A 57671-nucleotide genomic window follows, 5' to 3' on the forward strand; every position below is an offset into this window, starting at 1 on the left:
CAGGGCGGGGCGGGTGAACTCGTCGTCGCTCTTGGCCCAGGCCGTGCCCTCGTACTCGTACATGTTGGTGACAGGAACACCGTGCGAGGTGACCTTGTCGGTCTCGGTCACGGACGCCACGACGTACTTGTTGAACCAGGCCTTCTTGGGCGTTCTGTCATCCCCGTCGGGCGACCAGCGGACCGGGTAGCAAGTGCCATTGTTCTTGCCCTTGTCCTCCGCCGGCTCGGCCGCGCAGCCGCCGGTGTACTCGACCTCGATGTCGCCGCCGTACTCGGTGGAGACGGTGCCAATGCGGGGGCGCGTGAAGCCGGGGCGCTGATCGGTCTTGCTCCTGGGGACGAGGCTGGGCAGTTGCCGGTCCTTCAGCCGGTCGCGCAGTGGTGAGGTGGAACCCACGGTGTACGCGGAGAAGCTGACGCCGTACTCGGACTGGAGGGTGCCTGTGGTGTCGCCGGGGGCGTAGCCGGTGCGGGTGATGGAGTTCAGCCACAGGCCGGGCGAGGTGTCGTACCAGTCCTCGGGGAAGGACTGGTGCAGCGTGTACTTGTCGACCGGGCCCAGAGCGGTCTGTCCGGCGCGCGCGGCCTTGGTGGTGACCGAGTCCAGGCGCAGCTGGGTCCAGAAGGACGGGAACGCCGGGCAGAGCTTGGAAGTGGACTTGCAGTTGAGGTTGCCCGGGGTGTCCCACCAGGGGCGGTAGGCGCCCGGGTCGTCGGTCTTGGCGAAGTTCGCTGCGTCGCACGCCGTGTCCGACTTCAGGCAGCGCTGCTTGACGTTGAACTCGATCGTCGCGGACGGCTTGGTCAGCGCGCTCGGGCGCATCCCGTACTCGATCGACAGCGGATAGGCGTGACGACCGTACTGCTCGGGCGACTTGAACTTCTTGCGCGGGGCGTAGTAGTTCGTCTCCTGCTTCCAGCTGACGATCATCGTGTTGCCGTGGACATCGACCACCTTGTCCAGGCCCCAGCGCCAGGCCTGCTGCTTACCCGCTCCGCAGCGTGAGTCGGCGAAGGCGGTGGCGTGGCACGGCTCCCCCGGGTGGTTGCCGAAGACCGGCACCGTGGAGACGGAGTTGGTGTCGGCGTGGCCGCCGCCCACCTGGTGCTGCCCGAAGTAGTAGCTCGTGCCGTCCCTGCCGGTGACGACCCAGTACTCGCCGTTGTTGTCGTCGTTGACGGCGCCCACCCGGTGCTCGACACGAGTGCCGTCGTCGCTCTGGGGACGGTAGACCTCGGTCGCGGTCTCGGGGTTGGCGCCGGCGGTGGACTCGCGGACGAGTTCGGTGGTCTTGCCGTTGAGGGACATCACCGCGTTGGGCGACACCCAGCACAGGTCGGACGTCTTGTCCTTCGTCGCCGTGTTGTTGGGCGTACCGGAGTCGAGTGCCTTGCGGTCGTCCTTGCAGGTCCGGTAGCGGCGCTCGATGAAGCCGACGTCGTAGCTCCAGCCCTCGCCGATCCAGGAGGCCTGGGGCGAGGAGACGGCGGTACGGCCGTCCACCGTCTGCGAGTTGTACTCGAAGGAGATCTTGGGCGCGGGGCCGGCGGGCGGCGCCGGCACGGTCAGCGGGTACGACCAGGTGAAGGCGCCCGAAGATCCTCCCGCCGCCCACTTGCCGTTGGACGCGAGCGAGGTCGCCTTGAAACTGCCGCTGCCGACACCGGAATCCAGGGCGCCGACGACAGCGGTGTCGCCGGTGGCTGCGGGTATCGCGGATGTCGAGGTGCGGTAGGCGGCCTGGGCAACACCGGCTCCGGTCGTGGAGTCCGACGGGGCGGAAGCCGGGGTCACCGTACCGTCGGCGGCGGGGTCGACCGTGGCGGTGACGGACTTCGACGCCGGGTCGTTGTCGGTCTCCAGCTCCTCGTACGTCTGACACGCCTCGTCGTCCGGCGTGGTCAGGTAGCACTCCGGGAACTGCACGAAGGTCAGCCGGGAGGCCCAGTCGGCGCCGTACAGGCTCTCGAACTTGGCGTAGTCGAGCTTGACGGAGACCGGCACCGCACCCGTGTCGGGGGCCCGGACCACCATCAGGGCGCCGTCGATGCCCTGGCTGACCGCGGCGGTCCGGTCCGGGATGGTCACCTGCCAAGTGCCCGTGGGCGTCGGCTGGTCGGGGGCCTGGCCGAGGCTTACGGGCAGGGTTCCTACGGGGCTGAGCGCCGCCTGCTGGGCAGCGGTCCTTGTGGAGGCGGGCGTCGTCGTCGAGCCGAAGGTGACCGAGCCGCTCACGTTCGAGGGCGGCGTCACCGTGCCGGCTGTCGGTGCGACCTGCTCTTTGGGGATCTGCCCCTTCAGCGTCTCCAGATGGCGGCTGGGGATCCTCAGGCCGGGCACCGGCAGATCCCGCTTCAGCGCCTCAAGAGTCAACGACTCCCGTCCGGTCTCCTCCTTCGCCGGATCCGGGGGCAGCGCGAGCGACTGGGCGGGCAGCAACCCCACCAGCAGCGCGGCCGCGGTAACCGGCACGGCGATGCGTGCGCGGCGCGGCTTGCGGGCGTACGGAAGTCGACCGAACACGGCGAGATCCCCCCGGACCACTTGAGGCGGGACCGGCGACGGACCACGCGTGATGACGTATCAGACCATGAAGATTCTGTGATCACCTTGTGACGGAACGCTAGAGGTAAAGAGGGGATGTGATGATCGACATGGCCCGTAACGGCTGGTAACTGGGCGTGGCGTATGGAAATCCACCACATGACGGGAAAGCGCTTCGCAACCGTCCTGGTCGCGCCATTGTCGCTATTCAGGACGCGTGGGCATCTATCCCTCCTGCAGGCATCATGATTCACACCGGATTGCGAAGCTTTTCGAGATTGGCCATGAGGCAAGTCGCCCCCGGTGGCCACCCGGCCGGGAGGGCGTCGTCACCTCTCACGCCTCACACACAACTTGGCCACAGGGTGACGACAGGTCCCCCATGAGTCATCATCGGCTGGCCCGAGGGGGAACGAGGGGGAAGGGGATCCGCCCGATGACGCGTAACTGGCGCCGTGTGCCCAGCCGTCGGGGCGTCGCGGCCGTGCTCGCCACCGCGCTCGCCGTGACCGGTGTCGTCTACGCCGGAGTCGGCCTGGACAGCGATGACCGGCCGGACAGCAGCGGCCATGACCGGCGTGCGACTAAGCCGCTGACCGAGGCCGCCGCTGTGACTCAGGCGGTGCGAAGCGGCAGGAACGTCGAGGTGACCGCTGCCCGCACAGCCCGCTCCACGACCTGGGCGCGCCCCGACGGCGGCATGGTGAAGGAGCTGTACGCCTCCCCGATCCGCGCCAAGGTGGGCGGTGAGTGGAAGCGGATCGACCCAACTCTGCGCCGCACCAAGGATGGTTGGGAGCCGAAGGCCACCAACACCCGCATGGTGTTCTCCAACGGATCCGAGGGATCCGGCGGCCGAGAGGACCAACGCGCCTCTCGTACGTCGGTGCAGCGCGTCCCCCTCGTCAAGCAGGCCGCCGCGGCGGACACCGGCACCCCGCTGGTCACGCTGTACGTCGGCGGCGGAGCGCACGCGATCCAGCTCACCTGGCCCGGCCCCGTCCCGACCCCGGTCATCGACGGCAACCGCGCGCTGTACCCGGAGATCTTTCCCGGCGGCGACCTGGTACTCACGGCCGACGACGACGGCTTCGGCCAACTGGTCGTGCTCAAGAACCGCGCGGCCGCCTCCGATCCGCATGTGCAGCAGCTGGTCTACGGCCTCAACTCGGCCACGCTGACGTTCCGGCTGGACCCGCTCTCCGGCATCGTCAGCGCGCTGGACGCCAACGGCGACGAGGTGGCGGTGTCACCGACTCCGCTGATGTGGGACAACAGCGGAGCGCCCGCTGTCACCAACGGCACCGTGGGGGCGACCGCTCAGCCGACCGAGCCCGAGGCGCCCGACACCGGCAGCCCCTCGCCCACGGACAGCACCGAACCCAGCCCCACCGAGGAAGAACCGCCCGTCGAGTCGGACGAGCAGAGCGACACCGACGTAGAGGACCTGCCCACCGCGAGTGACGGCCCCGAGCCCACGGGTTCGGATTCGCCCCTGCCCTCCGCGCCGCCCGAGCCGACTCCGGCGCCCTCGCAGACCGGCGCGGCCTCGACGCTCGGCCTGGCCTCCCTCAACGGGCCCTCCCCCGACTCGCGGGGCGACCTCGTCGAGGCCGAGCTGGGTGTGGGGCAGTGGACGCTCACCCCCGACCAGGACTTCCTGGCCGATCCGGCGACCACGTACCCGGTCTTCATCGACCCGGCGTTCACCAAGCACACCCAGGACTGGACCACGGCCTACAACCGGCACCCCAACGCCACCTTCTACAACGGCATGGACTTCAACGCGGGCGGCACGCACGAGGCCCGCGTCGGTTTCGAGTCGGACACCTGGGGCACCTCCCGGTCCTTCTTCAACATCACCTTCGACCCGGATCTCAAGGGCACGAAGATCACCAAGGCCAAGCTGACCGTGCTGGAACGGTACGCCTGGTCCTGCAGTCCGCGCAGCGTCAGCGTGCATCGCACCGGGCCGATCACCTCCCACACCAACTGGAAGAACGCGCCCAAGCTCCACGACGGCAACAAGCTGGCCACCAAGAGCTTCGCCCACGGCTACAAGTCCAGCTGCGGGGACGACTACGAGACGTTCGACGTAAGGAAGGGCGCCCAGGAAGCGGCGGACGACGGCGACGACACCATCACCTTCGGTATGCGGGCCCGTGACGAGAACGCCCAGTACGCCTGGAAGAAATTCCAGGCCAACGGCGACTTCGGGCCCACCCTGCGACTGGAGTACAACCGCAAGCCCGCCATCGTCTCCAACTCCCTGGACCTCGGTCCGGACGGCAAGTGCACCACCACGAAGCCGTACGTCCGTATGGGCTCGGGCGATCTCACCTTCACCGCCAAGGCCACGGACAAGGACAAGAACCTCGACTTCTTCGACTTCGATCTGTGGGAGCTGGGCCAGTGGAAGACCACGGGTGACCTGCTCGGGTCGACCGGCAAGAAGACCGTGGCAAACGGCACCGGCGAAGCACTGGTGATCACTTCGGGATTCGCCACCAGCAAGCTCAAGAGCGGCGCCACGTACTCGTGGCGGGTCCGGGCCGTCGACGACGCGGAGAGCTCTTCGGGCTACTACCCGAAGAAGGCCCCGTGCCGGTTCGTCCTGGACACCACCGCACCCAGGCCTCCCAAGGTCACCTCCACCGACTACCCGAACGCCGACGCGAGCGAGAACGGCTTCGGCAGCGGCGCCGAGGACGCGACCTGGAGCGTCAAGAAGTTCGGCTCACCGGGCTCCTTCACATTCCGCGCCGTCAACACGGACGTCAAGCGCTACGACTACAGCTTCAACTCGCCCTCCTACACGGGCTCCGTCAGCCGGGTGCCCGGAAGCGCCACCTCGGTCACGGCCACCATCAACGACGCCAAACCGCCGAGCGCCGGCCCCAACGTGCTGTACGTGCGGGCCGTCGACAGCGCCGACAACGCCTCGGAGCCGACGAAGTACCTCTTCTACGTCACCCCTCGCGACCAGGCCGACACCCCGGGCGACTTCACCGGCGACAAGCTCCCGGACCTCATGGTCGTCACCGAAGCCGGAAACCTCGCCCTCTACCCGTCCCAGCAGGACACCGAGTCGGGCAAGGGCACCGGCGACCTGGACTTCTCCATGCCCGGTGCCTACCGGGCCAATCCGAACAAGGACCCGGCCGGCGACGACCTTCCGCCCTACGTCGCAGCGTCGAGCGGCCACTTCAAGGGCGCCCTCATCACGCACAACGGCGACATCACCGGCGGTGACGGACTCCAGGACCTCGTCGTGCGCGTCGGCGGCAAGCTGTGGGTCTATCCCGGGGACGGCTACGGCGCGGTCAACAGCGACAAGCGCCAGGAAATCCTCCTGCCCGACAACGCCCCCAGTCCCGCGAACTTCACCCAGATCGTGGCGGCCGGCGACATCACCGGTGACGGCCGCACCGACTTCCTCGCGACCGTCGACAACGGCACCGACGACGACCTGTGGGCCTTCACCGGCTATCACGGCGCCACGGTCGACCAGGCGATCCGCCTGCTCGCCTCGGGCTGGAAGGACCGGGACATCGTCACCGTCCAGGATGTCTCCGGTGACGGCATCGCCGACCTCGTCTTCCGTACCGATGTCTCCGGCAGGCTGCTGCTGCGCAAGGGAATCGCGGCGTCGAGCGGTGGGGTCGACCCCAACTCGCTGGGCACTGCCGCCAGTTCATCCGGCGGCGCGGACCACGAGTACGCCGCGTCCGGCTGGACCCGCACTGCCGTGCCCATGCTTGTCGGTATCCCGGACACCAACGGGGATTCGATTCCCGACATCTGGGCCATTCGGTCCGACGGCTCCGTGGGTTTCTACGCCGGCGGCAGAACCGGGCTCACCGGGAACCCGGTTCAGGTCTACGGCGCCCACGACTTCTGGCTGACGCGTATCGCGATCGGATGAGGTCAAGGGGTGGGGCCCGTCTCCGCAGGGAGGCGGGCCCCAGACCCGTCACGCCCGGAGCCCCTCGTTCCACATATGCGGGTCTTGCGGATGTCCGTGCGGCTCATCGTCGTCACCGAGAGCTGTGACGATCTCTCCAGCGCCGCTGGTGTCGGCCAGACGCTGACGTCCTACGAGACGCTGCCGATGGTCACCCTCCGGGTCGATCGGAGCGGGCTTGTCGAGCTCGCCGCCCAGGACGGGGTGGCGCCTTCTTCAAGGACCGGATCGTCGCCGAGGCCTGCTTCTCCCCCATCGACGCCGCCAACTCCGCCGCCGTGGAAACACCCGGTGCGGCCGATATTTCGTACGGCGCCGAAATTCTCGTACTTCGAATTCCGCGCATTCCCGCATTACCCCGACGGCGCCTCAACCACCCCCGTCCGCCGCAATTTCTGCCAGCGCAGTCGCCCTCCGGTCAGAGCCGTTATCCAGGACTGGAGCAGAACGACATACATGAGCTGGCGATAGAGAATTTGCTGGAGGGGAAACGAGATGAGGGGCGTCAGGGATTCGCGGTCGAGCCGGAAGGCGTACGCCGCACAGACCGCCTGGATCGTCAGGACCCCCAGCCAGGCCGCGACGGTCCTGCCGGTGGGGCCGAAGACCAGGCCGTAGACGAGGAACACGTCGATCAGCGGGGCCAGTAGCGGGGCCACCACCATGAACAGCGACACCAACGGCAGCCCCACCCGGCCGAACCGGCCCGACGGGCCCCGTTCCACCAGCGCCCCGCGGTGCTTCCAGATCGCCTGCAGGGTGCCGTACGACCACCGGTAGCGCTGCGACCACAGCTGCTGGACCGTCTCCGGCGCCTCGGTCCAGGCGCGGGCCTTCTCGGCGTAGACGACCCGCCAGCCGTCCCGGTGCAGCGCCATGGTGATGTCGGTGTCCTCGGCGAGCGTGTCGTCGCTCATGCCGCCGACGCGTTCGAGAGCGCTGCGACGGAACGCCCCTACCGCGCCCGGGATCGTCGGCATACAGCGCAGCACGTCGTACATACGGCGGTCCAGGTTGAAGCCCATCACATACTCGATGTGCTGCCAGGCGCCGATGAGGGAGTCCCGGTTGCCGACCTTGGCGTTGCCGGCCACGGCGCCGACGCGCGGGTCGGCGAAGGGCTGGGCCAGCTCCCGGACCGTGGACGGTTCGAAGACCGTGTCGCCGTCCATCATCACGACGATGTCGTACCGGGCGTTGGCCAGACCGCGGTTGAGGGCGGCGGGCTTGCCCGCGTTGAGCTGGCGGATCACCCGTACGTTCGGCAGGCCCAGCGCCTCCACGATGCGCGCGGTGCCGTCGGTCGAGCCGTCGTCGACGACGAGGATCTCGATCGGGTGCTCGCCGGCCACGAGCGAACGCACGGTGTTCTCAATGCACTTGGCCTCGTTGTACGCCGGTACGAGCACCGACACCGGCTCGGTCACCACAGGGCCCCACTCCCGGCGGCGCACCCTGCGGGCGTGGACGCCGGACAGCAGGAACATCAGGGCGAGGCGGCCGATGACGAGGACACCGACGACGGCGAGGCCGACGACCAGGACGTCCGTGATGTCGTCGGAGGCGCGCACCAGCCAGATCCACGCCCTGCCCTTCCACAGGTCGACGCCGGTGACCTCGGTGTGCGCGCCGGGCGCGCCGAGGGCCTCGGTGAGGGTCTCGAACTCGTAGCCCTGGGTCTTGAGTTGAGGCAGGAGCCGGTCCAGGGCCCGCACGGTCTGGTCGCGGTCGCCGCCGGAGTCGTGCATCAGGACGATCGCGCCCCTGCCGCCCTCGGGGGTGGAGTTGCGGATGATCCGCTCGACGCCGGGCCTGCGCCAGTCCTCGCTGTCGGTGTCGTTGACGACGGTGAGATAGCCGCGGGTGCCGATGTACTCGGTCACCGGCCAGGACTCGTTGTCCAGGGCGCCCGCGGAGGAGGAGTACGGCGGACGGAACAGCGAGGTGCGGATGCCGGCCGCGCCGGTGAGCGCGAGCTGGTTCTGGGAGAGCTCCCAGTCGATGCGCTGTTTCGACTGGCGGGAGAGATCGGGGTGGTTGAAGGTGTGCAGGCCGATCTCATGGCCCTCCTCGACCATGCGCCGCACCAGGTGCGGGTGGCGGGAGGCCATGGTGCCGGTGACGAAGAACACCGCGTGGGCGTCATGCTTCGCGAGCACGTCCAGGACTTTGGGGGTCCAGGTCGGGTCCGGGCCGTCGTCGAAGGTGAGGACCAGTTGGTGGTCCTCCAGGCGTCGGCTCTCGGTACGGCCGCCGCGGGTGTCGATGACCGGCCCGCCCTCCCGGATCCGCTCCGGAACCCGGTCGGCGGCGACGGGCGGCCGAACCCGGTGGTCGGCCAGGATCTCGCTGTGCACATAGCCGCGCAGCAGCAGCATCGCCATCAGGGCCACGAGGGCGAGCGAGGGGAGCAGGAGGCGCAGGGGGAGGCGGCGGGCGGTACGGGGTGGCATCGGACGGTGGGCTCCGGGGCGGCGGGTGGTACGGGCCGGCATCAGAGGGCGGGCTCCGGGACCGTACGGCTGCCGCTGCCCGTGCCGCCGCCGCTGTCACCGGCGGGTGGGTCCGGTGGCGTGATCGAGGGTGCCGCGGTGGTCGGCGGGGCGGGTGTGCCGGTGGCCGGAGGGTCGGGCGACTCCTCGGGGGTCACCGTCGGATCGGTGCCCGGGGTGGTCGCCGTCACCGTGGGCTCGGGTTCGACCGACGGAGCCGGGTCCTCGGGGTCGGCGGAGGCGCCGGGTGTGGCGGCGGGCGCGCTCGTGGCGGGCGCCGTACTGCCGACCGGCGGCGGGACATCGGCGGGCTGCACGCCGGTGGCGCCGGTGGGCTCGGCGGAGGCCGCGGGCCGCGGGGAGTCCTCGACCCTGCCCGCCTCCTTGTCCTCACCCTGGCCCGGCACGGGCAGCCAGGGCGCGTCGGAGTTGCCGGAGAGCAGGGTGGCGACCATGACGACGGCGTAGACCGCGCAGGCCATGCCGGCGACGATGCCGATACGGCGGTATCTGCGGCTTCGGCGACCGGACTCGTCCACGAACACCGGACTCTCGGTCACCGGTCTCCCGGACACCGGACCGCCGGCGGCGGCGTCCAATTGGACGGTCACTTCTTCCGGGTCATGAAGGTGCTCCGGGAGTGTCCGGGATCCATCCCCGGGTTGGGTCTCTTCCCGCCAAACATCGTCGCGCACTTGCATCCCCCCACGGGACCGTTCCGGGCGCGCGTTCGACTCCGAGCACCCGTCGTCGGACCCGTTCCCCACCAGGTCCGAGCGCCCCCTTTGTCACACCGTGCTCGGGGGCACGAATGTAGTGCGCTCATGGGTGATGTGGTGCCTGTATCTCAAATGTGTACATTCATCAGCGTCGCGTCAATGGCCGGAACCCATCCCTCCGAGGGCTTGCGCAACCACCCTTCCCCAGCCGTCAGTTCGGCCGCCGCCCGCCGCAGGGCGTCGAGTCCGGGGTGCACCAGCCCTCTGCGCCACACCAGCGAGACCGGTGACAGGGGTACGGGATCGATCAGGGGCCGCAGCACCGAGGCGGGCATGGCAGGGAAGTCCACCACCGCGAGAACCGGCGTCCGCGTCTTGGCCATGACCCGCTCAAACTCCTCGTCACCGACGGCGAGCGGCGCGGGCGCGGCGACCTCGATGTCCCGTCCCTCGAAGAGCTGGTGCGCGAGGTCGGTCCACTCCGGGGTCCGCGGATTCCCGGCACCCGCGTAGACGACCGAGCCCGCCAGCGCGCGGAGTGGTACCGCCTCCAGCGAGGCCAGCGGATGGTCCTCGGGCAGGATCACCGCCATCGGCTCGTAGCGCACGGGCTGGTGTTCGAGGCCCGCTCGCAGGGACGGGTCGAGACCGGCGAAGCGGCCGAAGGACACGTCCAGGCGCCCCGCGAGCAGTTCGGCCGCGGCTCCGGTCAGGCCACTCTCGTAGCGCGCCATCAGCTCATGATCGGGGGCGAGTTCGCGGGCCCGCCCCAGCACCCGCCGCCCGGTGCCGAGCCCCGGCGAGTTCAGGTCGACCAGCAGGGGCCTGGCCTGCCCGAACGCTGCCACCAACGCCTCCTGCGCCGCCAGCACCCGCCGCGCGTGCGGCACCAGCCGCTCCCCGTCCGCCGTCAGCGTCACCTGCCGCGTGGTCCGTACGAACAGCTCGGCGCCCAACTCCCGCTCCAGCCGCCGTACATCACGACTGAGCGCCTGCTGGGCGACGTAGAGCCGGGCCGCGGCGCGGGTGAAGTGCAGTTCCTCGGCGACGGCGAGGAAGGCACGCAAGAGGCGGAGATCAGGCATGACGGGAATTTACAACGCAGGTGCGTGAATCGGTACGGAGAAGGTGTTGGACCCCTTGATCCACTTCGGGCGAGGGTTGCCCCATGCCGCAACCGACGACCTACCGCCACCTCTTCGCCATACCCGGCACCCGCGCCTTCACCGCCGGAAACCTCATGGCCCGCCTCCCCATGGGCATGTTCAGCGTGAGCGCGGTTCTGATGATCGCCGGGACGCGGGACTCGTACGCCCTCGCAGGTGCCGTGGTCGCGACCGGCCTTGCCGCCACCGCACTGGTCGCCCCCTGGACCGCGCGGCTGATCGACCGCCACGGACAGGCCCGTATCGCCCCGCCCGCCACCCTCCTCGCGGTCCTCGGCAGCCTCGCGCTGGTGCTGTGCACGCGCATGGGCGCCCCCGACTGGACCCTCTTCGCCGCGTACGCCGCCACCGCGACCACCCCCAACACCGGCGGTATGTCCCGGGCCCGCTGGGCGCACCTGCTGAAGGGCGACCCGGCGGCGCTGCACACCGCGAACTCCTTCGAGCAGGCGGCGGACGAGCTGTGCTTCATGCTCGGCCCGGTCCTCGCGGCCTTCCTGTGCGGGGCGTTCTTCCCGGAGGCGGGCACCCTCACCGGTGTGCTGCTCCTCGCGGCGGGCATGGCGCTGTTCACCGCCCAGCGGTCGACCGAACCGCCGGTCCGGAGCCGGCAGACCCCCAGTGAGCCTCCCTATCGCGCCCCGGGCATGCCCCCACTGCTCGTCGTCTGCCTCGCGATGGGTGCCGTCTTCGGTGCCCTGGAGGTCGTCACGATCGCGTTCGCCGACACACAGGGGCACGGCACGGCGGCCGGTGTGGTCCTCGGCCTCCAGGCGGGCGGCTCCTGTGCGGCGGGGCTGGTGTACGGGGCTCTGAAGCCGGGCGGCTCAGCCGAGCGCCGCTACCCGTGGTGCATCGGCGCGATGGCCGTACTCCTGACGCTGCCGCTGCTCGCCGCGTCCCTCACCGGTTCGCTCGTGGTGCTCGCGGGCGCCCTTCTGATCTCCGGGATGGCGACCGCACCGACGATGATCACCAGTATGACCCTGGTCCAGGAGCGCACCCCCGAGGGGCGCCTCAACGAGGGCATGACCCTGGCCGTCACCGGTCTGCTCGGCGGTATCGCGCTCGGCAGCGCGGCCGGCGGCTGGGCGGCGGAGCATGTGTCGGCGACGGCGGGGTTCGGGGTGCCGGTCGCGGCGGCGGGGGTGGCTCTGGTCATCGCCCTTGCCCCACGGGCGTTCGACCCACTGAACATCAACCCCGAATCCCGTCCGATCCATTGACGTGCCCACAGCCCGCACCTACCTTCCCCCGTCGAAGCGCTTCGACGTCGCGCATCGAATCGATTCGATGAACCCTGCGTGACGCCCAGTACGTCCCGATACCCATCCGACTCCCCTGGAGGCACTGGATGTTGACGGTACGAAGGCGAGTGGCGGCCGCGGCCGTGGTCCTGGCGGGATCACTGCTTCTGGCCTCCTGCGGCGACTCTGACGACGGCGGATCCTCCGACGGCAAGACCCTGCGGCTCTGGCACTACGAGGGCCTCAACAGCGCGATGGGCGTGGCCTGGACCGAGGCGATCAAGGAGTTCGAGGCCACGCACCCCGGTGTGAAGGTGGAGTACGAGGAGAAGAGCTTCGAACAGATCCAGAAGACCGCCCCGATGGTCCTGAACTCCTCCGACGCCCCCGACCTGATGGAGTACAACAAGGGCAACGCGACGGCGGGCAAGCTCTCCCAGCAGGGCCTGTTGACCGACCTCACCGAAGAGGCGGCGAAGCGCGGCTGGGACAAGAAGCTCAGCGACTCGGTGCGCACTACGAGCCAGTACGACGCCCAGGGTGTGATGGGCTCGGGCAAGTGGTTCGGCGTGCCCAACTACGCCGAGTACACGATGGTCTACCTCAACAAGGACCTCTTCGCGAAGCACAAGATCCCCGAGCCGACGACATTCGACGAACTGACCTCCGCGATGGGCAAGTTCGCCGACGCGGGCGTCACCCCGCTGGCCAACGCCGGCAACGAGTACCTCGCCCAGCAGTACGTCTACCAGCTGGCCCTGTCGAAGGCGGACCGCGCCTGGGTCGACGCCTACGAGCTCTACGACGGCGAGGTCGACTTCCACGACGCCGCCTGGACGTACGCCGCCGAGACCTTCGCCGACTGGGTGGACAAGGGGTACATCGCCAAGAACTCCACCGGCACCAAGGCCGAGGAGGCCGGGGTCTCCTTCATCCAGGGCAAGGCGCCGATCCTGTTCTCCGGCAGCTGGTGGTTCGGCCGCTTCCAGGACGAGGCGAAGTTCGACTGGGGCACCTTCCTGTGGCCCGGCTCGGATCTCACCCTCGGTTCGGGCGGAAACCTCTGGGTGGTCCCGGAGAGCGCCGAGAACAAGGAACTCGCCTACGACTTCATCGACATCACCATGTCGGAGAAGATCCAGAACCTGCTCGGCAACAAGGGCGGCGTCCCGGTCGCGGCCGACGCCGCCGCCATCACCGACCCGCAGTCGAAGAAGCTGATCGACGACTTCAACACGCTCTCCGACAACGACGGCCTCGCCTTCTACCCGGACTGGCCGGTCACCGGCTTCTACGACGTCCTCGTCTCCGAGACGCAGAAGCTGATGACGGGCAGCGCGGACCCGGACGCCTACCTCGACGCGTTGCAGGAGGCGTACGACAAGGGCGTACCGAAGCGATGACGGTGACCGTCGAACGCGGCGCGCGGGTGAGCCGGAAGCACGAGGATCCGAAGCACCCGCGCCCGCGCGACTCCTACGCCCTCTTCCTGCTCCCCGGTGTGCTCGCCTTCCTCGCGGTCGTCGTGCTGCCGTTCGCGATGAACACGTACGTGAGCTTCACGGACTGGCAGGGCGTGGGCGACCTGGAGTGGACCGGGCTCGCCAACTACCGGGAGCTGATGGACGACTCCGAGTTCTGGGAGTCCTTCCGGCACAGCATGTTCATGGTCGTCGCCATGGCCGTCGTACCGACCGCGCTCGGTCTTGTCCTGGCGGCGGCGCTGTTCGACTACGTCGGCAAGCACTTCGGCAGCAGGACGGTCGCCGTGTTGCGCGCCTGCTTCTATCTCCCGCAGGTGCTGCCGATCGCGGTCGCGGGCATCGTGTGGAGCTGGATCCTCGCCCCCGACAACGGCACGCTCAACGAACTCCTCGGCGCCGTCGGTCTGTCGAGCTGGCAGCAGGACTGGCTCGGCAACCCGGACCTCGCGCTCTACAGCGTCATGGGCGTGATGGTGTGGGTGCAGCTCGGCTTCCCGCTGGTGGTCTTCATGGCCGGACTCCAGCGCGTGGACCCGCAGTTGTACGAGGCGGCGGAGCTGGACGGGGCCGGCTGGTGGCGCCGCTTCTGGCACATCACGCTGCCGCAGATCCGCCCGGAGACGTATGTCGTCCTCACCTGGTGCACGATCGCCGCGCTCAAGGTGTTCGGCGCGGTGTACGTGCTGACGAAGGGCGGCCCGGGCGGGGCGACGAACGTGCCCTCCTACTTCTCCTTCACCACGTTCTTCGAGAAGACCCAGGTCGGCTACGGCGCCGCGATCTCCACGGTGCTGACCGTGATCATCCTGGCCCTGTCCCTGATCGGACTGAAGCTCCAGACCCGCGCCGAGGAGGGTGCATGAGCACCGCGCTACGCCGTTACCCGGTCCTCGTCGCGCTGACGGTCGCCGCCCTCTTCATGATCGTGCCGTTTCTGATCGTGGCGGTGAACGCGGTCAAGTCCCCGGCGGAGTACTCCCAGAACGGGCCCCTCAGCCTCCCCGAGGGCCTCTACCTGGACGGCCTGAAGGACTTCTGGGAGCGCGTCGACTACACGCAGAAGCTGATCAACTCGGTGCTGATCAGCGGGGCGGTGGCGGTCTGCGCGGTGGTGCTGTCGGTGCTGAACGCGTACGCGATCGGCATCGGCCGGGTGAAGGGCCGCACCTGGGTGCTGGCCTTCTTCGTCCTCGCCAACATGCTGCCGCAGGAGGCGCTGGTCTACCCGGTGTACTACCTGAGCAAGGAGGTCGGGCTCTACGACACCAGGCTGAGCGTGATCATCGTCTTCACGGTGATCCAGGCGGCGTTCGGGACGTATCTGCTGGCGTCCGTCCTCGGCCAGTTCCCCCGCGAGATCATCGAGGCCGCCCGGATCGACGGCGCGAACAAGTGGCAGGTGCTGTGGCGCATCGTCGTCCCGGTCAGCCGCCCCACCCTCGGCGTCCTACTGGTGTTCTTCTTCATCTGGACCTGGAACGAGTTCCTGCTCCCCCTGGTCATGCTGATCTCCAACGACAACCAGACGGTGTCGGTGGCCCTCGGTGTCCTCCAGGGCCAGCGCCTGATGGACGCCACGATGACGAACGCGGCGGCCCTGCTCGGGGTGCTCCCCGCGATCGTGTTCTTCCTCCTGTTCCAGCGGACCCTCACCCGCGGTATCGCCGTGGGTGCCGTGAAATAAGGACCCCCCACGTGAAATTCACCGACGGCTACTGGCTGTTGCGCGACGGCGTCACCGCGGACCACCCGGTGCAGGTCCTCGATGTCATCGCCGAGGACGGCACGCTGGAGATCCACGCCCCGACCCGGCCCGTCCGCCACCGCGGCGATCTGCTGAAGGGACCGGTCGTGACGATACGCGCGCACGCGCCGATGCCCGGCGTCATCGGCGTCACCTTCACCCACTTCGAGGGCGAGCCGCCCCGCGGCCCCGAATTCGAGGTGCACCAGGAGGACTTCACCCCCCAGGTGTCCTACGACGAGGAGTGCGCGACCCTGATCTCCGGCGAGCTGTCCGTGCGGGTGAGCCGCACCGGGCCCTGGCAGGTCGACTTCCGCGCGGGCGGCCGTACCCTCACCCGCAGCGGCCCCAAGGGGCTCGGCATCATGCGGGACGCGAGCGGCGCGCACTACCTGCGCGAGCAGCTCAACCTCACGGTGGGCACCTCGGTGTACGGCCTGGGCGAACGGTTCGGGCCGCTGGTGAAGAACGGCCAGGTCGTCGACGTCTGGAACGCCGACGGCGGCACCGCGACCGAACAGGCCTACAAGAACGTCCCCTTCTATCTGACGGACGCCGGCTACGGCGTCTTCGTCGACCATCCGGGCAAGGTCTCCTTCGAGGTCGGCTCGGAGACGGTGTCCCGGGTCCAGTTCAGCGCCGAGACCCAGGAGTTGACGTACTACGTCATCCACGGCCCGACCCCGAAGGACGTCCTGCGCAAGTACACCGCCCTCACCGGCCGTCCCGCCCTGCCGCCCGCCTGGTCTTTCGGGCTGTGGCTGTCGACGTCCTTCACGACGTCGTACGACGAGGAGACGGTCACCTCCTTCGTCGAGGGCATGGCATCGCGCGGGCTGCCGCTGTCGGTCTTCCACTTCGACTGTTTCTGGATGCGCGAGTTCCAGTGGTGCGACTTCCAGTGGGATCCGCGGGTCTTCCCCGACCCGGAGGGCATGCTGTCCCGGCTGAAGGCGCGGGGGCTGCGGGTGTGCGTGTGGATCAACCCGTACATCGCGCAGCGCTCACCGCTGTTCGCGGAGGGCAAGGCGCTCGGGCATCTGCTGCGGCGGCCCGACAGGAGTGTGTGGCAGTGGGATCTGTGGCAGCCGGGCATGGCGCTGGTCGACTTCACCTCCCCCGCCGCCCGCGCCTGGTACGCCGCGAAGCTGGAGGCGCTGCTCGCGCAGGGCGTGGACTGCTTCAAGACCGACTTCGGCGAGCGGGTGCCGCTCGACGTGGAGTGGTCCGACGGCTCGGACCCGGAGCGGATGCACAACTACTACACGTACCTGTACAACCGCACGGTCTTCGACGTACTGCGCAAGCACCGGGGTGAGGGCGAGGCGGTCGTCTTCGCACGGTCGGCGACGGCGGGCAGTCAGAAGTTCCCCGTGCACTGGGGCGGCGACTGCGAGGCGACGTACGAGTCGATGGCGGAGTCGCTGCGGGGCGGACTGTCGCTCGGGCTGTCGGGCTTCGGGTTCTGGAGCCATGACATCGGCGGCTTCGAGGGCACGCCGACGCCCGAGTTGTTCAAGCGGTGGCTGGCCTTCGGACTGCTGTCCTCGCACAGCCGGCTGCACGGCAGCTCCTCCTACCGGGTCCCGTGGCTGTTCGACGAGGAATCGGTCGACGTGCTGCGGCACTTCACCCGGCTGAAGCTGCGTTTGATGCCGTATCTGTACGAGGCCGCGCGCACCGCCCACACCGAGGGCGTGCCGATGATGCGGGCGATGCCGCTGGAGTTCCCGGACGACCCCGGGTGCGCGCATCTGGAGCGGCAGTACATGCTCGGGCCCGATCTGCTGGTGGCACCGGTGTTCAGCGACTCCGGCGACGTGTCGTACTACGTGCCCGAGGGCACCTGGACGCACTTCGTGACCGGCGAGACGGTCACCGGGCCGCGCTGGGTGCGCGAGACGCACGGGTTCCTGAGCGTGCCGCTGCTGGTCAGGCCGGGGGCGGTGATTCCGGTGGGCGCGGTGGACGACCGGCCCGACTACGACCACGCCGACGGGGTCACGCTGCGCGCGTACCGGCTGCGACGCGGGGCGCAGGTGGCGGTGCGGGTCGGGGACGTGGCCTTCACCGTCGTACGGGAGGGGGACACGCTGCGGGCGTCGTGCGGTGACCCCTCGGCGCCGTGGGGGCTCGCGGCCGGGGAGCGCGTGGTGCGGGCGCGGGCGGGGACCGGGTTTCTGACGCTGGAACTGGAGGCCTGATGGTGAAGATCACCGATGTGGCCCGGCGCGCCGGAGTCTCCCCCAGCACCGTCAGCTACGCCCTCAGCGGCAAACGGCCGATCTCCGAGGAGACCCGGCGCCGGGTGGAGGAGGCCATCCGCGAGCTCGGCTACCGCCCGCACGCCGGTGCCCGGGCGCTGGCCAGCAGCCGCTCGAACGTACTGGCGCTGGTGGTGCCGCTGCGGGCCGGAATCCATGTGCCGGTGGTGATGCAGTTCGCGTCGGCGGTGGTGACGACGGCACGGCGCCACGACCACGATGTGCTGCTGCTGACCCAGGAGGAGGGCGACGAGGGGCTGCGGCGGGTCGCGGACACGGCGTTGGTGGACGCGCTGATCGTGATGGACGTCCAACTGCACGATCCCCGGCTGCCGTTGCTGCGGGCGCTGGACCGGCCGTCCGTGATGATCGGGTTCCCGGCCTCCTCCACCGGACTGACCTGCATCGACCTGGACTTCAAGGCGGCCGGTGAGGCGTGCGTGGAGCATCTGGCGCGGCTCGGGCACCGGGTGGTGGCGCTGGTCGGGTCGCCGCCGGAGGTGTATGTACGCCGGACCGCGTTCGCCCAGCGCGTCGTCGAGGGCTTCACTGCCGCCGCCGACCGCTGCGGCCTCGCCTCCTCGGTGCACCCCTGCGAGGCCGCGCCGGGCGCCGCCCGCGCGGTGGCCGAGCGGCTCCTGCGCGAACAGCCCGCGCTGACCGGAGTCGTCGTCCACAACGAACCCCTGCTGGACCCCCTGGTCGACGCCTTCGAACAACTCGGCCTCCGGGTCCCCACCGACCTGTCGGTCACCGCCATCTGCCCCGACGAGACCGCCGCCACCGTCCGCGTCCCGATCGCCAACGTCGCCCTGCCGACCGCGGAGGTCGGCGAGCGAGCGGTGGAGCTGCTGATGCGCAAGCTGGGCGGCACAGCCGTACCGGAGGCGACCCTGCTGCCGCCCCGGATGACGCGCCGCTCCAGTACCGCGCCGCGCCAAGTGCCCTGAACAGCCTCCCTAGTCGAAGGAGCCGTGACATGAAGGGCAAGACCAGACTCAGACCCGCGCTCGTGGTGGCCCTCGCGCTGATCGCCGGCACGTTCGCCGCCGTTCCCGCGTCGGCGGCCGAACCGGCGTTCCGCGATCCGTCCCTTCCGGTGGGCGAGCGGGTCGAGGATCTGCTGGACCGGCTCACCCTGGACGAGAAGATCTCGCTGCTGCACCAGTACCAGCCCGCCATTCCCCGCCTGGGCATCCAGTCCTTCCGCACCGGCACCGAGGCCCTGCACGGTGTCGCCTGGCTCGGCGAGACCACCGTCTTCCCCCAGGCCATCGGCCTTGCCTCGACCTGGGACCCGGAGCTGATGGAACGGGTCGGCTCGGCGGTCGGCGACGAGGCGCGCGGCTTCCAGCAGGAACGCCCCGCGGGATGGGGGCTGAACCTGTGGGCGCCGGTGGTGAACCCGCTGCGCGACCCGCGCTGGGGCCGCAACGAGGAGGGCTACAGCGAGGACCCGCAGCTGACCGGCGCCCTGTCCACGGCTTACGGCGAGGGCCTGACCGGCGGTGACCCGGACCATCTGAAGACGGCCCCGACCCTGAAGCACTACCTGGCCAACAACAACGAGTGGCACCGCACCACCACCTCCTCCGACCTGCGCCCGAGGGTGGCGAAGGAGTACGACGAGGCAGCCTTCAAGCCCGCGATCGAGGCGAACGCGGCAACGGGTGTGATGTCCTCCTACAACTTGGTCAACGGCCGCCCGGCGACGGTCAATCCGGACCTCGACGACGTCGTGCGCAAGTGGACCTCGTACGACCTGTTCAACGTCACCGACGCCTTCGCCCCCGGCAACCTCCCCGGCGACCAGCGCTACTACCCCACGCTCGCCGAGGGCGACGCCGCGGCCGTGAAGGCCGGTATCGACAGCTTCACCGACAACAACGCCGACTCGGGCGTGACGATCGCGGCGATCAACTCGGCCTTGGACCAAGACCTGTTGGAGGAGTCGGACATCGACGAGGCGGCGGGCCATGTCCTGTCGATCCGCGTGCGGCTCGGCGAATTCGATCCCGGCGGCGGGAAGTACGGCGCGATCGACAAGTCGGTCATCAACAGCCCCGAGCACCGGAAGCTGGCGCGCGAGGCGGCGGCCGAGGGCACGGTCCTGCTGAAGAACCAGTCGAAGGCGCTGCCGCTGAAGAAGTCCGAGAAGGACGTCGCCGTCGTCGGCCCGCTCGCCGACACCCTGTACACCGACTGGTACTCGGGCACCCTGCCGTACGCGGTCACCCCCGCAGAGGGCATCGCGGCCGAGCTCGGCGTCCCCCAGGTGGCGCAGAGCGAGGGCGTCGACCGCATCGCGCTGAAGAACACGGCGACCGGCAAGTACATCACCACCGGCGACGCCCTGCTCAAGGAGAGCGCCCAAGCCCCTTCCACGAACACGCAGTTCGACGTGTTCGACTGGGGCGCCGGGATCGTGACCCTGCGCTCGGCGGTGGCCGGCAAGTACGTCGGCTACAACTGGTCCGGTTTCGCCGACGACCAGGCGCAGCCCGGGGGCTGGTTCGTCCAGCAGCAGTTCAAGCTGGAGGAACAGCCGGACGGCACGCACCTGCTGCGCTACGCCGGGTACGAGACCGAGGAGTCCTGGTGGACCAACCCGGTATACGTCGGCCCGACCGGCGCGGACGGCACGCTCGGGCTGGTGGAGAAGGAGGACGCCGCGCACTACACGAAGGACATCGTGCGCAGCGGCGTCGAAGAGGCGGTCGCTGCGGTGAAGGGCCGGGACACGGCGGTGGTCGTGGTCGGCTCCAACCCGTCGATCAACGGCCGCGAGGCCCACGACCGCACCGACATGGGCCTCGCCCCCGCACAGGAGGCCCTGGTCAGGGCGGTGCGCAAGGCGAACCCGAACACGGTCGTGATCGTCGAGAACAGCTACCCGACGACCCTCGGCGCCCTCCAGAAGGAGGTCCCGGCCCTGCTGTGGACATCCCACGCGGGCCAGGAGACGGGCAGCGCGCTGGCGGACGTCCTCTACGGCGACGTCAACCCGGCGGGCCGCCTCACCCAGACCTGGTACCGCTCGACGGCCGACCTCCCGTCGATCCTCGACTACGACATCATCAAGTCCGACCGCACCTACCAGTACTTCAAGGGCGCCCCGCTCTACCCCTTCGGCCACGGCCTCTCGTACACGACGTTCCGCTACGGCACGCTGAAGCAGGTCACCGGCGGCTACGAGGTGAAGGTCACCAACACCGGCACCCGGGCAGGCGACGAGGTCGTCCAGCTCTACACCCACCAGCGGACCTCCCGCGACAAGCAGCCACTCAAGCAGCTGAAGGCGTTCGAGCGGGTGTCCCTGAAGCCGGGCGAGACCCGCACGGTCCACCTGAAGCTGACCCCGGACGACCTGGCCCACTGGGACGTCACCCGCTCCAAGTGGGTGACGGAGACCGGCACTTACGACGTCATGGCCGGCGCCTCCTCGACGGACATCCGCACCCGGACGACCTGGCGGGTCAAGGGCGAGACCATCCCCGCCCGCGACCTCACCCGCACCACCCGTGCCGAGAACTTCGACGACTACGACGGCATCCGCCTGGTCGACGAGTCGAAGGCGCGCGGTACGGCGGTGTCGGCGTCGGCGGACGGCGCCTGGCTGAAGTTCGCGGACGTACAACTGGGCGCGGGCGCCGATGAGTTGACGGCAAGCCTGGCCGGAGCGTCCGGCCCGGTCGAGGTCCGGCTCGGCTCCCCGACCGGCCCCCTCGCCGGTACGGCCCACTTCGCCGGGACCTCGTCGCCCTACACCTACGAGACGGTCACGGCGAAGCTGTCGGGCGCGGCGAAGGGCCGTACGGACGTCTATCTGGTCCTCGGTGAGGGCATGCGCCTGTCGACGTTCAGCCTGCGCTGAGCCCCCAGGCCTGCCCGAGCTGATACGCGGCACACAGATTCACATCGAGGAAGTAGGCACCGGCCGTCCCGCACTGCCCGGGGTCGACGGGCTGGCCGTGTCCCATGCCGGTGATGCTGTACGTCTCGACGGCGGTGTTCCCCGCCGGGTCCCGGAAGACCTGGTGGGGATACCCGGCGACGGAGTCACTGACGTCGGCCGTCCGGTCGGCGCCGTGGACGTCGGTCCACTGCTCCACCAGGTCGGTCATGTTGACGGGCTTGACGGTGTAGTCGGCGGTGCCCTGGAGGACGGTCAGCGCGGGCCAGGGCCCGCCGTACCCGGGGCGCGCGGCCCGCACCCGGTCGCCCCACTGGTCCGGGGTCTGCGTCGCGCCGACGTACATGCACACGTACGGCGACCCGGCGGCCTGCGCGCATCCGTAGGGCAGCCCGGCGACGATGCCGCCCGCCGTGAACTTCTCCGGGTACGTCGCCATCAGCACCGCGGTCATGCCGCCCCCGGCGGACAGCCCGGTGACATACACCCGCGAGCCGCCGACATCCGCGATCTGCCGGTCCACCATCTGCGCGAGCGAGGCGGCCTCGCCCTGGCCGCGCTGGATGTCGCCGGTCTGGAACCAGCTGAAGCAGTTCGACGCGTTGTTGCCGCTCTGCTGCTGCGGCAGGACGACGGAGAAGCCCCAGCGGTCGGCGAGCTGGGTCCACCCGCTGCCGGTGCCGTACCCGGAGGCGTTCTGAGTGCACCCGTGCATCGCGACGACGACGGGCCGCCCGGCGGGGAGGCCGTCGGGGACGTACCGGAACATGCGCAGCGCGCCGGGGTTGGTGCCGAACCCGGTGACCTCCTGGAGGGAGGCGGCGGACGCGGGGGACGGGGTGAGGAGGACGGCCAGGAGGGCCGTCAGGACGGCAAGCAGGGTCGCGGCTCTGGTCTGTGTCATGCGGAGGGACCGTAAAAGCGTCAACGACCCTCCGATATAGGGCGGGACACCACAACGGAGGCGTCCACCGTGGGGTGTCAAGACGCCGGTGTCTCGGTCCCGCGGTAGGTCTCGTCCTTCGTCCACGCACCGACGCCGAGCTTCCCCGTCGTCCCGAGGTCGAGCTCCGGTATCACCATCACGGGGTCGGCGCCCGGCTTCGCCCATACGCGGACGTACGGCGCGTTCACCGGCTCGCCGGCGCCGGTGGTGTTCCGCCAGGCGAGGGAGGCCCGCGCGACTTCGCCCGGCCGTAGTACCAGGGGCCGCGGGGTGTCGTCACCGAGGCCGGTACTGATCTCCGCGGTGCCCTGGAGGATCCGCACCCCGTCGACGGTCTCGTGGTCCTCGTCGTGCAGCTCGACCTCCGGATAGCCGTTGATCTCGACGGGCCGGCTGCCGCAGTTGACCAGGTGCAGTCCCACGGCCCGCAGTCCCAGCGCGGCGTCCCCCTGGTCCGCGTACACGTGCATCCCGGACGCCGGGCACGGACCCGAAGCGGACGACGCCTCGTCGTCGGGGACGCTGCGCACCTTGACGACCGTCACGCCTGCCACATCAGCCGAAGGCGACTCCCCCATGGCGACGGTCCCCTTGGCGGTCTTTCCCGCCCCGACCGACTCGACAATCTGTTCCCTGTTGTCGAGCACACCGCCGGAGCCGTCGAGAAACCCGAGGGTGACGGTGTAAGTCGCCGCTTCGGTCCCGTCGTTGGTGACCTCGAAGTCGGCGGAGAATTCGGCCCCGCATCCGTACAGCCCGGTGACCTTCACATCGCTCTCGGCCGGATCACCGGAGGACGGAAGAGGCAACGGTGTACCCGTGGGACACAGCGTTCCGGAAGCGACCGGACCACCGTCGCTCCCGGCCCCGCCCTCCTCGGCGCCGCACGCGGCGAGCAGCAGGACACCGGCGAGAACGACGGGAACAACACGGCGGGCGGTAGGCATCGGCCCAGACTGTCACAGACCCCATGCGCCCCATGACAAAGGCCCCGCCGCTCGAAAGCGACGGGGCCTTTGCCCACATGGGGTTACCCCCGGAGGGGTTGGTGGAGATGGCGGGAATCGAACCCGCGTCCAACGGTGCGGAATCAGGGCTTCTCCGTGTGCAGTCTGGTACGAGTTTCTCGGCCCTCCGGATCACCCAGACAAGTCCGGAACGGGCCCAGTCACTGTTAGATTTCCCTCTTCACCCCGTGACCGGGATCAAGGTTTAGTTCCCTAGCTGATGCCAGGATCCGGGTCGGGAACAGCCCCGGGCTGACACTTCGCAAGTCGCTACTTAGGCAGCGAGGGCGAAGGAATCGCGCTTGGTGTTGGCGATTATTTTTTGCGACATATGGTTTACGAGATCATTGCCGCTTCCTCGACACGCTTCCCCTGCTTCGACAGCCGCTGTCGAAACCGATCATCCCCATGTTGCTGTGTTTAATTAAGAAACAGCTCAATCTGCACACCGGTACGTCGTCCGGTGTTGGTGCCATCGTACGTGACCAACGCACACCGATGCCACCGTATTCCTACTGGCCCCGCTCCCTCCGCTTCGCAGCCGCGATCGCCCGGTCCGACTCCCGCCGGTCCTGCTTCTCCCGCAGCGTCTGGCGCTTGTCGTACTCCTTCTTGCCTCGCGCGAGCGCGATCTCGGCCTTCGCGCGGCCGTCCTTGAAGTACAGGGCGAGGGGCACGATGGTGTGACCCGTCTCCTGGGACTTCGCCTCCAGCTTGTCGATCTCCTCGCGGTGCAGGAGAAGCTTGCGCTTGCGGCGCGCGGAGTGGTTGGTCCAGCTGCCCTGGTGATACTCCGGGATGTGGGCGTTGTGCAGCCAGGCCTCGCCCCGGTCGATCTGGACGAAGCCGTCGGTCAGCGACGTCCGGCCCTCGCGCAGCGACTTGACCTCGGTGCCCATGAGCACCAGGCCCGCCTCAAAGGTGTCGACAATCGCGTAGTCGTGCCGCGCCTTCTTGTTCTGCGCGACGATCTTGCGCTTGCCGCCCTTCTCGCCGTCCTTGGCCTTGGCGGCCGTCCCGCCCTGCTTGGGCTGGGACTCCTTCGGTACGTACATTCCCTTACTCATAGTGCCGTCCATTTTCGCACTACGGAGGGGGTCCGCGGGAAGCGGTTTACTCGGGGCCCAATCCGGTGAGCACGGTCTCGGCCCGCTCCAGGGCCTTCGCATCGGCCTCCAGGTCGGGCGTGAGGCCATGGCCGTCGACCCCGCGCCCCGACGGAGTGCGGTAATGCCCGACCGTCAGCTCGGCGACGGAGCCGTCGGGCAGCCTGCTCGGCATCTGCACCGAGCCCTTGCCGAAGGTGCGGGAGCCCACCACGACCGCCCGGCCGCGGTCCTGCAGGGCGCCGGTGACCAGCTCGGCCGCGCTCATCGTGCCGCCGTCGACGAGCGCGACCAGGGGTCTGGTGGTGTCGCCGCCGGGCTCGGCGTGCAGGGCGCGCTGCTCGCCGTCGATGTCGTAGGTGGCGACCAGGCCGCCGTCGAGGAAGGCGGAGGCGGCGGTGACGGCCTCGGTGACCAGGCCGCCGGAGTTGCCGCGCAGGTCGAGGATGATCCCGTCGGCGGCGGGGGCCTGCCGTACGGCGGTGCGTACCGCGTCGCCGGAGCCCTTGGTGAAGGAGTCGATCCGGATCACGGTGACCCCGCCGGCGAGCCGGCGGGCGGTGACGGAGTCGGTGGACAGCTCCGCGCGGTGCACGGTGAGGCTCCACGCGCGTGTGCCGCGCTCCAGACCGAGCCTGACCGCCGTACCGGCGGCCGCGTCGGTGGCGTCGCCGCGCAGTAAGGAGACCACCTCGGTGACGGGCCGCCCGTCGACCTTCTCGCCGTCGACGCTGCGCAGCCGGTCCCCGGCCCGGATCCCGGCGGCGGCCGCGGGCGACCCCGCACCCACCTTGGTCACTTCGATACGGCCGTCCCGCTCGCGCCGCGCCCACAGCCCGACGCCGGTGTAGCGGCCGTCCAGGGCCTCCTCGAACTCCTCGTACTCGCCCTGGGAGTAGACGGCGCCCCAGCGGTCCCCGCTGCGGCTGACGGCGCGCTCGGCGGCTTCCACGGGCGACTTGCCGTCGGCCATGGCCTCGGCGGCGGCCTCGGCAACCTGTTCATGGCGGGCGGCGGTGGTCGAACGGGCCGTTCCGGGCGGCGACTTCCGGTCGGGTCCCGGCAGTGCGCCGGTGGCCGCACCGGCGACCAGCACGCTCGCGAAGACCAATGTCAGGGCGGCCCCGCGGCGAATGCGACGGGGCTGGCAGAACAGGTCACGACCTGACATGCCGGTGAGTCTAGGACAACGCGAAGGGGCCGTACGGGCCGTTGCCCGTACGGCCCCCTTGGCGTTGGTCACACCTTCAGATACTTGCGCAGCGCGAAGAACGCCGCCAACGCGGGCATCAGCAGGCTCGTCGCGAGGATGAGCGGCAGCTTCGCCAACACCGCTTCCCATCCGATGAAGTTGACCAGGGTCAGCTGGTCGGCGAGGGCCAGGCCGTGGTCGATGAGGAAGTACCGCGCGATCACCAGGAAGCCACAGGCGACCGTGCCACCGATGAGCCCGGCGACCGCGGCCTCCATGATGAACGGCGCCTGGATGTAGAAGCCCGAGGCACCGACAAGGCGCATGATGCCGGTCTCGCGCCGCCGGCTGAACGCGGACACCCGCACGGTGTTGACGATCAGCATCAGCGCGACGACGAGCATCAGCGCCATCACCGCGCGTGCCGCCCAGTTCATGCCGTTGAGCAGCTTGAAGAGGTTGTCCAGGATGCCCTTTTGGTCCTGCACGGACTGCACACCCTCCCGCCCGTTGAAGGCGGTGGCGATGACCTGGTACTTCTCGGGGTCCTTCAGCTTGATCCGGTACGACTCCTGCATCTGGTCCGGCGTGAGGGAGGCCGCCAGCGGGGAGTCGCCGAACTGCTCCTTGTAGTGCTTGTACGCCTGGTCCTGCGACTCGTACGTCACCTTCTCGACGACCGACATCTTGTCCAGGTCGCCGAGGATCTCCTTCTTCTGGTCCGCGGTGACCGCGCCCTTGGCGCAGTTGGGGTCGGACTCGGCGTCGCTCTTGTTGCAGAGGAACACCGAGACGTTGACCTTGTCGTACCAGAAGCCCTTCATGGTGTTGACCTGGTCGCTCATCAGGAGCGACCCGCCGAACAGGGCGAGCGACAGGGCGACGGAGACGACGACGGCGAAGGTCATCGTCAGATTGCGGCGGAGACCGACACCGATCTCGGACAGTACGAACTGGGCGCGCATGGCGTCTGTTTCAAGCCTTTCCGTGGAACTCGCTGCGGTCTCAGTGCTGGTAGCCGTAGACGCCGCGGGCCTGGTCGCGGACGAGGCGGCCCTTCTCCAGCTCGATGACGCGCTTGCGCATCTGGTCCACGATGTTCTGGTCGTGCGTCGCCATCACCACGGTCGTGCCGGTCCGGTTGATCCGGTCCAGCAGCTTCATGATGCCGACGGAGGTCTGCGGGTCGAGGTTGCCGGTGGGCTCGTCGGCGATCAGCAGCTTGGGCCGGTTGACGAAGGCCCGCGCGATGGCGACGCGCTGCTGCTCACCGCCGGACAGCTCGCCCGGCATGCGCTCCTCCTTGCCGCCGAGCCCGACGAGGTCGAGCACCTGCGGCACGGACTTGCGGATCTCACCGCGCGACTTGCCGATGACCTCCTGCGCGAAGGCGACGTTCTCGGCGACCGTCTTGTTCGGCAGGAGCCGGAAGTCCTGGAACACCGTCCCCAGCTGGCGCCGCATCTGCGGCACCTTCCAGTTGGACAGGCGCGCGAGGTCCTTGCCCAGAACATGCACCTGGCCGTGGCTGCACCGCTCCTCGCGGAGGATCAGCCGCAGGAAGGTGGACTTTCCGGAGCCGGAGGACCCCACGAGGAACACGAACTCGCCCTTCTCCACTTCCAGGGACACATCCCTGAGTGCGGGGCGGGTCTGCTTGGGGTAGACCTTGGATACGTTGTCGAATCGGATCACGGATGCACCACGGGTCGCCGGGGGTAGATGAGCGTGACCATACGCGAGTCGGGTGCGGCAGTGCAGGCACCGGCCGGGGTTGCGCCACTGATGTGCGGATTTGTTCCCACCTTGCACCCTCCCTTTGTGAGCGCCCAGGCAGCCTCCGGAGGAACCTGGCACAGTAGAGAAGGGAACGTTCTGCGCCCCTGAGACGTTCTCCCCTTGAAACCACTGACAAGAAGGGCGAGGCGCATGACGTACGACCGGCTGGTGTGCGCGAACTGCGCGGCGCCCGTGAACGAGGGCCGCTGCCCGGTGTGCCGGGCGAACCGAGAGCGGCTCCAGCAGGAGAACCCGCTCGCGAACCTGAACCCGATGACGCTGATCGCACTGCTCGCGGTGCTGATCGCGGCGGTGGCGCTGCTGGCGCACCAGACCGCGTTCGCGTAGGACGCCCGAAGACATCCGAAGGGCCCGGAGCGACATCCGCTCCGGGCCCTTCGTCACACACAGTGTGCGCAGGCGGCTACCGTCAGGCAGCCGCACCGCCACGGCCGCCCACCAGGCGCGGAAGCACCCGGAAGCCGACGCCGCCGGCGATCATCGTCGCGGCGCCGATCAGCAGGAACGTGGTCTGCGCGGCACCGGTCTCGGCGAGCTCCTCACCGCTGCCCTGGGCGGAGGTGTCGGAGGCTGCCTCCTCACCGGTGTCCGTCAGGGAGGAGGAACCCTCCTGCTGGGCGGAGTCACCGGAGCCGCCGTCGGGGTCGGTGTTGTTGCCGTTCCCGTTGCCATTCCCGTTGCCGTTGCCGTTCCCGTTGCCCGGGTCCTCGGTCGGCGCGGTGGTCGGGTCGTCCGAGGGCTCCTCGGTCGGCTCCGTGGGCTCCGGCTCGGTGGGCTCGGTCGGCTCCGGCTCGGTCGGCTCCGGGATGACGGTCGGCTCGGTCTCGGTCGGCGTGGGCTCCGGCTCGGTCGGCGTCGGCTCGGGCTCCGGCGTGACACAGACGCCCAGGTCTTCGCAGACGTCGGCGGAAGCGACACCCGCGGCAGAGAGCGTGGCACCGGCCGCGATCACGGCACCGGCCGCAATCCGCGCGACCCGGATCCGCGTCTTCTTGGTCATGTGGTTGCTACCCCCAGTAGCTCATCGTCAGTGAGGCGGCGCTCGGGGCGGTGATCGACGGAAGTAGCTGCACTAGAGCCCCCCGGTTCACATGCGCCCCAGAGATACGCATGCCACGCTTTACCCTTCCCATTTTTCAAAGCAACGTCAAGGCCGTTGCGCGCGTGATGTCCAAGTACGGGTTCTTTGCCGGGGGATGGAGCCTGTGAGTGTGATGTAAAACCCAGACATCCGGGAACAGAAAAGGCAACTGCCACCTCAGAGGCGGCAGTTGCCTTGTCGACAAAACGCTTCGCTTACTTCTCCTGCTGCTTGCGCCAGCGAATTCCGGCCTCGATGAAGCCGTCGATCTCACCGTCGAGCACGGCCTGCGGGTTGCCGACCTCGAAGTCCGTCCGCAGGTCCTTGACCATCTGGTACGGGTGCAGGACGTACGAGCGCATCTGGTTGCCCCAGGAGCTGCCGCCGTCGCCCTTGAGGGCGTCCATCTTGGCCCGCTCCTCCTGGCGCTGACGCTCCAGCAGCTTGGCCTGGAGGACGTTCATCGCGGTCGCCTTGTTCTGGATCTGCGACCGCTCGTTCTGACAGGAGACGACGATTCCGGTGGGGAGGTGGGTGAGGCGCACCGCGGAGTCGGTGGTGTTCACGCCCTGGCCGCCGGGGCCGGAGGAGCGGTACACGTCCACCCGCAGCTCGGACTCGTCGATCTCGACGTGGTCGGTCTGCTCGACCACGGGGAGCACCTCGACGCCCGCGAAGGAGGTCTGACGGCGCCCCTGGTTGTCGAAGGGCGAGATCCGGACGAGCCGGTGCGTACCCTGCTCCACCGACAGCGTCCCGTAGGCGTACGGCGACTGCACGGAGAAGGTGGTCGACTTGATGCCGGCCTCTTCGGCGTACGACGTCTCGATGAGCTCGGTCTTGTAGCCGTGGCGCTCCGCCCAGCGCAGGTACATGCGCTGAAGCTGCTCGGCGAAGTCGGCGGCGTCGACGCCACCGGCCTCGGCGCGAATATTGACCAGCGCCTCACGGGAGTCGTACTCCCCGCTGAGCAGGGTCCGGACCTCCATCTCGTCCAGCGCCTTCTTGACGGCGACGAGCTCGGACTCGGCCTCGGCACGGGTGTCCGGGTCGTCCTCCTCGTCGGCCATCTCGAAGAGCACGGAGAGATCGTCGATCCGCCCGCGCAGGGCCTCGGCCTTCCGCACCTCGGCCTGGAGGTGGGAGAGCTTGCTGGTGATCTTCTGCGCCTCGTCCGGGTTGTCCCACAGGGACGGCACGGCCGCCTGCTCCTCGAGCACGGCGATGTCTGCCCTCAGCTTGTCGAGGTCCAGAACGGCCTCGATCGACTCCATGGTCGAGGAGAGGGACTTGAGCTCTTCGGATACATCGACGACTGCCACGCCTCCAGCGTAACGGCTACGGCAAGCGACCTCGGCCGAGCAGGGTGGGTAGGCCCCTCTCAGCCCGTCCGGCGTTTGAGGACGAGGCCCCTTCAGGGCCGACGGGGGCCCAGGGGCAGCGCCCCCTGAGGCGAAATCCGCCCAGGGTCACGGCGACGCCGGTGCCGAGTTCTTCGTGTCCTGGGGCGTCGCGTCCGCGTCGTCTCCCGAGGTCGCCAGCCAGGTACCCACGCCCGCCACAGCCACCAGCACCACCGCCGCCGCGCCCAGCGCGATACGCCGCCGCCGAGTGGCCGCCCGGTGGCGGGCCGAGCCCGGCCGCGGGGCCCCCGAAGCCCGAGGCACCCGCGCGGTCCCCCGCGCACCCCCCGCCAGCTCATCCGGCCCCGGCACCCTCATCGACGTATGCGTATCCCGATTGGAGTCGGTCGGCTTCGCCCCGGGAACCAGCGGCACCGCCCCCCGCCGTACCGGCCCCGACGGCGCCGGCTCCTCGGGCACCGCCTCCTCCTCCACCGGCTCCGTGTCCGGCTCGTCCACATCCAGCGGCGGCATCCCCGAAAGCATCGGAGACAGCTCCCGCAGCCGTACCCCCAGCTCGGACGCGCGCAACCGGGACGCAGGCGCCTTCGCCAGACACTGCACGATCAATTGCCACAGCTCATCGGGGATACCGGGCAGCGGAGCCACGGTCTCCGTCACATGGCGGCGCAATACGGCGCCCGGGTGTCCGCCGCCGAAGGGGGTGAACCCCGCCAGCAGCTCGTACAGCACCGTGGCCAGGGCATAGATGTCCACCGATGCCCGCGGCGGCAGCCCCTCCACGATCTCCGGCGCCAGATAGTCCGGCGTACCGATGATCTTCGTCGCCCGCGTCCGCTTCGGAGAATCGATCAGCTTCGCGACCCCGAAGTCGGTCAGGAGGGCAGGGTGGGCGCCGGCCGGGCCCAGCGGGCCCTGCATGTCCAGCAGGACGTTCTCCGGCTTCACATCCCGGTGCACGACCCCGGCCGCATGCGCCGCGGCAAGACCGTCCGCCACATCCGCCACGATCGCCACCGCGGCCTCCGGCGCCAGCCGCTTGTCACGGTCGAGGCGGGTACGCAGATCGGTGCCCCGGACCAGGTCCATGACCAGCGCGAGGTCGTTGCCGTCGACGACCAGGTCGCGCACGGACACGACATGCGGGTGCTCCAGACCCAGCAGCGCCGTGCGCTCCTGCACGAAGCGTCCGACGAGTTCCTGGTCGGACGCGAGATCCTCGCGCAGCATCTTGATGGCGACGGGCCCCTCGGGCCCCTCACCCAGCCACACCGTGCCGGCGCTGCCCCGTCCCAGGATCTGGTGGGCGGTGTACCGGCTGCCGATCTTCCGTGCCAAGACTGCTCCTACGGACGCGTGTTGTCCCTAAAACTACGCGTCCGACGAGCCCACCTTCACCGCGGAGACAGAAATCACCCGCCAGGTGTCGACAAATCCACAGACTCGCTGCTGGAAGGCCTACTGACCCGAGCTCCCACCCAGGTCCCCGATCCACCCGGTCACCGTGGTGAACATGTCCGTGAGCTGCTCCCAGTACCCCTTGCCCGTACCGATCCAGTCCTGCAGCGGGCTCAGCTCCCAGACCAGCCACCCGGCCACGAACAGAATGACGATCGTGAAGAGGCAGCCCTTCAGACAGCCCAGACCGGGGATCCGCATCGGGTTGGCGCTGCGCTGCCGCGGCTGACGGGGCTCCCGCTGGGGCTGCTGAGGCTGCTGCGGGGGCGGCGCGTACCGCTGCGGCTGCGGCTGCTGGGGCCGCGGCTGCTGCTGCGGGGCGTACTGCTGCGGCTGACCCTGCTGGGGATAGCCGTACCCGGGATTGGGCTGCTGCTGGGGTCGCTGCCGCTGCGGCGGCTGCTGGGGCCGGGCGACCTGCCGCTGGGGGCGGCGGCGCAGCGGGTCCTGGCTGGGGTCGAGGTACTGGACCTGGGTCTGCTCGTTACGGTCGCGCGCGGCCCGCAGCTGGTTCTGCCAGGGGTGCGGCTCCTCGGGCCCTTGGCCCGGTCCGGGCTGCCCCTGGGGCACCGGAGGCATGACGGCGGTGGGGTCGGCGGCACCGCCCGGTCCCGCGGTGTGCGGCAGGACGCTGGTCGCGGCGTTCGGGTCGTAGGCACCGGCGTTGTGCGGCAGCACCTGCGTCGGGTCGGCCGAGCCCGGCACGGTCGCGGGCGCCGGGTCGGGCGCGAGCAGCGCGGCGACGCCCTCGGCGGCGGCGATCTGCGCGGAGCTCGCGTGCACGCCGATGCCCTCGGCGACGACCCTGAGGCCGCGCGCGAGGTTCTCGGCGCTGGGGCGCCGGTCGGGGTTCTTGGACAGGCAGCGCTCGATGATCGTCCACAGCGGGTCGGGGACCGTGGAGGGACGGCGCGGTTCGGCGCTCAGGTGCTGGTGGAGGACTTCGAGGGCGGAGCCGCCGGAGAACGGGGGCCGACCGGTGACCAGTTCGTACAGCAGGATGCCGGCGCCGTAGATGTCGACGGCGGAGGTCTGCGGGCGGCCCTCGGCGGACTCGGGCGCGACGTACGCGGGCGTGCCGACGAATTCATGGGTGCGGGTCAGGCCCGGGGAGTCGGCGAGGCGCGCGATGCCGAAGTCGGTGAGCATCGGGTGCATCTGGCCGCCGTCCTGCTTCAGCAGGACGTTCGCCGGCTTCAGGTCGCGGTGCACTACGCCGTCGGCGTGGCTCGCGGCGAGCGCGTCGGCGATCTGGGCGGTGAGCAGGGCGGCGGCGACCGGGCTGAAGGGGCCGTTCTCACGCAGGTAGCGGTGCAGGTCGGGACCGTCGACGAGGTCCATGACCAGCGCCAGCAGCTCACCCTCGACGACCAGGTCACGGACCCGGACGATGTTCGGGTGGGTCAGGCGGAGCAGGACGGACCGCTCCCTGAGGAACCGCATGACGATGTCCGCGTCGCTGGCGAGCTCCTCCTTGAGGACCTTGATCGCGACGGTCTCGCCGGGCTGCCCCGGCACGGCCGCCTCGGCGCCCGCGGTCTCACGCTGGCGGGCTCGCCAGACGGTGCCCGTGGCGCCGCGTCCGAGCGGCTCCTCGAGCAGGTACTTGCTGCCGACTGGCCGCACGTCACGCGCTCCCTGCTGATTGCCTGAAAGTGTTCCGATGTTCCGACCCACTGTAGTGCCGGGCGGATCGAAGCAAAGGTTCGCAGGAAAGACGCTCGGGCCGTTCTGTTTGGTTGCCCGAGCCGTGCGTGACCGATCTCAAGTGATCGTAAGCGCACCAGGTATCAGGCATTTTTATGGGCAGAGCCGACCAATCAAGATCACTTGTCAGCGGGCGGCGGGCGCGTTGTCAGTGGCAGGTGCGAGGATGCCTTTCGTACTGGCCGATGTGCTCGTGTGGCGGTGGGGGAAGTCCGCGGTGGGGGACCGCGGGGGGTCGTCCCCGTTCGCGGGTGCCCGCGCAGAAGGGACCGCTGACGGCGATGCAGATCCGGCTGACCGTCGTAGACCCGCTGGGCCCGCCCCCCGCAGCCGCGCGGGGCCGCGCCGCGAGCTGCGACGTGCTGGTCACGGCGCCCGCCGGCACGGCCCTGGCCGCGGTCGCGTCGGCGCTCGCCTCGGCGGTCTCGGCGGGCGAGGGCCCGGTGGTGGTCTACGCGGGCGCGGAGCGGCTCGACAGCGCGCGCTGCACCCTGGGCGAGCCCCCGCTGATCGACGGCGCGGTGCTCTCGCTGGGCACCCCGGCCGAACCCGAGGCCCACCCCGAGGTCGACGACGCCCCGACCCAGCTCCATGTGGTGGCGGGCCCCGACGCGGGCGGCGTCCATCTGTTGCACGGCGGCCGGATCGAGGTCGGCCGCTCCGCCGACGCCGACGTCCCCCTCGACGACCCGGACGTCTCCCGGCTGCACTGCGCGGTGACGGTCGCCGCCGACGGCCGCGTCTCGATCGCCGACCTCGGCTCCACCAACGGCACGACCCTGGACGGCACCCAGGTAGGCACCCGCCCGCTCCGCTTCCCCCCGGGCGCACTCCTGCGCATCGGGGAGTCGACCCTGCGGCTCGCCCCGACGGGCGGCCCGGGGGCCCGGGTACCGACGGTCCCGGACGGCGAGGGCCACATCCGCCTCTCGGCCACCCCCGCACGCGACAGCTCCGGCCCCACGGGCGAGACACGGCACGGGTACGGCTCGGCCGCCTGGGGAGCCTCTTCGGCAACCCCGGGAGCCCAGCAGCACGGCCCCGTCGAGCCGCCTGTAGTTCCCGGGCAGGGCGGGGCACCGCGGATCGAGAGCCACAGCCTGCCGGGGCCGGGTGTCCCGGGGCCGCGGGGAGGCGATACCCACGGGGCCGGATTCACGCCGGACACGCGCGGGGGCGCTGCCGCGGGGGGCGGGCACGGGCGGCGGGGGACGGCCTCCCCCGACGACGGACGGGGCGCGGGCATCCCGGCGGACGGGCACGCGCGCGGGGGCGCCGCCGTGCCGGGTGACCGGGCGGCCGGCGGGCACGGGCGGCGGGGGGGCCAGGCCGCCTCCGACGACGGGCAGCACGCGGGCATCCCGGCGGACGGGCACGCACGCGGGGGCACGCACGCGCACGGCGACCGCGCTCCCGGAGGCACCGACCGCGCCGGTCTCGCGGCCGAGGCACGCGGCACGGCTCCCTCCGGCGACCGCCCGATGGGTGACGGCGCCCCGAGGGGCAGCGGCCGGAAAGGCAACCGCGACGGGAACCCCTCCGGCGACCCCGCGACCGGCAACGGCGTCCCAAGCGGCAGCGGCCGCAAAGGCACCCCCCTGCGCGGCACCGACGTCCCGCAGGGCGTGCGTCGGCGCGGTGGCTTCGGCGCGTGGGCGCGGCGGTTGACCGGTGGGCGCGGGGAGCAGGGGGCGGCCGAGCGCGAGGCCTACGACGGGCAGGGCGCCGAAGTGGACGAGCACCCCTCTGCCGCCGGCCGGCTCCCGGAGACCTGGCCGGACCCCGCCGCCCTGCTGCTCACCGCCCTCGGTCCCGGCCCCCGGCTGTGGGAGCGCGGGCCGGAACACCCCGAGGCGCTCACCGTCCGGCTCGGTACCGCCGACCGCGCGGACCCCGACGGCTCCGGGCTGCTGCCCGCCGTACCCGTGACCGCCGATCTGCGCGAAGCCGGTGCCCTGGGCCTGGCCGGTCCGCGCGCGCGGCTGGCCGGTCTTGCCCGCGCGGTGGTGGCCCAGCTCGCCGCGCTGCACTCGCCGGACGCCCTGGAGATCGTGCTGATCAGCGCGGACCGCTCGCGCCCGCTGGAGGAGCGCACCGCCGAGTGGTCCTGGCTGGGCTGGCTCCCGCATCTGCGCCCGTCCCACGGCCAGGACTGCCGTCTGCTGCTGGCCCACGACCGCGAACAGGCCACGGCCCGCACGGACGAGCTGCTCCGACGGCTCGACGACCATCACGGCGAGCACCCCTCCACAGCCCCCGCCCGCCGCCCCTCCTGGGCCCAGGACGACCCGGCCGACCACTTCGCCGGGCCGTCCACCGTCGTCGTCGTGGACGGAGACCCCGGCGGCGCCGATGTCCGGGAGGCCGTGGCACGGCTGGCGTCGGACGGGCCGCGCGCCGGGATCCACGTGGTGTGCCTCGCCGAGACACCTCCCGCCTCCCCCGCGTCACCGGTCACCGAGACCTACCGGGCGGCCTGCGCGGTGGCCCCGGCGTTCCGGGAGTGCGGCGCGGTCGCCCTGCTGAGCGGCGATGTGGCAACGGCCCTGCGGCTGATGCGGGTCGCCCGCGCGGGCGGCTCGGAAGCGACGTCCGGCTCCGCCGATGTCACCTCCGCCACCCACACCCCCTCCGACCCCGCCAACCCCACTTCCGCAGGCCGCACCGCCCATCCCGCCCCCATCCCCCCCGGCACCATCGCCACGGTCGACGCCGTCTCCCTCCCCTGGGCCGAGCGCTTCGCCCGCGCTCTGGCGCCGTTGCGGCCGGACGGTGTCGTAGGAGGGCGGCAGGCGCGGGTGTCCGCGCCCTTGCCTCAGGCGGCCCGGCTGCTGGACGAGTTGGGGCTGGCCCGAGCCACCCCCGCCTCCCTGATGGCCCGTTGGGCGGACGCCGCCGACGACGCCGAAGCGCTCGGCGGACGCGCGTGTGCCGTGCTCGGCGCCGGTCCGCGCGGCCCCGTCTCCGCGGACCTCGCCGCCGACGGACCGCATCTGCTGATCGAGGGCCCCGCGGGCAGCGGACGTACGGAGCTGCTGCGGGCGCTCGTCGCCTCGCTCGCCGCCGCCGAGCGTCCGGACCGGCTGACCATGGTCCTGATGGACGGCCGGGACAGCACAGGCGGAAGCGGCAACGGGGACGGACTGCGCGTGTGCACCGACGTCCCGCATGTCACCACCCACCTCACCGCCAACGACCCGGTCCGGATGCGGGAGTTCGCCCAGTCCCTGAGCGCCGAGCTGAAGCGGCGGGCCGAGCTGCTGGGCCGTACCCACTTCGCCGAGTGGCACGCGGGCCGGGTGGTCTCGGGCCGCATGGTCACCCAGCGCACGGCCACCACCCCCGGCGGAAGCGGAACAGGCGCCGGTGACCTGGACGCCCCGCCCAGCTCCACCCTGCGGCTGCGCCCGGCGGCATCCCGACGCCAGACGGATGCTCCACCGCCGCTGCCCCGCCTGGTGGTGGTCGTGGACGACCTCGACGCTCTGGTCTCCCCCGCGCTGGGCTCCCCCGGCAGACCGGCCGCGGGCTCGGTCATACGGGCGCTGGAGGCGGTGGCCCGGGAGGGCGAGCGACTCGGCGTCCACCTGGTGGCCGCGACGGGTGCGGACGGCCGTACGGCCGAGTCGGAGCCGGCGCGCAGGGCAACCCTGCAGGTCACCCTCGACGCCCCGGCCACCGGACCGGACGAACCGGCGCCCGGCCGCGGCCGGTTGACCTGGGCGGACGGACGCGTCACCGCCTTCCAGGGCGGCCGGGTCACCGGCCGTATCCCCCGCACGGCCACCCTCCGCCCCACGGTCGTGCCGCTGGAATGGCACCGCATGGGCGACCCTCCGACCCGCCGCCCGGTCCGTGAACTCGGCAACGGCCCGACGGACCTGGCCCTGCTGGCCAGCGCGCTGGAGCGAGCGGCGAAGGAGGTCTCGGCCGCCGCGGTGCCCTCGCTGCTCTAGCGGATGGGTCGAGGCCCAGTCACGACGCGGTCACGATCGCCTACTTGACAGCGCAGGCGCTCTTGCCGACCTTCGGGACCCGGCGTAGACCAAACCACAACAAGACAGCGCTCGAACGTTCGACGAGGCAACGAGGCACGAAGAACGGGGCAGTGATGCGCAGCACGAAACGCACCATCCGGATCGCCATCGCGACGGTGGGCGCCCTCACTTTGGCGCTCACCGGCTGTGGCGGAGACGACGACAACAACGGCGGCGGAGGCGGCGGCACCGAAACCGGGGCCGGCTCCACCGTCCAACTTCCCAAGCTCGACGGACAGACACTCGAGGTCGCGGCCGTCTGGACCGGACCCGAGCAGGACAACTTCACCAAGGTGCTGGACGAGTTCGAGAAGCGCACCGGCGCCAAGGTGAACTTCGTGCCCACCGGCAACAACACCTCCACCTTCCTCGGTACCAAGATCCAGGGCGGCCAGCCCCCGGACGTGGCGTTCCTGCCACAGGTCGGCGTGCTCCACCAGTTCGCCGAGAAGGGCTGGATCAAGCCCCTGAGCGCGGACACCCAGGCCCAGTTGGACAAGAACTTCTCCGCCGGCTGGAAGGACCTCGGGGCGTACGAGGGCAAGCAGTACGGCGTCTATGTGAAGGCCGCCAACAAGTCCCTCATCTGGTACAACACCGCCGCCTTCGAGGCCGCGGGGATCACCGAGGAGCCGAAGACCTGGAAGGACTTCGTGGCCACCGCCCAGACGCTGTCCGACGCCGGTTCCCCGGCCGTCTCCATCGGCGGCGCGGACGGCTGGACCCTCACCGACTGGTTCGAGAACATCTATCTCTCGCAGGCGGGCCCGGAGAAGTACGACCAGCTCGCCAAGCACGAGATCAAGTGGACCGACCCCTCGGTCAAGGACGCCCTGACCACGCTCGCCGAGCTGTGGGGCAAGGACGAACTGATCGCGGGCGGCCGTTCGGGCGCGCTGCAGACGGAGTTCCCGAAGTCGGTCACCCAGACCTTCTCCGGTGACACCCCGGCCGCGATGGTCTTCGAGGGCGACTTCGTCACCGCGAACATCAACGCCGACACGGACGCGAAGGTCGGCACGGATGCCAAGGTGTTCCCGTTCCCGGCGGTCGGCACCGAGTCGCCGGTGGTCAGCGGCGGCGATGTGGCCGTGGCGCTGAAGGACGGCGAGGGCGCGCAGGCGCTGATGACGTTCTTGTCCTCGACCGACGCGGCCGAGATCTGGGCGGCGCAGGGCGGCTTCCTCTCGCCCAACAAGGAGATGGACCAGGGGACATACAAGGACGATGTCACCCGGGGCATCGCCGAGGCGCTGATCGCGGCGGGCGACGACTTCCGCTTCGACATGTCGGACCAGGCGCCGGCGGCGTTCGGCGGCACGCAGGGTGTCGGCGAGTGGAAGCAGCTCCAGGACTTCCTGAAGAACCCGAGCGATGTGGCGGGCGCCCAGCAAAAGCTGGAGGCGGACGCCGCCAAGGCGTACAAGACCGGCTGACGGATGGCATCCGTCGCGAACGAAGGTGCTCCGGCACCGCGCAAGAGCGTGACGGGCACCCGGCTGTGGGTGGCGGTGCTGTTTCTGCTGCCCGCGCTGGTGCTGCTCGGCGCGCTCGTGGTCTACCCGATCGGGTACTCGGTCTGGCGCAGCCTGTACGACGCGGGCGGCGACGGCTTCGTCGGCCTGGACAACTACGTCGACGTCTTCACGGACGACTCCACGCTGACCGCCGTACGCAACACGGCGATCTGGGTGGCGGTCGCGCCCGCGGTGGTCACCGTGCTGGGCCTGATCTTCGCCGTGCTCACCGAACGGGTGCGCTGGGGCACGGCGTTCAAGCTGATCGTCTTCATGCCGATGGCGATCTCGATGCTCGCGGCCGGCATCATCTTCCGGCTGGTGTACCAGGCGGACCCGGACCAGGGTGTGGCGAACGCGATCGTGACCTCGGTGCACGACACCTTCGCCGACTCCTCCGTCTATCCGAAGGCCCGCCCCAACGCGCAGGTCAGCGATCTCAAGGCGTCCGGCGGCGGTTCCTTCACCACGACGGGCACGGTGGAGGCGGGCACCCCGGCGCTGCTCCCGCTCGTCGGTATCGCGCCCAACAAGGTGCCGGGCTCCCCCGAGGACGCCAAGGCAGCGACCGGTGACGGCATCACCGGCACGGTCTGGCTGGACTTCAAGCTCGGCGGTGGCGGTGAGAAGGGCCAGGTCGACGCGGGTGAGAAGGCGCTGGAGGGCGTCAAGGTCGAGGCGGTCAAGGACGGCGAGGTGGTGGCCTCGGCGACCAGTGGCGCGGACGGCACCTTCACGCTGCCCGCGGAAGCCGACGGGGCCCAACTACGCCTGCCCGGCTCGAACTTCGCGGCGCCCTACAACGGCATCGACTGGCTGGGCCCGACGCTGGTGACCCCCTCGATCATCGGGGCGTACGTCTGGATGTGGGCGGGCTTCGCGATGGTGCTGATCGCGGCGGGGCTCGCCGGAGTCGACCGCAATCTGCTGGAGGCGGCGCGGGTGGACGGCGCCAACGAGTGGCAGGTGTTCCGCAGAATCACGGTGCCGATGCTGGCACCGGTCCTGATCGTCGTCCTGATCACACTGATGATCAACGTGATGAAGATCTTCGACCTGGTCTACATCATCGCCCCGCAGCCCACCCAGGACGAGGCCAACGTCCTGGCGCTGCAACTGTTCCTGTCGTCCTTCGGCGGCGGGGGCAACTACGGGCTGGGCAGCGCGATCGGCATCATCCTGCTGCTGCTCGTGATCCCGGTGATGATCGTCAACATCCGCCGGCTCAGGAAGGAGCGCGAGCGGTGACCGCACTCGACACCTCCGTACGCGGCAAGCGGTCATGGGCCTCCCGGATGGCAAGCGGGGCCGCGGGCGGGGCGCTGCGCACCTTCCTGCTGCTGGTGGCGCTGTTCTGGCTGGTGCCGACCTTCGGACTGCTGGTGTCCTCGTTCCGCGAGCCGACCGATATCGCCTCCTCGGGGTGGTGGAAGGTCTTCACGGCACCGGCCCAGCTCACCACCGAGAGTTACAGCACCCTGCTGGAGAACGACGACATCACCAACGCCCTGTTCAACACCGTGTGGATCACCGTCCCGGCGACCCTGCTCGTGGTGATCATCGGCGCGATGGCCGGATACGCCTTCGCGTGGATGGACTTCAAGGGCCGCGACTGGTGGTTCATGGTGGTGATCGCGCTGTTGGTGGTGCCGGTGCAGGTGGCGCTGATCCCGTTGTCCGAACTCTTCGGCGAACTGGGGATCTTCGGCTCCATCACCGGTGTCGTGCTGTTCCACGTGGCGTTCGGACTGCCGTTCGCGATCTTCCTGTTGCGCAACTTCTTCGCGGAGATCCCGAAGGAGCTGCTGGAGGCGGCGCGGCTCGACGGGGCGGGCGAGGCACGGCTGTTCATGACCGTCGTCCTGCCGCTGGGCGCCCCGGCCATCGCGTCGCTGGGGATCTTCCAGTTCCTGTGGGTGTGGAACGACATGCTGGTGGCGCTGGTGTTCTCCGACTCCGGCTCGCAGCCGCTGACGGTCGCGCTTCAGCAGCAGGTACGGCAGTTCGGCAGCAATATCGAGGTGCTGGCGCCCGGCGCCTTCATCTCCATGGTGATCCCGCTGGCCGTGTTCTTCGCGTTCCAGCGGCAGTTCGTGTCCGGTGTGATGGCGGGCGCGGTGAAGTAGGCCGTACGACAAGCGGATTGAGGGGCCGACCTGGACGTCACCGGTGGGCCCCTCACCGTTCACCGGGCCATCCCCCGTATGCCGTAACGCAACGTAACCAACTCACTCCATCGGCCGTTCCCGGGCAAGGCCCGATCCGTCCCGCTGCCCGCGCCGACCCATGGATGTCCCTTGCCCAGGTTCAGTGTCATCGTCCCCGCGTACAAGGTTCAGGCGTATCTCCACGAGTGCCTGGAATCGGTGCTCTCCCAGTCGTACCCCGATCTCGAACTGATCCCGGTCGACGACGCCTCGCCGGACGCCTGCGGCGCGATCATCGACGAGTTCGCCGCCCGCGACCCGCGCGTACGGCCGCTGCGCCTGGCCCGCAACCAGGGCCCGGGCCCCGCCCGCAACGCGGGTATGGCCGAGGCGACCGGCGACTACCTCCTGTTCCTCGACGGCGACGACACCCTGACCCCCGGCGCCCTGGAGGCCATCGCCGACCGTCTGAAGGAGACCGGCGAACCGGACGTCCTGGTCCATGACCATGCCCGCAGCCACTGGACCGGCGAGACGATCCACGACCAGGCCTTCGTACAGCTCACCAAAGAGGGCCCGGCCCCGTTCCGTCTGGAGGACCGCCCGGGCCTGTTGCGGCTGCCGATGGTGGCCTGGAACAAGGCGTACCGGCGGGAGTTCGCAGCGGGCTTCGCCTTCCCGCCCGGCCACTACGAGGACGCCACCTGGACCTACCAGCTCATGCTGACGGCCGAGTCGATCGCCACCCTGGACCGGGTCTGCGTACACCACCGACAGCGCCGCAAGGCAGGCACCCGCCGCCACTTCGAGGTCTTCGAGCAGTACGACAGGGTCTTCGCGTTTCTCGCCGAGCGCCCCGAACTCGCCACCTGGCGCCCGGTGTTGTTCCGCCGCATGCTCGACCATCTGACGGCCGTCGCCCGCCGGGAACGCCTCCCGCGCGGCACCCGCGCCGAGTTCCTGCGCCTGGCCCGCACCCACTGCCGCCGCCACCGCACCGCGGCCGCCCCCGCTCCCCTGCGCGACCGCCTGCGGCACTCCCTGATCCGCCTGGGCCTGCACCGCACCTACCGCACCCTGCAAGGGTCCGCCGCCCTGAGCCGCAAGGCCGTCAAGCTCACCGTGAAACTCGCGGGCACCCTGCGCTCGGCCGCCCTGCGTCTGCACTACCGCGTCCAACTCCGACTGCCCCTGCGCCAGGACCGGGCCGTCTTCGCCGCGTACGGCGGTCAGGGCCACGGCTGCAACCCGGGCGCCCTGGAGCAGGCGTTCCGCACCCACGCCCCGCACATCCGCACGGCGTGGATCGCGCACCCCGGGCACCACCACACGATCCCGGCCGCCACCCGCCGTATCACCCCGGGCACGGCCGCGTACTGGACGGCGCTGGCCCGCTCCAAGTACCTGATCGACAACGAGGTTCTGCGGCTGGTCAAGCGCCCGGGACAGATCGTCGTCCAGACCCAGCGCGGCACCCCCCTCAAGCACATGGGCCTGGACCTGCGTGAACACCCCGCGACAGCCGCCGACTTGGACTTCGACGCCCTCCTCGACACCGTCGACACCTGGGACTACGTCGTCTCCGCCAACCGCCACTCCACCCTGACCTGGGAACGCGTCCACCCCGGCACCTACAAGACGCTGGAGTACGGCCAGCCCCGCAACGACGTGTTCCAGCAGGCGACTTCGGCGGATGTGACCCGGCTGCGCGAGTCGCTCGGCATCCCGGAGAACTCGGTGGCGATCCTGTACGCCCCCACCCACCGCGACTACCGCCGCACCCAGCGCGTCCCCCTGGACCTGGACCACGTGGTGAGCCGCCTCGGCCCGCGCTTCGTCATCCTGGCCCGCGCCCACCGCCGCCACGGCGGCCCGCTCGCCCCCGACGCGACCTCGCCCCAGGTCATCGACGTCACCGCCCATCCAAGCGTGGAGTCCCTCTGCCTCGCCTCGGACGCGCTGCTCACCGACTACTCGTCGATCATGTTCGACTACGCCAACCTGGACCGCCCGATCGTCCTCCACACCGAGGACCAGGAGGCCTACAAGGCCGCCCGCGGCACCTACTTCGACCTGCGCGCCTTCCCGCCCGGCGCGGTCGCCCGCAGCGAGGACGAGCTGATCGACATCTTCGCCACCGGCCACTGGCGCGGCTCCCGCTCCGCCCAGCTGCGCTCGGCGTTCCGGACGCGCTTCTGCCCGTACGACGACGGCCGCGCCGCCGAGCGGGTCGTACGGCATGTGGTGCTCGGGGAGCAGGACCTGCCGTCGGTCGTGCCGCCGGACGAGCGGCATCCGGTGCCGTCGGCGGCGTGCCGGGCGCGCATCCCGCTCACCATCCCCTCGCAGCAGGCGGCACCTCTGTCCCTCACCGACCGTCTCTGAACGCCGTTCTCACCCAGGGGAGTTCCCATGCCCTCCAGCCCGTCGCGGCCCACCCCGAGCCGACCCCACACCTGGCGTCCGGCCGGCCGGCCCGGCGGCCGGGCCTCCTCGTGAGGCCGCGCACCTGGGTGCTGCTCCTGGCCGCCCTCTTCGCCGTCCTGCAACTGGCGAACGTCACCGGCCGGGACACCCCCGACACCCGGAACTACCTCTCGTACGCCCTCAGCCTGCGCGGAGACAGCAAACGGGAGGCCGCCACCGCGACCATCGAGCACTACTGCAAGGGCAAGGCGTCGATCGCGCACCGCAGACAGAACGTGGACGTGATCCGCTTCCACCGCCCCGACCCCACTCCCGTGGCCATGGCTAAGTGCCGGGCGCAGGAGTGGCCCGAGGTCGAGAGGCGGCTGCGGGCGGGGCGGACGGCCGGTCACACCGTCCCCTTCGCCTCGGAACGCTTCATGCGGATCTTCGAGGTGCGGCCCGGCTATCCGGTCTTCCTGGTGCCGTTCGTCACGGTGTTCGGCGTGACCTGGGGCCTGTGGGCGGCCGGGGTCACGGTGGCGGTGGCGGGCGGCGTGCTGGCCTTCCTGATCCTGCGCACACTGTCGGTACCGTTCCCCCTCGCGCTGACCGGCCAGGCGCTCTACTACGTCCTGCCGTCCGGGGCGATCGCCATGCGGCCCATGACGGAGGGCCTGCTGATGGCCCTGACGCTGGCGGCGGTATGGGGCTGTGCGCTGGTGCTGCAGGGGCGGCGGGCGGGACTGGCGCTGATCGCGGGTGCGCTGGCCGCCCAGTTCACAGTGAAGCACTCGCAGGCGCTGTTCCTGGGGGTGTGCCTGGCAGGGGCGGGCGCGCTGGCCGCCGTCGCACGCCTGCGGAAGGGCCGGGCGCCGGGACGGGACATCGCGGCGATCGCGGGGCTCGGGCTGTGCGGCGCCCTGGGGACCGTCGTACTGGCGAAACTGCTCGGCTACCCGTCGGCGTCCGAGAGCGTCCAGGACCTGCTGGCCGACCACTTCACCCGCCCCGACCGGGCCGATCCCTGGCCGGAGTTCGTGCAGTTGTCGCTGAACTTCTGGACGGAGTGGCTGCGCAGACAGTTCTGGGAGCCACTGTTCCTGGCGGCGCTGGGCGCCGGCCTGTGGGGCGCGCTGCGCAGGCCGACCTTCGGTGCCTTCCTGATCGCGGCGGCGGGCACCGGCGTCCTCACCCAGGCCGGACACCCGGACATCACCATCTGGGGCGGCCGCCTGATCGCCCTGGCCTGGCTGCTCCCGGTGGTCGGCGTACCGCTGCTCCTGGAGCATCTGCTGCGCGCCCAGGTCTCCCTGCCGGCGCAGGGGCACTCCGATCGGGCTCACTCCATGAGGTGAAGGGCGGTCAAGCCGTTGACCCACCGGGAAGATACGGCAAATGCCCGCAACGCTCCCGGCCCGGCGGACCGCCCAGGGATCGACCGCCCTCCGCGGCGGCCCCACCTGGCGCCCCACCCCGTACCAGCTCTTCGGCTTCCTCTTCTGGCTGCTGATGACCCTGGCCTACTGGAGCCTGCCCCTGTGCTGCGAGGCGGGCCAGCACGCGGCGGTGGTGGAACGCCTGAAGACGAACCTCCTGGACCCACGGCACCCGACGGTGGACCTGCCGGGCGAGGGCAGCCCGTACTACTCGCCGTATGCGGTGGCGCAGGGGTTGTTCGCCCGGCTGACGGGGCTGGGCGGCTGGGAGGTACTGAGGCTCGCGGGCCCACTGAATCTGCTGGTACTGCTGACGGGGCTGGGCCGCCTGGTGAGAGTGCTGACGCCAAGACCATGGGCACCGGTCCTGGCATTGGCCCCGATGACCCTGCTGTGGGCCGACCTCGGCTACCCGTCGACGTTCGCGATCGGCCTGACTTTCTGGGCATGGGCGCTGAAGGTGGCGAGGGGAAGGGGCCAGGTGCGGTTCGTGGGTCCGAAGGGCAGACCGGGCCTGACGGGGTACGCGGCACTGGGCGCCGTATACGGCCTGATCCTGCTGGTCCACCCGATCACGGGGGTAGGGGCGGCGCTAGGAGCAGTGCTTCTCGTCGCAGGGCGACGGAAACCAACCCAGGGGCGCGGGGCTGTGTTGCATTTGCGGCTACCGCCGCGTGGGCGCGACAAGCCCTCACCGGCCCGCACTCTGACCACAATGACCACCACCGCACTACTGACGGCCGCAATCTGGCCCTACTTCAACGCCTTCGAAGCAGCCCCCAGACTCGACTTCGCCACGCTCCAGCCCCCGCACGGCCCCACGTACGAATGGGCCGCACAACACATCAACAAAGGCGACGTGGTGATCGCCGACGGTCAACATGCCGTACAAACCCTCCCGGGCTACGGAACGAACCTCGCCGCCCCCACCCGGAGGGACCCCGCACTGGACGAACGCGAGCGGCGCCGACGCCTCAAAGACGTCAGCGCCTACCTCTCCCCCAACTCGACCCGCACCGAACGCACCTCCATCGCCCGCCGCTACCACGTGAGCTGGCTACTGCTGACCCGCAGCCGCACGGTCCCGGAGGAGGCGGTGGTCGTGGCGTGGAGCCCGCGGACGGGGGAGGTGCTGGCGCGGGTTACTCGATGACGAGGTCGACGTCGATGTTGCCGCGGGTGGCGTTGGAGTAGGGGCACACCTGGTGGGCCTGGTCGACGAGCTTGCGGCCGGTCTCCGCGTCCACCGTGTCGGGCAGCTCGACGCGCAGCGTGACCTTCAGACCGAAGCCCTCGCCCTGCTTGCCGATGCCGACCTCGCCGGTGACGGCGGCCTCGGTGACGTCGACCTTGGCCTGGCGGCCCACGAGGCCCAGCGCGCTGGCGAAGCAGGCGGCGTAGCCCGCGGCGAAGAGCTGCTCGGGGTTGGTGCCCTGGCCGTTGCCGCCGAGCTCCACCGGCGGGGCCAGCTGGAGGTCGAGTTTGCCGTCGGAGCTGATGGCACGGCCTTCGCGGCCGTGGGTGGCGGTGGCGACGGCGGTGTAGATCGCGTCCATGGATGAACCATCCCTGTTCGAGAAGTCGGGGCTCGTTGACAGGCTCAAGTAGAGCACACAATTAAATTGTGCACAACTAAATGGCGGACAAGAGCTACCCTGGAGACATGAACCGGACCGAGACACCCACCGCGCCCCAGGAGGAATGGCTCCGCCTGGACCGCCAGATCTGCTTCTCCCTGCACGCGGCCGCGCGTGCCTTCAACGGCGTCTACCGCGTGATCCTCAAGGACCTCGGTCTCACCTACCCGCAGTACCTGGTGATGCTGGTGCTGTGGGAGCACGGCGACCTGCCCGTCAAGAAGCTGGGCGAACACCTGCGGCTGGATTCCGGCACGCTCTCCCCGCTGCTGAAGCGGCTGGAGAGCGCGGGCCTGGTCCGCCGGGAGCGCAGCGCGCGCGACGAGCGGTCGGTGGAGGTGCGGCTGACCGAGGAGGGCTCGGCCCTGCGTGAGCAGGCGCTCCAGGTACCGCGCCGGATCGCCGCGGCGACCGGCTTCGACGTCGAGGAGATCGGCGCCCTGCGCTCCCGCCTGGACGAGCTCACCACCGCCCTCGACGAGGCGGCCCTGTCAGCGGCAGCACCGTAGTCGGGCGGCGTTCGTAGAGGCGCAGGGTCACGCCTCCGCGCACGTACTCCGCGCGTGGGACGAAGTCCTCCCATACGACCGTGATCTTGGCGCGCTCGCTGGGGTTGCGCGGCAGCCAGTCCGAGCGCAGCGTGTACGGCTCGGCCACCACCCACACCCGGTCCACCGCCGAGAGCCTGCGGCGCAGCTCCCCGGGCCCGGCCTCCCGCCCGTACAGCGTCCCGGAGCCCGGCCCCGGCTCCCGTAGCGCGATGTCCCGGGCCTGCCGGAACCCCTCCGGGTACGCCACCGCCGCCCGCCGTCCGATGGAGGGCACGAACAGCACCGGGTCGCCCCGGCGGATCTGACCTGCGGCGAGGGAGGAGACGGCGGCGAGGTTGTCCGGCCGTCGGTCGGGGGCGCGGTCCTGGCGGTGCAGGGGGAGGTGGTGGAGGAAGGCGACGAGGACGGCGAGGGCGCCGGCGAGCGGGACGTACGGCATCCGGCCCGTGATCCAGTCGGCGAGCCGGTCGGCGCCGGCCGCGATCAGCAGCGGTGCCCCGGCCAGCGCGTACAGCACATACCGGTCGTCGTACATCGGCCGTACCTGCGAGACCAGCATCAGCAGCCCCGGTGGCACCGCCATCAGCGGCAGCGCCACGGCGGCCACCCTGCGGGCCGCGAGCCCCGCCAGCATCAGCACCACGCCGGTCTCGAAGACCAGCCCCTTGGGCGCGATGACAAAGCCGCGCAGCAACCGCTCCGCGCTCCCCAGCCCCGGTTCCGGCAGCCACTCCACCTGCCCCGCCTGCGCCCGGGACGCCAACACCAGCGGCAGCAGCATCAGGCCTGCGGCGGTGGCGCCTCCGGCCCAGCGCACCCACATCCTGGGGCCCGCCCGTACCGCCGCGAGGGTCACGGCGTGTGCGCAGAGCATCAGTACCGCGAGCTCGTGCAGGAGGCAGGTGAGGCCGACGACGCCCGTGTACGCGAGCCAGGTCCGCCCGCCGTCCAGCGCGCGGACGAGCAGCAGCGTCGCGCCCGCGACTCCGGCGCCGACCAGGGCGTACGACCGTCCCTCCTGCGCGTAGTGACCGGCCAGCGGGGTGACGGCGTACATCAGGCCCGCCCACAGCCCGACCCGCGGTCCCGCCAGCCGCACTCCGAGGGCCGCGACCAGGCCCGTCGCCGCGGCGGCTCCGCACACCGACGGCAGTCGGAGGACGACCTCGCCGGGGCGCAGGGCGAGGACGGTGTGCATGAGGAGGTAGTACAGGCCGTGCACCGCGTCCACGCCGTGCAGCAGCCGCCAGATCTCCGGCACCGACCGGCGCGCGACCTGGAAGGTGACCGCCTCGTCGCGCCATATGCCGCCGCGGTCGATGCCCCAGAGCCCGAGGGCCGTCATGAGGACGGTGGGCAGGCAGACCGCCAGGGCCCGGGATCGGCCGTCCGCTTCCGTTTCCCGACTCACCACATCCCAGATCTTGTGCTATTAACCGACCATTACCGTTCATTGACGGCAAATCGGAGTGGTTATGCTCCACGCACGGGCCAACAGACGAGGGGACGGCCGCACATGACCTGGCTGATCACCGGCGGCGCCGGATACATCGGGGCGCATGTCGTACGGGCGATGTCCGAGGCGGGCGAGCGGACGGTTGTCTACGACGACCTGTCCACCGGCATCTCCGAGCGCGTGCCCGATGACGTCCCGCTGGTCGTGGGCTCCACCCTGGACGCCGAGCAGGTGATGCGTGCCCTCGTGGACCACGGGATCACCGGGGTCGTGCATCTCGCGGCGAAGAAGCAGGTCGGCGAGTCGGTGGAGCAGCCGCTGCGCTACTACCGGGAGAACGTGGAGGGCCTGCGCGTCCTGCTGGACGCGGTGGTCTCGGCCGGCGTGCCCTCCTTCGTGTTTTCGTCCTCGGCGGCGGTCTACGGCATGCCGGACGTGGAGCTGGTCACCGAGGAGACACCGTGCGCCCCGCTGTCCCCGTACGGCGAGACAAAGCTGGCGGGCGAGTGGCTGGTGAGGGCGACGGCAAGGGCGACGGGCCTGTCGACGGCGTCGCTCCGCTACTTCAACGTGGCGGGCTCGGCGACCCCCGAGCTGGCCGACGTGGGCGTCTTCAACCTCATCCCGATGGTCTTCGAAAAACTCACGGCGAACGAACCCCCTCGCATCTTCGGCGACGACTATCCGACGCCGGACGGCACCTGCGTACGGGACTACATCCACGTGGTCGACCTGGCGGAGGCGCATGTGGCGGCGGCGCGGGCACTCCGGTCGTCCCCCGGCCGCGACCTGACCCTCAACATCGGACGCGGCGAGGGCGTCTCCGTCCGCGAAATGATCGACCGGATCAACGCCCTCACCGGCTACGACCGCCCCCCGACCACCACCCCCCGCCGCCCCGGCGACCCGGCCCGCGTCGTCGCCTCCTCCGACCGAGCGGCCACCGAACTCGGCTGGAAGGCCAAACACGACGTCCAGGACATGATCACCTCGGCCTGGGAGGGCTGGGTACGCCTGCATCCGGCAGCCGCGCGCGACTAACCTGCGGGAATGCTCGACTCAGCGACAGGCGCGGTCATCGGCTCAGCCGTGGGTGACGCCCTGGGGGCGCCCTTCGAATTCGGCCCGGAGGGCGCGTTCTCGGCGCGCTTCCCTCGCCCCGGCGAGGGCGGTGAGATGTGCGGGGGAGGTGGCTGGGACCCGGGTGAGGCGACCGACGACACACAGATGGCGGTCCTGGTCGCGGAGTCACTGCTGGAGTGCGACGGGCTCGAACTCCCCGATGTGTTCCGCCGGTTCCGGCGCTGGGCGGCGGCGGAACCGAAAGACATCGGCCTCCAGACGGAAGCGGTCCTGACCAGCGGCGACCCCTGGGACACGGCGGCCGCACTGCACTTCCAGGTGAACCAACGGGCGGCGGGAAACGGCGCGTTGATGAGGGCGGCGCCCTCGGCCGTGTACTTCGCGCGGCAAGGCCGCGAGGCCACGATGGAGGCGGCCCGCAGGCTGTCCGCGCTCACTCATGGAGACAGGGCGGCGTGGGAGGGGACGGCGATCTTCCATGAGCTGATCCGGGTGGCGCTGGCGGGAGGCAACCCGTTGACGGCGGTGGAGGACACCCTGAAGGCAGTCCACGAGGACCACAGGGACCGCTACACCACAGTCCTCGCCCCCGACTGGCACCCCGACCAGGCCACCGAATTCAACGGCGCCGTCTGGCCCTGCCTGGGCTCGGCAGTCTGGGCCCTGCGCACCACGCCGTCCTACGAGGACGCGGTACGCGCGGCGATCGACCTCGGCGGCGACACGGACACGGTGGCAGCGGTGACGGGCGGTCTGGCGGGGGCGGTGTACGGCATCGGGGCGGTACCGAAGCGCTGGACGGAGGTGTTGCACGTACCACTGCCGGGGTTTGGTGAACGGGTGCTGGACGCGGGCGAGTTGGAACAGCTGACGCGAAGGCTGGCCGAGTAGCAGAACAGGCCGGAGGCGGCGGCCGTACAGGCTGCGAGCCCCCGCCCGCACCCCGTACAGGCTGCGAGCCGCCACCCGCACGCCCACAGGCAGCGGGCCCATCCGAGCGCCGTACAGGCCGCAGGAGCCCCCGCCCCGTACAGGCTGTGGGCAGTCGTTCCGCAGAGCGGAACGGGTGGGCACAGCCGGACCCGCGCCCGGCGACGAGACACCAGCCCCACCGAGCGCCCCGTCACAGCGCCTGAAGCGCCCCCGCCGTAGCCCGAGCCAGCGCCGCCAGATACCCCTTCGGCAGCTTCGGGCTCCGGATCACCACCGACCGCCAGTACAGCGGCCCGGAGATCAGATCCAGCGCCAGATCGTGGTCGATCCCCTCCCGGACCTCCCCCCGCCGCTCCGCCGCCGCCACGATCCCGCTGGCGACCCCGTCCTGCCCTTCCCGCAACGCCTTCTGCATGGCCTCGGCGATCTCGGGGTTGCGCGCGGCCTCCGCCTGGAGATCGGGAATGATCTGCGAGGCGACCGGATGCCGCAGCGCCCGCGAGGTCACCTCGTACAGCAGCCGCAGATCCCCTTCCAACGACCCCGTGTCCGGCGCGGGCAGCCCCTGCACGGCCAGCGCCGACACCACGTCGAGCACCAGGTGCAGCTTCGACCGCCACCGCCGGTACACCGCCGTCTTCCCGACGCCCGCCCGCCGCGCGATCCCCTCGATGGACATCCGCGCATACCCGACGGCCGCGAGCTCCTCGAACACGGCCGCCCGGATCGCTTCCGTCACATCCGCCCGCAGCACGGCCGCCCCCGCAGGGGCCCGGCGGCGCGGACGCGGCTGGGATCCGTCGGCGTTCGTCGTCATGCGGACCAGCATAGGGCGTTACGACGAAACGGTTGCGTTCCGACGTCGACTCGGCCTACGCTCGCGTTGCGACGATACGGTCCCGTCCCGACGTAAGCGAACGTAAAGAGTCTGGTGAGCGAACACGAGGCGCCGGGACCGCGCACCCCCACCCCCCGAACGAAAGCAGCGGATGTGAGCCAGGTCCTCGACACACCGCCCCCGACGACGACGGCCCCACCCGACACCGACGTCGACCTCGCGGCCCTCGCCGACCGCCACGGCCTCTCGGTCAGCGGTGCCCGCCCCTCCCTGCCCGAGTACGTCCGCCAGCTGTGGGACAGGCGCCACTTCATCGCCGCGTTCTCCACGGCCAAGCTGACCGCCCAGTACAGCCAGGCGAAGCTCGGCCAGCTCTGGCAGGTGATGAACCCGCTGCTGAACGCGGCCGTCTACTTCCTGATCTTCGGCGTGCTGCTGGGCACCAAGGATGGTGTGCCGGACTACGTCCCGTTCCTGGTCACGGGCGTGTTCATCTGGACCTTCACGCAGAGCTCGATCCTCGCGGGCACCCGAGCGATCTCCGGCAACCTCGGCCTCGTGCGCGCCCTGCACTTCCCGCGGGCCGCACTGCCGATCTCCTTCTGCCTCCAGCAGCTCCAGCAGCTGCTGTTCTCGATGCTCGCCCTGGTCGTCATCCTGCTCGCCTTCGGTGTGCCGGTCGCCGCCTCCTGGCTGCTCGCCGTTCCGGCCCTGGTGCTCCAGTTCACCTTCAACGCCGGTGTCTCGCTGATCATGGCCCGGGTGGGCGCGAAGACCCCGGACATCGCCCAGCTGATGCCGTTCGTGCTGCGCACCTGGATGTACACCTCGGGCGTGATGTGGAGCATCGACCACCTGCTGACCAAGCACCAGGACTGGCCGTCCTGGGTGGGCCCCGTGCTCCAGTGCAACCCGCCCGCCGTCTACATCGACCTGATGCGCTTCGCCCTGATCGACAGCTTCCACGGGAGCCAGCTGCCCCCGCATGTGTGGGCGCTCGCCACCGGCTGGGCCCTGCTCGCCGGGGTCGGCGGTTTCATCTACTTCTGGAAGGCTGAGGAGACCTACGGCCGTGGCTGAGAACCTGAACGACCAGACCCCCACCGTCATCGCGGACCGCGTCGACATCGTCTACCGCGTCAACGGCACGGGCGCGGGCCGCGGTTCCGCCACCGCCGCCCTCAACCGCATCCTGCGCCGCAAGAACGCCGAGAAGGCGGCGGGCGTGCGCAAGGTGCACGCCGTGAAGAAGGTGTCCTTCGTCGCGTACAAGGGCGAGGCCATCGGACTCATCGGCACCAACGGCTCCGGAAAGTCCACCCTGCTCAAGGCGGTCGCGGGCCTGCTGCCGGTGGAGAGCGGCGCCATCTACACCGACGGCCAGCCCTCCCTGCTCGGCGTGAACGCGGCCCTGATGGGCGACCTGACCGGCGAGCGCAATGTCTACCTCGGCGGCCTCGCCATGGGCATGTCCCGCGAGCAGATCAAGGAGCGGTACGAGGAGATCGTCGACTTCTCCGGTATCAACGAGAAGGGCGACTTCATCACCCTGCCCATGCGCACCTACTCCTCCGGCATGGGCGCCCGGCTCCGCTTCTCCATCGCCGCCGCCAAGGACCATGATGTCCTGCTCATCGACGAGGCCCTCGCCACCGGCGACCGCGCCTTCCAGCGGCGCTCCGAGCAGCGCATCCGCGAACTGCGCAAGCACGCCGGCACGGTGTTCCTGGTCAGCCACAACAACAAGTCCATCCGCGACACCTGCGACCGCGTCCTGTGGCTGGAGCGCGGTGAACTGCGCATGGACGGCCCGACGGAGGACGTCCTGAAGGAGTACGAGGCCTTCACCGGCGACAAGAAGCCCAAGGCCAAGCCCAAGCCCAAGGTCGCGGCCCAGCCCGCCTAACTCCTACGAGAACGAAGGGCGCCCCGAGCCATCACGGCCCGGGGCGCCCTTCACTGTCGTAGCGCCTATGAATGCGTCCGCAGGAGCGTGCGCATCGTCCGCATCGCCACCGACAGGTTGGCGAGGTCGAACGTCTCCGAGCCCTGGATCTCCTCCAGCGTGGTGCGCGCCCGGCCCAGGATCGCCGCGTTCTTCTCCTCCCACGCCTTGAAGCGCTGTTCGGGGGTGGAGGAGCCGTTGCCGACCGCGAGGACGTCCGAGGTCAGCGCCGCGTGGGCCGCGTACAGGTCCTCGCGGATGGAGGCGCGGGCCATGGACTGCCAGCGGTCGTTGCGGGGCAGCTCGATGATGCGGTCCATGAGCTGGGTGATCCGCAGCCGGTCGGCGAGGTCGTAGTAGACCTCGGCGACATCCAGCGGCTCCTTGGCCACGCGGTCGGCCACCGAGACGATGTCGAGCGCCGGGAAGGCGGAGGAGAACCCGGCCACGCGCGTGGCGACTTCGTCCGTGACACCGGCCGCGGACAGCTCGTCGTAGATCTGCTGGTACCACTCCAGATCCGCGCCGCGCAGCAGCTTCGGGAGCTGCTGCCACACCTGCTCGACCCGCTCGCCGAAGAAGTCGACGGTCTCGGTGAGCTGGAGCGGCTGCGGCCGGTTGTTGAGCAGCCAGCGCGTGCCGCGCTCGACCAGCCGCCGCGAGTGCAGCCGGATGCGCGTCAGTACGGCGGCCTCGACCTGGTTGTCCAGGGCCTCGACCGCGTCCCACACGGGCGCCGAGCGGAAGATCGCGCGGGCCGCGGTCTGCGCCCGGACGATCTCCTCGAGCGAGGCCCCGGTCTCCTCGCGCAGCCGGTGCAGATAGGTCGTACCACCGGTGTTGACCGTGTCGTTGACCAGCACGGTCGTGGTGATCTCACGGCGCAGCGGGTGGCTGTCGATGTGCTCGGGGAACTGCTCGCGCAGCGCACTCGGGAAGTACGCCTCCAGCAGCCCGCGCAGATAGGGGTCGTCCGGGAGCGAGGTGTGCAGCAGCTCCTCGGCGACCGTGATCTTCGTGTACGCCAGCAGGACGGCCGTCTCCGGGCCGGTCAGGCCGTCTCCCGTGCCGAGCCGTTCGCGGATCTGGCGGTCGGTGGGCAGGAACTCCAGGGCTCGGTCGAGCAGACCGGCGCGCACCAGGTGGCGCATATAGCGCTGCTGGGCGTGGAGCATGTCCCTGGACTGGGCGAGCGCGTTGGCGATGGCGGTGTTCTGCGCGTAGTTGTTGCGCAGGACCAGCCGGCCGACCTCGTCGGTCATCTCGGCGAGCAGCTTGTTGCGCTGCTTGACGGTCATGTCGCCGTCGGTGACCAGGCTGTTGAGCAGGATCTTGATGTTCACCTCATGGTCGGAGGTGTCCACGCCCGCGCTGTTGTCGATGGCATCGGTGTTGATCTTGCCGCCGTGCCGGGCGAACTCGATCCGGCCGAGCTGGGTCAGCCCCAGGTTGCCGCCCTCACCGACGACCTTGACGCGCAGGTCGGCGCCGTCGACACGGATGGCGTCGTTGGCCTTGTCGCCGACGTCGGAGTTCGACTCGGTGGAGGCCTTGACGTATGTACCGATGCCGCCGTTCCACAGCAGGTCCACCGGAGCCTCAAGGATCGCCTTCATCAGCTCGGCCGGTGTCATCTTGGACACCTTGCCCTCGATGCCGAGGGCCTCGCGGATGTGGGCGTTGACCGGGATCGCCTTGGCGGTACGCGGGAAGATGCCGCCACCGGCCGAGATCAGGGCGGTGTTGTACTCGGCCCAGCTGGAGCGCGGCAGCTCGAACATGCGGCGGCGCTCGGCGTACGAGGTCGCCGCGTCCGGGTTCGGGTCGATGAAGATGTGCCGGTGGTCGAAGGCCGCGACCAGCCGGATGTGCTCGCTGAGCAGCATGCCGTTGCCGAACACGTCACCGGACATGTCGCCGATGCCGACGACCGTGAAGTCCTCGGTCTGGGTGTCCACGCCCAGCTCCCGGAAGTGCCGCTTGACGGACTCCCAGGCGCCGCGGGCGGTGATGCCCATGCCCTTGTGGTCGTAACCGGCCGAGCCGCCGGAGGCGAAGGCGTCACCGAGCCAGAAGTTGTACTGCTCGGCGACCTGGTTGGCGATGTCGGAGAAGGTCGCGGTGCCCTTGTCGGCGGCGACCACCAGGTAGGTGTCGTCCTCGTCGTGCCGTACGACATCGGCGGGCGGTACGACCTCGCCGGCGACCATGTTGTCGGTGATGTCGAGCAGCGCCGAGATGAACGTCTTGTAGCTGGCGATGCCCTCGGCCAGCCAAGCGTCCCGGTCCACGGACGGGTCCGGCAGCTGCTTGGCGACGAATCCGCCCTTGGCGCCGACCGGCACGATGACGGTGTTCTTCACCATCTGCGCCTTCACCAGACCAAGGATCTCGGTCCGGAAGTCCTCCCGCCGGTCGGACCAGCGCAGACCACCGCGGGCGACCTTGCCGAACCTGAGGTGCACACCCTCGACCCGCGGCGAGTACACCCAGATCTCGTACGCCGGACGCGGCGCCGGCAGGTCCGGGATGGCCTGCGGGTCGAACTTCATGGAGACGTAGTCGTGCGGGGCGCCGCCCGCGGCCTCCTGGAAGAAGTTGGTGCGCAGGGTCGCCTTGATGACGGTGAGGAAGGAGCGCAGGATGCGGTCCTCGTCGAGGCTCGCCACCTGGTCCAGGGCCGCGTCGACCTCTTCGAGCAGGGCATCCACGATCTCGTGCCCGGCGCGCTGGCGGTCCGGGGACATCCGCGCCTCGAACAGGGAGACGAGGAGCCGGGTGGTGTGGACGTTGTTGCGGAGGGTGTCCTCCATGTAGTCCTGCGAGAAGGTGGACCCGGCCTGGCGCAGGTACTTCGCGTAGGCCCTCAGGACCATGGCCTGCCGCCAGGTCAGTCCGGCGCTCAGCACCAGGGCGTTGAAGCCGTCGTTCTCGGCCTTGCCAGTCCAGGTGGCGGCGAAGGCCTCCTGGACGCGCTCGCGGGCGTCGTCGCCGAGGTAGTCGGTGCCGCCGGTGCCGAACTGCGGCATGCGCAGGCCGAAGTCGTAGATCCAGGCGACGGAGCGGTCCGAGCAGCGCAGCTCGTAGGGCCGCTCGTCGACGACCTCGACGCCGAGCCGGCTGAGTACCGGCAGCACGGCGGACAGGGAGATGGCCGCGCCCTTGCGGTAGATCTTGAAGCGGCGCTCCTCGGGGGCGGCGCCGACCGGCTCGTACAGGCTGAGCGCGAAGTTCTTGTCCTCGCCGAGCGCTTCGAGGTGGACGAGGTCGGCGACCGCGGCGCGCGGGGTGTGGTCGGCCTTGTAGCCCTCGGGGAAGGCGTTGTTGTAGCGGCGCAGCAGTTCCGCGGCCCGCTCCTCGCCGAGCTCGGCGTTCATCGCCTCGGCGAAACCGTCGGCCCAGGAGCGCGCGGCCTCGACCAGGCGGGCCTCGATGCGCTCCTTGTCCAGGTCGCTGAGCTGCGGCAGCTCGGTGCCCTGCGGGACCCGGACCACGAAGTGCAGCCGGGACAGGATCGACTCGGTGTTCCAGGCGGTGAAGTCGACGCTGATGCCGCCGAGCTCCTCCTTGAGGATGTCGATGATCCGCAGCCGGACGCCGGTGGTGTAGCGGTCCCGGGGCAGATAGACGAGGGCGGAGTAGTAGCGGCCGTACTCGTCCTGACGCAGGTAGAGCCGCAGCCGGCGCCGCTCCTGGAGGTAGAGCACGCTGGTGACGATCGTCTGGAGCTCGTCGACGGGCGTCTGGAAGAGCTCGTCGCGCGGGTAGGTCTCCAGGATCTGGAGCAGGTCGCGGCCGTCGTGGCTGTTCGGCGAGAACCCGGCGCGCTTGAGCACGTCGGCGACCTTGCGGCGGATGACGGGGACGCGGCGGACGGACTCGGTGTACGCGGCGGAGGAGAAGAGCCCGAGGAAGCGTCGCTCGCCGACGACATTCCCCTCGGCGTCGAACTTCTTGACGCCGATGTAGTCCAGGTACGACGGCCGGTGCACGGTGGCGCGGCTGTTGGCCTTGGTCAGCACCAGCAGCTTGTGCTCGCGGGCCTTGGCGCGGGCGTCGGCGGGCAGTCGCTCGAAGGAGGGGCTGACGGGGTGGGCGTCCTCACCGGCGTGGTGCGGGTCGGAGCGCAGGATGCCGAGACCGGTGCCGGGGACGGCGGCCAGCGAGTCGTCGTCGCGCAGCTCGTACTCGCGGTAGCCGAGGAAGGTGAAGTGGTCGGCGGCCAGCCACTGGAGCAGCTCGCGGGCCTCCTCGACCTCGGGTCCCGGCAGATCGCCGGGGACATGCTCCTCGGCCAGGCTCTCGGAGAGCCGGATCGACGCGTCCCGCATCTTCTCCCAGTCCTCGACGGCCTCGCGGACGTCGGACAGGACGCGCAGCAGATCGGCGGTGATCTGCTTCAGATCGGAGCGGTCGGTCTCCCGGTCGATCTCTACGTGGATCCAGGACTCGGTGTGCGCGTCGTGCGGACGCTCACCGAC

39 protein-coding genes and 1 other RNA gene (2 of these 40 cut by a window edge) are annotated in these 57671 nt (G+C 70.3%); 21 read left to right on the top strand and 19 right to left on the bottom strand.

Annotated elements, in window-relative coordinates:
* Positions 1 to 2526, bottom strand: the beginning of a protein-coding gene (locus OHT76_RS17380) for a polymorphic toxin-type HINT domain-containing protein (RefSeq protein ID WP_443049798.1). Its footprint begins 4623 nt before the window's first position; only the first 2526 of its 7149 coding nucleotides appear in the window; its start codon is at positions 2524 to 2526; its stop codon lies off the left edge, out of view.
* A gap of 457 nt (positions 2527 to 2983) precedes the next feature.
* On the opposite strand from OHT76_RS17380, the gene OHT76_RS17385 reads away from it, so the two are divergent.
* Positions 2984 to 6472, top strand: a complete 3489-nt coding sequence (locus OHT76_RS17385) for a DNRLRE domain-containing protein (protein ID WP_328871749.1) — start codon at positions 2984 to 2986, stop codon at positions 6470 to 6472.
* A gap of 392 nt (positions 6473 to 6864) precedes the next feature.
* On the opposite strand, the gene OHT76_RS17390 is transcribed toward OHT76_RS17385, so the two are convergent.
* The 3 genes from OHT76_RS17390 to OHT76_RS17400 form a co-directional block, all read right to left on the bottom strand.
* On the bottom strand, positions 6865 to 9006 hold the full coding sequence (locus OHT76_RS17390) for a glycosyltransferase (protein ID WP_443049799.1): 2142 nt from the start codon (positions 9004 to 9006) through the stop codon (positions 6865 to 6867).
* Positions 9006 to 9563, bottom strand: a complete 558-nt coding sequence (locus tag OHT76_RS17395; RefSeq protein WP_328871751.1) for a hypothetical protein — start codon at positions 9561 to 9563, stop codon at positions 9006 to 9008. Before OHT76_RS17395 ends, OHT76_RS17390 begins: the two co-directional genes overlap by 1 nt.
* A 287-nt stretch (positions 9564 to 9850) precedes the next feature.
* Positions 9851 to 10807 (bottom strand): LysR family transcriptional regulator, encoded by a 957-nt coding sequence (locus OHT76_RS17400; RefSeq protein WP_328871752.1) that lies wholly within the window; start codon positions 10805 to 10807, stop codon positions 9851 to 9853.
* A gap of 83 nt (positions 10808 to 10890) precedes the next feature.
* On the opposite strand from OHT76_RS17400, the gene OHT76_RS17405 reads away from it, so the two are divergent.
* The 7 genes from OHT76_RS17405 (at position 10891) to OHT76_RS17435 (ending at position 21501) form a co-directional block, all read left to right on the top strand.
* Entirely contained in the window at positions 10891 to 12114 is a 1224-nt protein-coding gene (locus tag OHT76_RS17405; RefSeq protein WP_328871753.1) for an MFS transporter, read from the top strand.
* 128 nt (positions 12115 to 12242) lie between these two features.
* Positions 12243 to 13538: an ABC transporter substrate-binding protein gene (locus OHT76_RS17410; RefSeq protein WP_328871754.1), complete on the top strand. Its 1296-nt coding sequence runs from the start codon at positions 12243 to 12245 to the stop codon at positions 13536 to 13538.
* Positions 13535 to 14482, top strand: a complete 948-nt coding sequence (locus OHT76_RS17415; protein ID WP_328871755.1) for a carbohydrate ABC transporter permease — start codon at positions 13535 to 13537, stop codon at positions 14480 to 14482. The genes OHT76_RS17410 and OHT76_RS17415 overlap by 4 nt, the downstream gene beginning before the upstream one ends.
* Positions 14479 to 15303 carry a carbohydrate ABC transporter permease gene (locus tag OHT76_RS17420; protein ID WP_328871756.1) on the top strand — a complete coding sequence of 275 codons (825 nt, stop codon included), beginning with the start codon at positions 14479 to 14481 and terminating at the stop codon, positions 15301 to 15303. Before OHT76_RS17415 ends, OHT76_RS17420 begins: the two co-directional genes overlap by 4 nt.
* An 11-nt stretch (positions 15304 to 15314) precedes the next feature.
* Positions 15315 to 17567: an alpha-xylosidase gene (yicI, locus tag OHT76_RS17425; protein WP_328871757.1), complete on the top strand. Its 2253-nt coding sequence runs from the start codon at positions 15315 to 15317 to the stop codon at positions 17565 to 17567.
* Positions 17567 to 18577 carry a LacI family DNA-binding transcriptional regulator gene (locus OHT76_RS17430; protein WP_328871758.1) on the top strand — a complete coding sequence of 337 codons (1011 nt, stop codon included), beginning with the start codon at positions 17567 to 17569 and terminating at the stop codon, positions 18575 to 18577. Before yicI ends, OHT76_RS17430 begins: the two co-directional genes overlap by 1 nt.
* Before the next feature lie 29 nt (positions 18578 to 18606).
* Positions 18607 to 21501, top strand: a complete 2895-nt coding sequence (locus OHT76_RS17435; protein WP_328871759.1) for a glycoside hydrolase family 3 protein — start codon at positions 18607 to 18609, stop codon at positions 21499 to 21501.
* Here OHT76_RS17435 and OHT76_RS17440 read toward each other — a convergent pair.
* From OHT76_RS17440 to ftsE, 7 genes are all read right to left on the bottom strand, one after another.
* Positions 21488 to 22444 (bottom strand): extracellular catalytic domain type 1 short-chain-length polyhydroxyalkanoate depolymerase, encoded by a 957-nt coding sequence (locus OHT76_RS17440; protein ID WP_328871760.1) that lies wholly within the window; start codon positions 22442 to 22444, stop codon positions 21488 to 21490. The two genes, OHT76_RS17435 and OHT76_RS17440, sit on opposite strands and share 14 nt — an antisense overlap.
* A 77-nt stretch (positions 22445 to 22521) precedes the next feature.
* Complete coding sequence (locus OHT76_RS17445) at positions 22522 to 23433, bottom strand: DUF4232 domain-containing protein (RefSeq protein ID WP_328871761.1); 912 nt, start codon at positions 23431 to 23433, stop codon at positions 22522 to 22524.
* A 99-nt stretch (positions 23434 to 23532) separates the two neighbouring features.
* Positions 23533 to 23901, bottom strand: a transfer-messenger RNA (tmRNA) gene (gene ssrA, locus OHT76_RS17450).
* 104 nt (positions 23902 to 24005) lie between these two features.
* Complete coding sequence (smpB, locus tag OHT76_RS17455; RefSeq protein ID WP_328876552.1) at positions 24006 to 24548, bottom strand: SsrA-binding protein SmpB; 543 nt, start codon at positions 24546 to 24548, stop codon at positions 24006 to 24008.
* Positions 24549 to 24606: 58 nt separating this feature from the next.
* Positions 24607 to 25770: a S41 family peptidase gene (locus tag OHT76_RS17460; RefSeq protein ID WP_328871762.1), complete on the bottom strand. Its 1164-nt coding sequence runs from the start codon at positions 25768 to 25770 to the stop codon at positions 24607 to 24609.
* 68 nt (positions 25771 to 25838) lie between these two features.
* A complete protein-coding gene (ftsX, locus tag OHT76_RS17465) occupies positions 25839 to 26756 on the bottom strand; it encodes a permease-like cell division protein FtsX (RefSeq protein WP_328871763.1) in 918 nt (305 codons plus the stop codon).
* Positions 26757 to 26796: 40 nt separating this feature from the next.
* The gene (gene ftsE / locus OHT76_RS17470) at positions 26797 to 27486 is read right to left on the bottom strand and encodes a cell division ATP-binding protein FtsE (RefSeq protein ID WP_186286574.1); all 690 of its coding nucleotides are present in this window, start codon (positions 27484 to 27486) and stop codon (positions 26797 to 26799) included.
* Between the two features lie 234 nt (positions 27487 to 27720).
* On the opposite strand from ftsE, the gene OHT76_RS17475 reads away from it, so the two are divergent.
* Positions 27721 to 27918 carry a hypothetical protein gene (locus OHT76_RS17475; RefSeq protein ID WP_328871764.1) on the top strand — a complete coding sequence of 66 codons (198 nt, stop codon included), beginning with the start codon at positions 27721 to 27723 and terminating at the stop codon, positions 27916 to 27918.
* Between the two features lie 82 nt (positions 27919 to 28000).
* Here the strand turns inward: OHT76_RS17475 and OHT76_RS17480 are convergent, their stop codons facing one another.
* From OHT76_RS17480 to OHT76_RS17495, 4 genes are all read right to left on the bottom strand, one after another.
* Positions 28001 to 28591 carry an LPXTG cell wall anchor domain-containing protein gene (locus tag OHT76_RS17480; RefSeq protein WP_328871765.1) on the bottom strand — a complete coding sequence of 197 codons (591 nt, stop codon included), beginning with the start codon at positions 28589 to 28591 and terminating at the stop codon, positions 28001 to 28003.
* A 296-nt stretch (positions 28592 to 28887) separates the two neighbouring features.
* Positions 28888 to 29994, bottom strand: a complete 1107-nt coding sequence (gene prfB, locus OHT76_RS17485) for a peptide chain release factor 2 (protein ID WP_328871766.1) — start codon at positions 29992 to 29994, stop codon at positions 28888 to 28890.
* Positions 29995 to 30141: 147 nt separating this feature from the next.
* Positions 30142 to 31374 carry a serine/threonine-protein kinase gene (locus tag OHT76_RS17490; protein ID WP_328871767.1) on the bottom strand — a complete coding sequence of 411 codons (1233 nt, stop codon included), beginning with the start codon at positions 31372 to 31374 and terminating at the stop codon, positions 30142 to 30144.
* Between the two features lie 120 nt (positions 31375 to 31494).
* Positions 31495 to 33120, bottom strand: a complete 1626-nt coding sequence (locus OHT76_RS17495; RefSeq protein ID WP_328871768.1) for a serine/threonine-protein kinase — start codon at positions 33118 to 33120, stop codon at positions 31495 to 31497.
* A 362-nt stretch (positions 33121 to 33482) separates the two neighbouring features.
* Between OHT76_RS17495 and OHT76_RS17500 the strand changes: the two genes are divergently transcribed.
* From OHT76_RS17500 to OHT76_RS17530, 7 genes are all read left to right on the top strand, one after another.
* A complete protein-coding gene (locus tag OHT76_RS17500) occupies positions 33483 to 37157 on the top strand; it encodes an FtsK/SpoIIIE domain-containing protein (RefSeq protein ID WP_328876553.1) in 3675 nt (1224 codons plus the stop codon).
* Positions 37158 to 37312: 155 nt separating this feature from the next.
* On the top strand, positions 37313 to 38674 hold the full coding sequence (locus tag OHT76_RS17505; RefSeq protein ID WP_328871769.1) for an ABC transporter substrate-binding protein: 1362 nt from the start codon (positions 37313 to 37315) through the stop codon (positions 38672 to 38674).
* A 3-nt stretch (positions 38675 to 38677) separates the two neighbouring features.
* On the top strand, positions 38678 to 40003 hold the full coding sequence (locus OHT76_RS17510) for a carbohydrate ABC transporter permease (protein WP_328871770.1): 1326 nt from the start codon (positions 38678 to 38680) through the stop codon (positions 40001 to 40003).
* Positions 40000 to 40881, top strand: coding sequence for a carbohydrate ABC transporter permease (locus OHT76_RS17515; protein ID WP_443049800.1), 882 nt, complete (start codon positions 40000 to 40002; stop codon positions 40879 to 40881). Before OHT76_RS17510 ends, OHT76_RS17515 begins: the two co-directional genes overlap by 4 nt.
* 171 nt (positions 40882 to 41052) lie before the next feature.
* Entirely contained in the window at positions 41053 to 43287 is a 2235-nt protein-coding gene (locus OHT76_RS17520; protein WP_328871771.1) for a bifunctional glycosyltransferase/CDP-glycerol:glycerophosphate glycerophosphotransferase, read from the top strand.
* Positions 43288 to 43397: 110 nt separating this feature from the next.
* Positions 43398 to 44666, top strand: coding sequence for a hypothetical protein (locus tag OHT76_RS17525; RefSeq protein WP_328871772.1), 1269 nt, complete (start codon positions 43398 to 43400; stop codon positions 44664 to 44666).
* Positions 44667 to 44706: 40 nt separating this feature from the next.
* Positions 44707 to 45900, top strand: a complete 1194-nt coding sequence (locus OHT76_RS17530) for a hypothetical protein (protein WP_328871773.1) — start codon at positions 44707 to 44709, stop codon at positions 45898 to 45900.
* Here the strand turns inward: OHT76_RS17530 and OHT76_RS17535 are convergent.
* Positions 45890 to 46303 (bottom strand): organic hydroperoxide resistance protein, encoded by a 414-nt coding sequence (locus tag OHT76_RS17535; protein WP_328871774.1) that lies wholly within the window; start codon positions 46301 to 46303, stop codon positions 45890 to 45892. The genes OHT76_RS17530 and OHT76_RS17535 overlap by 11 nt on opposite strands.
* An 80-nt stretch (positions 46304 to 46383) precedes the next feature.
* Between OHT76_RS17535 and OHT76_RS17540 the strand changes: the two genes are divergently transcribed.
* Positions 46384 to 46893 carry a MarR family winged helix-turn-helix transcriptional regulator gene (locus tag OHT76_RS17540; RefSeq protein WP_443049801.1) on the top strand — a complete coding sequence of 170 codons (510 nt, stop codon included), beginning with the start codon at positions 46384 to 46386 and terminating at the stop codon, positions 46891 to 46893.
* On the opposite strand, the gene OHT76_RS17545 is transcribed toward OHT76_RS17540, so the two are convergent.
* Positions 46847 to 48349: a glycosyltransferase family 39 protein gene (locus OHT76_RS17545; RefSeq protein WP_328871776.1), complete on the bottom strand. Its 1503-nt coding sequence runs from the start codon at positions 48347 to 48349 to the stop codon at positions 46847 to 46849. The genes OHT76_RS17540 and OHT76_RS17545 overlap by 47 nt on opposite strands.
* Before the next feature lie 102 nt (positions 48350 to 48451).
* On the opposite strand from OHT76_RS17545, the gene galE reads away from it, so the two are divergent.
* Together galE and OHT76_RS17555 are read left to right on the top strand one after the other, a co-directional pair.
* Positions 48452 to 49432, top strand: a complete 981-nt coding sequence (gene galE, locus OHT76_RS17550; RefSeq protein ID WP_328871777.1) for a UDP-glucose 4-epimerase GalE — start codon at positions 48452 to 48454, stop codon at positions 49430 to 49432.
* Positions 49433 to 49441: 9 nt separating this feature from the next.
* Positions 49442 to 50365, top strand: coding sequence for an ADP-ribosylglycohydrolase family protein (locus tag OHT76_RS17555; protein ID WP_328871778.1), 924 nt, complete (start codon positions 49442 to 49444; stop codon positions 50363 to 50365).
* A gap of 232 nt (positions 50366 to 50597) precedes the next feature.
* On the opposite strand, the gene OHT76_RS17560 is transcribed toward OHT76_RS17555, so the two are convergent.
* Positions 50598 to 51224 carry a TetR/AcrR family transcriptional regulator gene (locus tag OHT76_RS17560; protein ID WP_328871779.1) on the bottom strand — a complete coding sequence of 209 codons (627 nt, stop codon included), beginning with the start codon at positions 51222 to 51224 and terminating at the stop codon, positions 50598 to 50600.
* A 174-nt stretch (positions 51225 to 51398) separates the two neighbouring features.
* Here OHT76_RS17560 and OHT76_RS17565 point away from each other — a divergent pair, with 174 nt between their 5' ends.
* Both OHT76_RS17565 and OHT76_RS17570 read left to right on the top strand, forming a co-directional pair.
* Entirely contained in the window at positions 51399 to 52325 is a 927-nt protein-coding gene (locus tag OHT76_RS17565) for an ABC transporter permease (RefSeq protein ID WP_328871780.1), read from the top strand.
* Positions 52318 to 53151: an ABC transporter ATP-binding protein gene (locus OHT76_RS17570; protein WP_328871781.1), complete on the top strand. Its 834-nt coding sequence runs from the start codon at positions 52318 to 52320 to the stop codon at positions 53149 to 53151. The genes OHT76_RS17565 and OHT76_RS17570 overlap by 8 nt, the downstream gene beginning before the upstream one ends.
* A 65-nt stretch (positions 53152 to 53216) precedes the next feature.
* Here the strand turns inward: OHT76_RS17570 and OHT76_RS17575 are convergent, their stop codons facing one another.
* Positions 53217 to 57671: the 3' portion of an NAD-glutamate dehydrogenase gene (locus OHT76_RS17575; RefSeq protein ID WP_328871782.1), read on the bottom strand. It continues 480 nt past the right edge of the window; the window shows 4455 of its 4935 coding nt (coding positions 481-4935); its start codon lies beyond the right edge, outside the window; its stop codon occupies positions 53217 to 53219.

Origin of the sequence: Streptomyces sp. NBC_00287, assembly GCF_036173105.1 — a bacterium.
GTDB lineage: Bacteria > Actinomycetota > Actinomycetes > Streptomycetales > Streptomycetaceae > Streptomyces.

Excerpts from the sequence above, each read along its gene's own strand:
- OHT76_RS17385 (WP_328871749.1), top strand. The coding sequence starts at position 2,984 with ATGACGCGTAACTGGCGCCGTGTGCCCAGCCGTCGGGGCGTCGCGGCC.
- OHT76_RS17560 (WP_328871779.1), bottom strand. The coding sequence starts at position 51,224 with ATGACGACGAACGCCGACGGATCCCAGCCGCGTCCGCGCCGCCGGGCC.
- OHT76_RS17555 (WP_328871778.1), top strand. The coding sequence starts at position 49,442 with ATGCTCGACTCAGCGACAGGCGCGGTCATCGGCTCAGCCGTGGGTGAC.
- OHT76_RS17400 (WP_328871752.1), bottom strand. The coding sequence starts at position 10,807 with ATGCCTGATCTCCGCCTCTTGCGTGCCTTCCTCGCCGTCGCCGAGGAA.
- OHT76_RS17480 (WP_328871765.1), bottom strand. The coding sequence starts at position 28,591 with ATGACCAAGAAGACGCGGATCCGGGTCGCGCGGATTGCGGCCGGTGCC.
- smpB (WP_328876552.1), bottom strand. The coding sequence starts at position 24,548 with ATGTACGTACCGAAGGAGTCCCAGCCCAAGCAGGGCGGGACGGCCGCC.
- OHT76_RS17390 (WP_443049799.1), bottom strand. The coding sequence starts at position 9,006 with ATGCCGGCCCGTACCACCCGCCGCCCCGGAGCCCACCGTCCGATGCCA.
- OHT76_RS17435 (WP_328871759.1), top strand. The coding sequence starts at position 18,607 with ATGAAGGGCAAGACCAGACTCAGACCCGCGCTCGTGGTGGCCCTCGCG.
- OHT76_RS17540 (WP_443049801.1), top strand. The coding sequence starts at position 46,384 with ATGGCGGACAAGAGCTACCCTGGAGACATGAACCGGACCGAGACACCC.
- OHT76_RS17440 (WP_328871760.1), bottom strand. The coding sequence starts at position 22,444 with ATGACACAGACCAGAGCCGCGACCCTGCTTGCCGTCCTGACGGCCCTC.
- OHT76_RS17500 (WP_328876553.1), top strand. The coding sequence starts at position 33,483 with ATGCAGATCCGGCTGACCGTCGTAGACCCGCTGGGCCCGCCCCCCGCA.
- ftsX (WP_328871763.1), bottom strand. The coding sequence starts at position 26,756 with ATGCGCGCCCAGTTCGTACTGTCCGAGATCGGTGTCGGTCTCCGCCGC.
- OHT76_RS17430 (WP_328871758.1), top strand. The coding sequence starts at position 17,567 with ATGGTGAAGATCACCGATGTGGCCCGGCGCGCCGGAGTCTCCCCCAGC.
- OHT76_RS17410 (WP_328871754.1), top strand. The coding sequence starts at position 12,243 with ATGTTGACGGTACGAAGGCGAGTGGCGGCCGCGGCCGTGGTCCTGGCG.
- OHT76_RS17510 (WP_328871770.1), top strand. The coding sequence starts at position 38,678 with ATGGCATCCGTCGCGAACGAAGGTGCTCCGGCACCGCGCAAGAGCGTG.
- OHT76_RS17535 (WP_328871774.1), bottom strand. The coding sequence starts at position 46,303 with ATGGACGCGATCTACACCGCCGTCGCCACCGCCACCCACGGCCGCGAA.
- OHT76_RS17475 (WP_328871764.1), top strand. The coding sequence starts at position 27,721 with ATGACGTACGACCGGCTGGTGTGCGCGAACTGCGCGGCGCCCGTGAAC.
- OHT76_RS17460 (WP_328871762.1), bottom strand. The coding sequence starts at position 25,770 with ATGTCAGGTCGTGACCTGTTCTGCCAGCCCCGTCGCATTCGCCGCGGG.
- OHT76_RS17415 (WP_328871755.1), top strand. The coding sequence starts at position 13,535 with ATGACGGTGACCGTCGAACGCGGCGCGCGGGTGAGCCGGAAGCACGAG.
- OHT76_RS17405 (WP_328871753.1), top strand. The coding sequence starts at position 10,891 with ATGCCGCAACCGACGACCTACCGCCACCTCTTCGCCATACCCGGCACC.
- OHT76_RS17505 (WP_328871769.1), top strand. The coding sequence starts at position 37,313 with ATGCGCAGCACGAAACGCACCATCCGGATCGCCATCGCGACGGTGGGC.
- OHT76_RS17420 (WP_328871756.1), top strand. The coding sequence starts at position 14,479 with ATGAGCACCGCGCTACGCCGTTACCCGGTCCTCGTCGCGCTGACGGTC.
- galE (WP_328871777.1), top strand. The coding sequence starts at position 48,452 with ATGACCTGGCTGATCACCGGCGGCGCCGGATACATCGGGGCGCATGTC.
- OHT76_RS17445 (WP_328871761.1), bottom strand. The coding sequence starts at position 23,433 with ATGCCTACCGCCCGCCGTGTTGTTCCCGTCGTTCTCGCCGGTGTCCTG.
- OHT76_RS17530 (WP_328871773.1), top strand. The coding sequence starts at position 44,707 with ATGCCCGCAACGCTCCCGGCCCGGCGGACCGCCCAGGGATCGACCGCC.